We start from the raw sequence: 55,788 nt of genomic DNA on the forward strand, positions 1-55,788 counted from the left end.
GGACTGCAGCAGCGGGTAGATCGCCAGAATCAACGACTGGATCATGTCGTTGAGCAGGTGCGAGAGGCTGATTGCGCCTAAAACTTTAAAAGAGGTGCGCGACGCCGGCGCGCCCGGAGCGGGCTGGGTTGATTCACTGATTGCCATAAATACCACGTCAATTTGTTATTAGAGATGCAGGGAGTAATTATTATCCGACTAACATACTCGTCCGTGACATTTGAAGAAAGTCGCAATTCTGAAAACTTATTTGTCTATTCTTGTTAGTCACTGTAATTTTTGCCTTTGTCTATTGGTCAGGGAGAGAGAAGATGAAGTTAATGAAGCGGGGCGTCGCGCTGGCGCTTATTGCCGCATGGGGCCTGGCAAGCCTGCCCGCGCAGGCGTATGAAAAAGATAAAACCTATAAAATCACCATTCTGCATACCAACGATCATCACGGTCATTTCTGGCGCAGTGAATACGGCGAGTATGGTCTGTCGGCGCAAAAAACGCTGGTGGACGGCATTCGCAAAGAGGTGGCGGCCCAGGGCGGCAGCGTGTTGCTGCTGTCGGGCGGGGATATTAATACCGGCGTGCCGGAATCGGATTTACAGGATGCTGAACCCGATTTCCGCGGCATGAATTTAATCGGTTACGACGCGATGGCCGTCGGCAACCACGAGTTTGACAATCCGCTGAGCGTGCTGCGCCAGCAGGAGAAATGGTCCAAATTCCCGTTCCTCTCCGCCAATATTTACCAGAAAAGCACCGGCGAACGTCTGTTTAAACCGTGGGCGCTGTTTAAGCGTCAGGATCTCAAAATCGCGGTCATCGGCTTAACCACCGACGATACGGCAAAAATCGGTAACCCTGAGTTCTTCACCGATATCGAATTCCGCAAACCGGCAGACGAAGCGAAGCTGGTGATTCAGGAGCTGCAGCAGAACGAAAAGCCGGACGTGATTATCGCCACTACCCACATGGGACACTACGATAACGGCGAGCACGGCTCCAATGCGCCCGGCGACGTGGAGATGGCGCGCAGCCTGCCAGCGGGCTCGCTGGCGATGATTGTGGGCGGTCACTCGCAGGATCCGGTGTGCATGGCGTCGGAGAACAAAAAGCAGGTGGACTACGTGCCGGGCACGCCGTGTGCGCCAGATCGTCAGAACGGGATCTGGATTGTGCAGGCCCACGAGTGGGGTAAATACGTGGGTCGGGCGGACTTTGAGTTTCGTAACGGTGAGATGAAGCTGGTGCGCTATCAGCTCATCCCGGTGAACCTGAAGAAGAAAGTCACCTACCCGGACGGGAAAAGCGAGCGCGTACTTTACACGCCAGAGATTGCTGAAAACCAGCAGATGCTCTCCCTGCTGACGCCGTTCCAGAACAAAGGCAAGGCGCAGCTGGACGTGAAAATCGGCACGCTGAACGGTCGTCTGGAAGGGGACCGCAGTAAAGTCCGCTTCGTGCAGACCAACATGGGCCATCTGGTGCTGGCGGCGCAGATGGCGCGCACGAATGCGGACTTCGGCGTGATGAGCGGCGGCGGCATTCGTGACTCCATCGAAGGCGGAAACATCACCTATAAAGACGTGCTGAAGGTGCAGCCGTTCGGCAACGTGGTGGTGTATGCGGATATGAGCGGGAAAGAGGTCGTTGACTACCTGACCGCCGTGGCGCAGATGAAGCCGGACTCGGGTGCCTATCCGCAGTTTGCCAACGTCAGCTTTGTGGCGAAGGACGGCAAGCTCAACGATCTGAAAATCAAAGGCGAGCCGGTAGACCCGGCGAAAACCTACCGTCTGGCGACGTTAAGCTTTAACGCCACCGGCGGCGACGGCTATCCGCACATCGATAATAAACCGGGCTACGTAAACACCGGTTTTATTGATGCGGAAGTGCTGAAGCAGTACATCGAGCAGAACTCGCCGATTGACGTGAATGCCTATGAGCCGAAAGGTGAGGTGAGCTGGCAGTAGTGTTGTGCGGCCTGATGCCCTCACCCCAACCCTCTCCCACCGGGAGAGGGCGCGAACACAAAAAACGGTAACGTCTGTTACCGTTTTGCTTTTACCTCGTAGCCGCCACCCGGCTTTTTTTTACTCCCGGCGGGCAATATCCGCAAACTTCGCGTCCAGCATTTTCGCCAGATCGCCCGCGGCCAGTTCAATATCCAGCCCGCGTTTACCGCCCGAAATATAGATCGTCTCAAATTCCTGCGAAGGCGCATCGATCAGCGTCGGCAGCCGTTTTTTCTGTCCGAGCGGGCTGATCCCGCCCACCAGATAGCCCGTGGTGCGTTGCGCAACCATCGGGTCCGCCATATCCACCTTTTTCGCCCCCAGCGCTTTCGCTACCTTTTTGAGATCGAGCTGTCCGGCAACGGGCGTTACCGCCACGGCGAGGTGCTTCATATCGCCATTCACCGCCACCAGCAGCGTTTTATAGACCTGGTCAGCGTTCAGCCCCAGTTTGCGCACCACTTCATCACCAAAGTTGGTTTCGTTCGGATCGTGATCGTAAGTATGGATCCGGAAAGAAATATTGTTTTTTTCGAGTAATTTAACGGCGGGAGTCATAGCTATCCTTCTTACGTCAGACAATTCATGCAGCCAGCATACGCCTGACGTTTGTCTAAAAAATAGCACCATCTTGCGCAATAGTGTTGGCAGTGATGGTCACTTTGAGCGACAATCGGCTCAGCCGAAGGTCACTTCGGTATAATAAAAACGATGAAATTCCTCTTTGACGGGCCAATAGAGATATTGGCCATTTTTTTATTTCAACAGCGACGGCAAATTCCCTTCGCCGTATAAATGCAACGCCCCGACCGCGACCACGTACTCCCCCGCAGGTAAAGCATGCAGCGTCTCTCGCCAGGCTTTGTTGCGCGCATTCATCAGCACATCATAAAGCGATTCACTGAACGTCGACGGTAGCGCCAGCTTACCGTCCGCGGGCGGCGCATCCAGCCACCAGCCAATCATGGTTTGCAGCAGACGCGCGTTGGTGTGCCAGTGGGTCAGGGTATCATCCAGCAGCATCAGACCGTCGTCAGGAAGCTGGCGCAGGAGCGCAATCTGGCTGTCCGTCCCTTCCAGCTCGATGATGGGCATACGGCGCGCCCGCGCCACGTTCAGCAGCTGGTAATCAATGCCGTAGTCACCGCGCAGGCCCAGACGCTGCGCCTGCGTGGCCTGCAGCACCATCGCAATTTGCCACAGCGGCAGGTTGTCAATCATGGAGAGCGACACGCCGGTTTCTGCCGCCACGCGCCTCAGCTCCGCGAGCTGGTCGTCGTTCAGGCGCTCCGCCAGCGGAAGATCGCTTTCAAGCCCGGCAAACGGCGACTCGTGGCCGGAAATGTCGGCCTCGACGACCAGCGCGTCGGCGCGCTTCAGGCGTTTTATCAGACCGGATGGTAGAGGAGACATTCCCTGCGTGCCCATATGGATGCTGCCGACCAGGTGCAGGTGTTGCCCGCCGGGAAGCGAGATATCCAGGCCGGGCCAGGCATAGCGGCGGGGGAAGAGGGCGCGAAACGATGCTTTTATACGATTAAACAGACTCATACGCGCTCCATGACCGGAAAGGGTCATGCTAGCGCGTACGAGAACAAGGTTCAATCCTTCGGTTTAAACCGCAGCAGACGGTTGGCGTTGCTCACCACGGTAATGGAGGAGAGTGCCATCGCCGCACCCGCAACCACCGGGTTCAGCAGGGTGCCGGTCAGCGGCCACAAAATGCCGGCAGCAACCGGAATACCGAGCGAGTTATAGACGAACGCTCCCAGCAGGTTCTGCTTCATGTTGCGCAACGTAGCTTTCGAAATGGCCAGGGCGTCGGCAACGCCCATCAGGCTGTGGCGCATCAGCGTGATGGCCGCGGTTTCGATGGCGACATCGCTCCCGCCCCCCATGGCTATCCCTACGTCCGCCTGGGCCAGCGCCGGGGCGTCGTTGATGCCGTCGCCCACCATCGCCACCTGGCGACCCTGACTTTGCAGGTTCTTGATGGCGTCCGCTTTGCCGTCCGGCAGCACGCCCGCAATCACCTCATCAATACCGGCCTCTTTCGCGATGGCGTTGGCGGTGGTCGGGTTATCCCCGGTCAGCATCACCAGGCGATAGCCCGCGCGGTGCAGGCGCTGTAAGGCATCCACGCTGTCCTGGCGAAGCGGATCGCGCACGGCCAGCAGCGCGGCGGCTTTGCCATCCACCGCCAGCAGAACCGGGGTGGCGCCCCGAGACGCCTGTGCTTTCAGCTCTTCTTCCAGCGCGGACGTATCAACACCGTTTTCATTCAGCAATGCCTGGTTACCCAGCAGCAGCGCGTGGCCGTCGGCTTCACCGCTGACGCCGAGCCCGCGCAGGGTACGGAAATTGCTGACCTGCGGCAGGGCAGAAGCATTCGCCTTATCGAGAATGGCGCGGGCCAGCGGGTGGCTGGAACCCTGCTCCAGCGCGGCGGCAAGGCGCAGCGCGTCCTCTTGCGTAATGCCAGCGGTACTCACGGCCACTACCTGCGGTTTGCCCTCGGTCAACGTGCCGGTTTTATCAAAGACAATCGTATCCAGGGTGCTCGCCCGCTGCAGGGCATCCGCATCACGGACCAGCACGCCAAACTCGGCGGCACGGCCCACGCCGGAGATAATCGACATCGGCGTCGCCAGGCCAAGAGCGCACGGACAGGCGATGATCAGCACCGTAGTGGCGATGACCAGGGTGTAGACAATTTGAGGTGCCGGGCCGAAGAAATACCAGATCGCCGCGCTCAGCAGCGCAATGCCGACCACTACCGGCACAAAAATGGCCGAGATTTTGTCAGCAAGCTGGCCAATCTCCGGCTTGCTGCTCTGGGCCTGGCGGACCATGCGGATAATACGCGACAGCGTGGTGTGGCTACCGACGGCACTGGCGCGGAACAGCACGCTGCCGTCCTGCACTACCGTACCGGCATGAACCGCATCGCCCTGTGATTTTTGCTGGGGGATCGGCTCCCCGGTCAACATCGCTTCATCCAACCAGGCGTCGCCCTGGGTGATTTCACCGTCGACGGGCACCCGGTCGCCGGTGGTCAGGCGCAGCGTCATGCCCGGCTGTACCTCAGCCAGCGGGACGCTTTTTTCCCCATCGTCCGTGACCACGCGGGCCGTCGGCGGGGTTAAATCGAGCAAGCGTTCCAGCGCTTTCGAGGAGCGCTGACGGGCGCGCGCTTCCAGCATGTGGCCCAGGTTAATCAGGCCGATAATCATGGCGCTGGCTTCATAATAGAGATGGCGGGCTTCCATCGGGAACCACTGGGGCCAGACGTTCACGCTCATGGAGTACAGCCACGCCGCGCCGGTACCGAGCGCAACCAGCGTATCCATCGTCGCCGTGCGGTTTTTCAGGCTCTTCCAGGCGCTGGTATAAAAATGCCCACCTGCAAAGACCATGACCGCAAGGGTAATTAAACCAATCACCAGCCACAGCGTGCGGTTGTCTGCGGTGACCATCATGTTGTCACCCATCATGCCCCACACCATCACCGGAATACCGACCAGCAGGGCGACGATCGCCTGCCAGCGGAAGCGCTTCATGGTGGCAATAGCCGTTTCCTGCTGGCGTTCGCGGCGCTCGGCATCATCTTCGATGGCCTCCGCCCCGTAGCCCGCTTTTTCCACGGCCTGCACTAAATCTGCGGCGGAGGCACTGCCCATCACCAGCGCAGTACGCTCCGCAAGGTTGACCCGTGCCTGTGCGACGCCCGGTACCGCCTGCAGGGCGTTCTGCACGCGGGAGACGCAGCTGGCGCAGCTCATGCCGTTGATCAGCAGCTGTTGGCTGTCATCAATATCATCCGCTGCCGGAAGCTCAGGAGTGGCCGCTGTCAGTGCTTCCGACGGGGATGATGACTCTGCCAGCGGGTTAGCCTTTGGGTGGCTTAACTCCGCCCCATAACCGGCCTGTTTAATGGTATCAATCAGCGCGTCCGCGCTGGCGCTGCCGGTCACGGCGGCATGGTCGATAGTCACTTCAGCGCTTTCAACGTCAGGACGCTGTTCCAGGCTTTCTTTAACGCGTTTGACGCAGTGGCCGCAGGAGAGGCCGTCCAGCGTCAGGTCGATAGTGTGAGACATAACAAAACTCCCGTATAATATATTGGTCAGTTGTTGACCGGAGTAACGCTTTTCGCTAACTGTTATGAAGGTTAAACCTTCCATCAAGGGGAAGGTCAAGAATTTAAATTGCTGATTGAAAGGGATTTTTAAAATCAGCGTCCACATAGCGTCCACACTTCGACAAAAGTGTCCACATTACAATGACAAAGCCCCGCTTATTGAGCGGGGCTTTTTTCATAACAAGTTACTCTTCATCGTCTGAAGGTAGCTCTGGTTAATGACATAAACTTCGTTTACTTCCAACCACAAGCTTTTTGAAGCGGTTTCATTGCATCTGAAAGGCCCTTCAGATCGAAGGTTGCACTCACAGGGGCTTCATTGTATGGGGTGATTCTGGTGAACATTTTGTCTGCTTTAGCTAGAGATTTAATGAAATCAATGTCACTACCCTTGTAAAAAACTGCTTTGGTATCAGTTGAGATAGACCATTCTTTTTCAACTGCTTTCTGCTTATCCAGGCGGTAGAGCATGCTCGTTTGCTCAAGACCTAGGTACACATCCCAGTTAATGAATACCTCCGTTTTCTTTTCGCGGCAGGCTACATATATTGTTGGAATCACACTTTCTCCAAAAGGTGTTCGAATGTAATCATTACTGTTAAGTGAGAGGATTATGTTTTTTGAGTCGTCTACCGGCGAGGTGCTAATTGATGTTTGCCACTTGCCAGGGTTAGAAACAGAATTTTCTACAGCTTCAGTTTCTGCGGATGTAGTCTGCGGGAATAGCTTGTCGAAACATGCCAGCCTTTTAGTGCCATTAATTTCACTTTGGCACTCTAACAACTTAGCTCGGTCAGGTTGCTGATAATCAGTTTTTGCTGACGTGTTTATCGTGCTTGTTGTAGCTTTAAACGTTGGTGAGAAGAAGCGATCGTAACAAGATAGTCGTTTATCGTTATCTTTCTCCTCAGGGCATTGATCTCTACTCTCGAATTTATCAGCATTTTGTGTTCGTGATGGCGGTATTGATTTGTCGTAACAAGAAAGTCGTTCAGCATTATTTTCCATAGTCCGACATTCAAGTACTGCATTGAAGTTTTTGTGTTCACTTCCTGCGTATACAGACGCTGCATTGAGTGCCATAAATGATGCTATTGCATTTAAAAACAGCTTTTTCATTTAATCATCCCTTTGGTCTTGTGAGGAATACAAGGATACCGATGATTATGTCGCCTATAACCCAGACACTAGCGATTGCCATTAAACCTAGACCGGTACCAATTGCAGCCCCAGCTCTTTCTGCATCGGAAGTTGCGTGATTTATTACTTCACCACTACCACCTAATCCTGCGAAGAGGCAGTAGATCATAAATAAGTTGAACAGTATAAAAGCCCACTTGATGACTTTTCCAAAAAGTGAACGCCGTGGCTTTTTAAGCTGCTTCCCACATGACGGGCAACGTAATGCTGTATCACTTACATCCTTAAGACACTCTGGACAGCTAACCAATGCCATAAACAAATCTCCTTAAATGAAAATCTTATCTTTTTGTTACAAATCATTGGGATTTTATCGGATTTGGACGCATTGACAAGTGAAAAGCCCCGTTACATTGCGGGGCTTTTGTTTAAATAATCAGGCTAAGTTGATTATTTCCATAGTGCGAGGCGGGAAAGGCATCGCGGGGGATGAAGTCTGGCGGTAACGGTGCAGTACCTGCACGCTTTGTTACCTCCCTTTCTACGCTGTTAAGCGTGGTGAATGACCGGCTACATTCCAGATTCTGACACTGGTGGTATTGCCGGATTGTCATATCGGTTATTTTACGGCTGGTACGGGTGCGGGCCATAGCGCCGCAAAAAGGACATCTGAACATAATGATGGCTCCCCTGTGGGAGTTGAACTCCATTTCATTTTATTCAGTTTCCGCTATCCAGTCAGGTATTTTCGCTTCCAGCTCCAGCCGGGTGGTAAAGCCGCTGTCGTCTATGACGTGCTCAGCACGCGCAATGATCCAGTCCTGATTGTCTATTTCATCCTTAAAACCGCTAACTGTGACGTGCATTTCGGGATAAAGCTCAGCGCGGCCACGCGCCAGGGTGATCGAGAACTCTGCCGCGCCACGCTGAAGCTGTTGCCATTTTGCCGCAGCTGCACGTTTTGCCGCTTCTTCATTCTGGTAAGTTTTTCGCAGCACATAAACGTTACCGTCTGCTCCCTCCATGTAATCACCCTCGCGGCTGCTGCTCTTCTCTTTTTTGGGCTTTGCAGGCTTGCGACGCTTAACGCTGACCTTTTTCTTTTTGCCAAAATTGAGATCCAGCCAGTAAGCCCTGACGCCGGTATACGCATCCCGATCGGCAATACGAAAGCGGTGACGGTCCCCACTCGTGCGGTCAATGCTGGCAGAGGGTATTGCCTTCCCGTCAGCGGTTACACCGCCACCCGGCAGGATAAACAGCAGACTGCTGTTCTTTACGGTGGCTATTGCGCCCAGCATTTCCGCCATGCGGGTAAGGAATGACATATCGCTTTCCTGCGTCTGGTCAGCGTGATCAATCTCAATATCCATGAGCATTTCACTGATCTGCGCTTTCAGACCGTAGCGGTGCGCAATGGCCGATACAACGCGCTCAACGGTCACGTCATGCCATGAGACTTCGCGCTTTACGTTGAACTCTTCACGAAAATCAGCGCTGCGGGCAGTAATACCAATGATATCACCCGGCCCTTCATGGGATACCTCATCAACCGTGTACAGTCCCTTGTAAATCAGCGGCTCACCCAGCCAGCCAATTGATACCGCAAGCTCAGCGCCACGCGGAGGCAGAGCAACCATACCGTCACTATCATCAACAGAAATGGAAAGCTGATCGGCATCAAAACCCCGATTGTCCGTCAGTGACAACGACATGATCCGCTCGTCAAGCTGCGTCCGTACCTTGCCGCCCATCGTTATGCTGAATCCCGGACTTTTTACCGCCTCGGTCAGTGAATCGTTATAACTGCTTACGGCGTCGTTAAGTGATTTTGTCAGGTCTGTAAGTGCCATGCTTTCCCCCTTCTTCCGGCGAAGGATCCCACGCGCGCGGGAGAGGCCAAATCGGTTTTTGTTGTCGCCGTCCGGCCAGACCCGCAATAGCGTGAGTGACATTCAGACATGAGGGATTATCACTGCGAACTCAATAACGTAATGGTGGCTAACATGTCAGAGACACGTTTCCACGGTGTACGCGTCCGGGAGAATACCGACCTGGTGACGGCCATCAATGACATTGAATCAAGTGTCATTGGGGTCGTTGCCGTAGCGGATGATGCCGACGCGGAAACCTTTCCCCTGAACACCCCCGTGTTGCTGACGCGGGTTAACAACGTGCTGGGTAAGGCGGGTAAAACCGGCTCCCTGTACAAAACACTCAAAGCCATCGCTGACCAGACCAGTCCGAAGGTTATCGTTGTGCGCGTGGCAGCAGCCACGGAAGAGGAAGGCGGTAAAACGCAGTCGCAGCTCATCATGGGTGGCACGGCAGAAGACGGCAGCTATACCGGCATGTACGCGTTTCTTACTGCCGAGCAGAAGGTGGGTTATCGTCCGCGCATTCTGGCCGTGCCGGGCTACGACACGGAAGAAGTGACCTCCGCGCTGTGCGTCATTGCACAAAACCTGCGCGCGTTTGTTTACGCCAGTTGCTATGGATGCAAAACGATGGCTGAAGCCACCGCATATCGTGCGACCTTCGCCTATCGCGAGCTAATGCTTATCTGGCCAGATTTCATCGCATACAACCCGCAGACAGGAGAAAACGAAACCTTCCCGGCCCCTGCGTATGCCTGCGGCCTGCGTGCGCTGATTGACAACAATCAGGGCTGGCATAAATCGCTTTCCAATGTATCGGTAAGCAACGTGCTGGGTATTTCGCAGGATGTTTTTTGGTCGCTTCAGGCCGAAGACAGCGACGGGAACGAACTGAACAACAAGGAGATCACGACGCTCATCAAGCGTAACGGTTTCCGGTTCTGGGGCAACCGCGTTACGGACACCAAAGACTATATCTTTGAGGTTTACACCCGTACGGCACAGATTCTGGCTGACAGTATCGCTGAGGCGCAATTTGAATCAGTGGACGAACCGCTAACCCCGGCCAACGTCAAGGACGTGGTCAGCGGCATCAGCGGCAAACTCAATTCGCTGGTGACGCAGGGGCGGCTAATTGGTGCTGAATGCTGGTTTGATATCCTGGATAACCCGACAACCGGTCTCCGTCAGGGTCAGGTACGCATTCGCTATAAATATACACCGGTTCCGCCAATGGAAGATCTGACGCTCTACCAGACCTTCACGGACGAGTATTTCGAATCGGCGTTTTCTTCCCTGGGAGGTGCATAAATGGCGGTTCCTCACAAACTGCGCCTGTTCACCTGCTTTGTGAACGGCAGCAACTGCATCGGCAAAGTCTCTTCCGTGACGCTGCCAAAACTGACCCGTAAAACTGAAGATTTTCAGGGCGGCGGGATGATTGGCTCCGCTGCGGTGGATCTCGGTCTGGACAGTGGCGCGCTGGACACCACGATGGTGGTTGGTGGTCTGGTTCAGTCGCTTCTGCTGAACTACTGCGGCGATATCGACGAGACCCGCTTCCGCTTCGCCGGTGAGTATTACACCGATGGTGAAAGCCTGCTGGTAGAGGTCGAACTGCGCGGCCGGATCACCGAAATGGACGGCGGCGAAAGCAAGCAGGGAGAAGACACCTCCGTCAGTTACACGATGAAGAACACCTATTACAAGCTCACTATCGACGATAAGCCGCTGTTTGAGTTTGATCTGCTGAACTTCATCTACAAGAAAGACGGCAAGAATATCTACCCTGACCGCATCACGTCTGCGCTGGGAATGGGTAACTGATTAACCTGATAAGTGGCGGCACAGCCGTGCCGCCCGGAGCATTCAACAATGAGCAAAAAAAACGATAACGCGATTACGCTGGCAAAACCCGTTGTTCGCGGCGATGAGAGAATTACTCAGGTAACGATCACGGATGAGATCAAACAGGCTGGTTCCCTCCGTGGGCTGAAGCTTGTCAACGTGATGAATATGGATGTTGATTCTGTGGCGGTGCTGCTGACCCGCGTCACGTCACCGCGCCTCAAACAGACCGAAATTAACGAAATGGATACCCGCGATTTCGTCAGCCTTTCAGAAGCGCTCGTCCCTTTTTTGACACCTGCGGGGTCTGGAGCATCGAGCGAGGCGGAGACGGAGAATCAGTAACACTCCTGCGGTTCGACCTGATCGACGATCTGGTTGCTGATATCGCGGTTGTTTTCAACTGGCCGCCCTCTGAAGTCTTCACGATGGAACTGGGCGAAGTCATAGCCTGGCGTGAGCGGGCGGCTGTCCGAAGTGGAGCCAGTGACAGTGAAAAGCCTTAATATCCGCGTCGCGTTCAGCGCGATCGATAAACTTACCCGCCCGGTCAATGCCGCCCGCCAGAGTGCGGGCGGTTTGTCTGAATCCCTCAAAAAAACGCAGTCCCGCATTAAAGATCTGGACAGTCAGTCACGCACGTTCAACCGTCTGCGTGACAGCGTACAAAAGACCTCCCGCAAAATCGACGACGCCAGCCGGACTCTCGAAGGGCTGAATCAGGCACAGCGGGAAGGCACACAGCTTACAGACAAGCAAAAAGCACATATGGCAGCGCTGGCCGCAAAGCTGGAGCGCCTTAACTCTGCACGTACGCAGGAAATGATTAAGCTGCGCGCCGCCTCACAGGCGCTGCGCAGCCACGGCGTTTCACTGGTCGGCAGCGATCGCACCATTCAGAGCGCCATACGCCGAACCGAACAGTACAACCAGACGCTTGAGCGAGAGCGGCGACAGCTTGCCGCTGTCACGCAGGCACGTGCGCGCTACGACCAGATGCAGCAAACGGCTGGCAAACTTCGCGGCGGTGGCACGATGGCCGTTGCCGGGGCCACTGCTGCTGGTTATGCAGCAGGGCGCTTTTTATCCCCTGCCGTTGGGTTTGACCGTGAAATGTCCCGCGTACAGGCGCTTACCCGCATAGATAAAAGCTCAGCAGACTTTTCGGCACTCCGCGATCAGGCCAAAAAGCTGGGTGCTGAAACTCAGTTCACCACGACTGACGCCGCCAGCGGCCAGGCATTCCTCGCTATGGCCGGTTTCACTCCGCAGGCCATTCAGGCCGCACTGCCTGGCGTGCTCAATATGGCGCTGGCCGGTGGTATGGATTTAGGTGAAAGCGCCGATATCAGCTCAAATATCCTGTCTCAGTTCCGCCTCGATCCTAAAGAAATGGATCGCGTCAGTGACGTATTAACTGGCGCATTCACCCGTACCAACACCGATCTGCAAAATATCGGTGAAGCAATGAAGTACGCTGGTACAGGTCTTTCCAACCTTGGCGTCAGCGTCGAACAGACAACGGCCATGATCGGCGTGATGGCGAACGTGGGTTTGCGCGGAAGTATCGCCGGTACTGGTTTACAGGCTACATTTTCACGCCTTGCCGCACCAACCGGCAGGGCGAAAGATGCCCTTAAAGAATTGGGCGTACAGGTCGCTGATGCAACGGGGAAAATGCGCCCTGCTGAAGTAGTTCTCACAGACCTCTATAAAAAGATCAGCAAATACGGCGATACCGATAAGCTCTCATTCTTCAAAGATATTGCCGGTGAAGAAGCGTCAAAATCATTCCAGGCTCTGGTTATGTCCGCAGGTAGTGGCGAACTTCAGAGGCTACTTGGTGAACTGAAAAATGCCAAAGGTGAGGCACAGAAAGCCGCCAAAATAATGGCGGATAACCTTGACGGCGATCTTAAAAATCTGGACAGCGCCTGGGAAGGCTTCCGCATCCAGATTAACGATCTCGTCAACAATCAGCTTCGCGGCCTGACGCAAGGTCTTAGCGACGTTGTGGGGAATATGACGCAATGGGCGAAGGAAAATCCGATGCTCGCCCAATCCCTGCTGGTTGTCGGCGGCAGTGTTCTGGCGCTGACCGCGGCCATTGGCGGCACATCGCTGGCTATCGGCCTGTTGATGGGGCCGCTGGCTAAACTCCAGTTAGGTTTTACCCTGCTGACAGGAGGCAGAGGCATAACCGGAACGATTGCAGCTCTGCGAACACTCGGAACGGCTTCCGGACCGGCAATGGCTGGCGTGCGCGGATGGGGGCCAGTTCTCGGCTCGTTAGCAGGGAAAATGCGGGGATTATCGACCATCATCCCTGCGATGCGCGGCGCACTTATGGGGGCATTTCTTGCACCTGGCGCTGCGCTGGGCGCGCTGACTAAAAACATCGGAATGTTCGCCCTTCGACTGACCGGATTGCCAGCAATATGGGGCATGATCACTACCGCGGTATCTGTGCTTGGTACAGCGCTGTCACTGCTGTTTAGCCCCATTGGTCTGATAGTGGCGGCGTTTATTGCAGCTGGCGTGCTTATCTGGCGGTATTGGGAACCTCTTAAAGCATTTTTTGCTGGCGTATTCACCGGCATCATGGAAAGGCTAGCGCCATTACGCGAGACCTTCGCGCAATTCAGCCCCACCTTTGACGCGATAGGCAGCGCTGTTAGCCAGGTCTTTAACTGGTTCAAATCTCTGCTTTCCTCGATGGAATCCAGCAAGGAAACGCTGGATAAATGCGCCAGCGCCGGGGAGGTGTTCGGCAACGTTCTTGGTGGCGCGCTCCAGCTTGTTCTTGCACCTGCCAAAATGCTGCTGGATACACTGGCATGGATCCTTGAAAAGCTCGGTGTTCTTCCTGATGAGGCGGAAAAAGCCAGGAAGAAAATCGAAGACGCGCAGCGCATGGCCGTTCTTCAGGACAAAATTTCCCTTCTTCAGGGGGATATAGCTAAAGTTGCACCGAAAAAAGTTGAGGTTAATAACGTTCCCCCCGGAGCACCGCACACCACTTCACCGCTGACCGGCGATAATGGCACTATGCGCCGGTTGCAGAGTATCGACAGCAACACCAAAGCGACAGCCGACAACACGAAGAAGATCGGCCCCGGCGATATCGTGTTTAAAAACCTGCCGCGTGCGCTGGCCGTTCGTGGGGAATGGAAGGAGTCGCAGCTTGCCAGCACCACTAGGGTAGGTCGGTTAAGTGAACGTCCCGCAAAAGTGGGGGAGGAGTGGAAGGAGCCACAACCTGCTAACACTACCACGGCAAGCCGGGTAAGTACGCTTCCCGTGGTAATGGGTGAGGAATGGAAGGCGGCACAACTTGCCAGCACTACCACGGCAGGTCGGGTAAGTGCGCATCCCGCAGTAGGGGGGGAGGAATGGAAGGAACCACAACTTGCCACCACCCCCTCGGTGGGCCGATTAAGTGCGCGTCCCGCAGCGGTAGGGGAGGGGTGGAAGGAACCACAACTTGCCACCACCACGGCAGGCCGGTTAAGTGAACGCCCCGCAGTGGTGGCGGCATCGCTTCCAGTCAAACAGGCGGAACTTCAGCCAGTTAGCCGCAGCGCCAGCAATATACCGGTTGCCGCTGGCGGCTTTACGGGGGAAATCAACGTACACCTGCACGGCGTTGACCGGCAGGACGCGCGCGAAATTGGCCGGATTGTTGCCGATCAAGTAAATGCCGAACTGGCCCGCCGTGAACGGCTTAATCGCGGCAGCTTCAAAGACAGAGATTAAGGGGAGGCAACATTATGATGATGATATACGGGATGTTCGTTTTCGAACTGAAGACACTACCTTACCAGCAGCTGCGCCACTCGCTGAACTGGCGTCATGTGAAGAATGATCGCATTAACCGATCGGCAAAATGGCAGTACATCGGCGCGGGGGAGACGCAGATTAACCTGGATGGTGTGCTCTACCCTGAAATTACGGGCGGTGACGTGTCTCTTACCGTTCTGGCAACGCAGGCATACACCGGACGTCCGTGGCCTTTAATCAGTGGTGCGGGGCAGATTTACGGGATGTATGTGCTGACCGGGCTACAGGCCACGCATACGGAATTTGACCGCTACGGAAAGGCAAAAAAAATTGAGTTTTCGATCAGCTTTCAGCGCTGTGATGAAGATTTACGAGAGCGCCTGCAAGCGTCGTCTGTTGGCGATTTACTTGCTGGCTTGAAGGATAAAGCCACGTCCGCCTACAACTCTGCCAGTAGTACGCTGTCTGGCCTGCTCTGACAGCATCCACATAAAACTAAAGCGGGCATTTGCCCGCTTCATCTTCCGGAACACACCGCCATAACTGACTGTGCTACAGCACCGTTAAAAATGACTGTACTCGATACAAATGGCCAGCACGGTTAGAACCGGCAGTACTTGCCGGTATGCAAACTTATTCCGGCTTAACCGGCCAGGTAATTTCCGGCGCTTTCGACGTATCCACAGCCTGCACTGCCTTGATGTAGTTCATCCAGGCGATCAGGCTGGCTTTATCTTCATCGCTGATAATGCCTAACTGTAATTCCGTCTGCCACAGGCTGATCTTCGTTTGCGCCTCTGCAAGTAACGCAGCTTTCTGTTGTTCTGCTGCCTCCACATCTGCCTTGTGCTGTGCTTCGTTATCCGTCACCCACTCGCTACCGTCCCACGTATCGTAAGGCGTGGACGGTGCCAGAGTGGTTGTGCCCTCCGGGTAATCACCGGGCAAAGAAACAATCACCGATTCCCCTGTTTCAGTGCTGTACACCGTTTCACCACGGTGATCGGCGACGTATTCCCAGGCGGTAAAGTCTGCTGTCCGGCAAATGGTGAAATCTTCTTTGCTTTTTCCTGGCTCGTCAGTGCAGGAGTTGGCTGGCAGGCCAACGCCAACAGCCAGATATTCCACGGATGTAGACAGGTATTCCCGCGTCTCACCATCATAATTAAACACGATAATATCACCCGCCACAGTGGCAATAAGTTCGCTATTCAGTTTTGCCTTCGCCATTATGCAGCCCTCACGATGTAGTTAAACGCGGTGTTACATGGTGCGGTTTCGTTCTGGCCCTCGTCGGATAAATACACGCCACTGCTCCCCGAATATGCTAAATAAACAGTCGCTGAACTCTTACGGTAAGATTCATGAACAGCAGGAGTTTCGCCCCCGTCTCCATTACCAAACAATAATGCATGAGTGTGCTTCCTCAACTTATCAGCAGCATACGACAGAATAGCGCGGCCACTATCCAGCCCCCGCCCATCGTCCCAGCCGCGAATAAACACGCCGCGCAAATCAGGCAGACTACCTGATGGATATGCAATAGCCAGTTTGGGGTATTTTGCCTTGTCAAAAGCTGCGCCATTGCACTTGAGAAAACCCGCTGGCGGTGTTGCCTGCGGCCACGGAAGCGGAAAACCTGCCGGGAAAAATTTATCAAAATCTGATTCCAGCAAATACTGCGTATGCGGATCAGCCGCGGCAATATGCGCCGCCAGCTGTTGATCCACATATGACTTAACTTCAATGACGGCATCATCGACATATTTACGGGTTGCCAGTACCACGGACGGATCGATTTTCAGCGTTACCGCCTCGGTACTGCTGACGATCAGGATCACGCGAATGACCTGCACGCGCCCGCTGCCTTCCTGCAACTGCGGTTTATAGGTCTCCGCGCAGTTGGCAACTGCAATCATATCGCCGTCTTTATCAAACAGGCCGATTTCACGGATCCACCATCCGCCCACGTCTTCCGGTATGACCTGTTCCGCAATGATCTGATTGGTATTTACCGGGTCGATAGTAAGCATGTTAAGTTGCGCGCGGCGCAGCTCATGCGTCAGCGCGGTTTGTGCCGGGTTCGGTGTCGGTAGCGCACCATTGCCATCACCTACGGCCATCTGGGTGATCTCAACCTTCGCACCCAATGCCGTGGCGTTTGCCAGTTTTGCCGCCCCGATATTGGTTAACAGGGCAAAATATTTAGTCGCCACTTGAGATCTCCACGGTATCAATTAAATGGACTGCCGCGCCGGTGTAGTCACCACCGCCCACGGATATGGTTTCAGGAAAATAGGGGTAAACGGTCAGCGTATCGCCGATATAACATCCCGCCCCGGCTTCGATATACCCCTGCGACTGAAGCGAAAGAGAAAGGCCAGTAAGGTGGCGGCTTCTCGGCTTGGCATCGTCAATAAGGCGCTCAAGCTCAAGGTAGGTTTCCTCCGTAATCCCCTGCTCCTGAATACCGATTTCGAGCTTGAATGTTCCCGGTTCTTCGCCGCTCTGCCACCACTCGATCACGCGAAGCAGAAAGCCGAACGGTTCAACGACGCGACGCAAAGCGGAAATAGTGCCCTTCTGACGGTGAACCAGCCAGGAGGCTTTAATCACCTGCCGCTTGGTCTGTTCTGACCAGTTCTTATCCCAGCGGTCAACTGACAGCGCCCAGGCGAGATAAGGCAGAAGATCAGCGGGGCATTCGTCCGGGTTCCACAGCTTGCGCAGATCAACAGGAATATCGGTAAGTCGCTCCGTCACCTTCTCTGTATTGCGCATAAAACCGCTGGCCGAAGGCGGCAGCATGTTCTTATTCATCAGTGCCCCCGGTTTCTATCGCGAAGGACTCGCACCGCGCTGCCTGCGTATCGGCGATCACAATATCGCTGGCAGGCTCCAGCAGCTCCACCCTCTGCACGCCCTGAACATGCAGCGCCGCCATAATGGCTGAGCGGGCAACGTCACGGCCAATCTTGCCCTGCTGATTCAGCCAGGACTGAAGCGCGTCCTGCGCGGCGGTATGGATTGGTTCAGACTCCGGGCCGGGATAGAAATACAGCATCGCATTGATCTGATAATTCACTATCTCTGCTGCCTGAACGGTCAGACGATCGGCAACGGGGCGCTTATCGTCAGCAGACAGCGCTTTATCCACCGTCGCCAGCAGTTCCGCACTGGCAGTGCCGTCACCTTCGGTAGACAGCACAGAGACCACCACCACAGCAGGCGACGGGCTGATCGCTTTGGCGTCCGCCACTTTGCCGCTGGCACTTTTGGCAAAATATTCATATGCACCGGTTGGCCCCGCCACGCTTAGCCCTTCAAACGCAGCCTGCGCGCGCAGACGCAGTGCGGTATCACTTTCTGTTACCGCGTCAGTGGTTGCCGTCTCCGGGGTTATGATCAGGCGTTCGGTGTTCAGGTTGCCCGCGAGATTATCAAGATCGGACGATACGGCATGGCTCAACATACACGCCGCCGCACCGTCATTAATCCGCTGCCTGAGCATCATTTCACGGTAAGCAACTACCTGGGCGATCACGTTCAGCGGTTCGGATTCCAGCTCCAGCGCGGCGGCAACAGAAGCCTGCTGTTCCTGCGGGAATGCCGCCAGCATGACGGCTTTGACCTCGCTGAGAATGACTTCAAAGTCCAGCACTTCGATAATTTGCGGCTGCGGTAGCTGCGATAAATCAACTGTTGCCATTGCTGCCACTCCTGAGCGTTAGCGCACTGCCTGCCGTCTGCATGGTTTCGGTGATAATACCGACCAGTTCAGCGGTAACAGCGCCATCCTTTGAATAACTGATATTGATGCCGTTCAGGGCAATACGCGGCTCCCACATCGTCAGGGCGATCACTGCCGCACTCATACATTGAAGGCGCGTCACTTCGTTCTGTGGTTCATCCAGCAGATCGGGGATCATGCTGCCGTAGTCCCTCCGCATAACCCGGCTTGCCAGCGGCGTGGTCAGTATGTCGCGTACTGAATTCCACAGCTGATCTGTATCGGTAAGCTGGCCCGTGCCGTCCGGGTTCATCCCGGTATAGCGGACTGTCATTTCGGCCCCCCTGTGTTGCTGCTGCCACCCTGCACACCACCATGCACGTGCGAATGAACCGTTACCCCGTTAGACGATAGCGATCCGCCAGAATGGGTAACATTGCCCTTCATCGTGCCACCCTCCGACAGTTCGAACGTCCGCGCTTTCAGATGGTTGGTGCAATCTACTATTGGTGTTTCAAGCGTGACGCTGGCAGAGGCTTTGATATGTGCTGTCTTCATGCCCTGCGCTTCCAGCGCGCTGGCCTCTGCGTCATAGCGGAAAGAGGCACCGTCTGGTGCTGTCAGCACAATCTCTTTCAGGCTGCTGCCCGGCGCAGGGTGGTCACTGCTGTAGAGACTGCCGATAATGACCGCCGTTTCAGGGTTGCCACCGATACAGCCCAGCCAGACCTGCTCACCCACGGAAGGCGGCACCCAGATACTGAATGCCCCGGCGCGCGTGGTGGTCCAGCGCAGCCAGTCGGTCTGAAGTTCGCCGCTTTGCACGCGCACGCGCCAGCTCTCTTCATCAACGTCAATAACGACGCCGACGCGGAGGATATTTTCCAGCAGGCGGATCAGTTCAGCGCTCATCGTGCGGCACTCCCCAGGATGTTAACCACCTGCTCCGTAATCATCCGCTCATCGCCAGCGGTAACGCCCAGCAGCTCTCGCACCGGATATTTAGCAAAAGCACCCGGCCCGACCTGATCGCGCTGGCCGTACTGGTGCACACGCGCAATGCGCGCGGTCACGCCGTCATAACCCACGGAAGTACCGCCAGCATCAGCGCGCATTTTGAGAAAGCGATAACTGCGCAACCTCTGAAACATCGGCACCTTCTTCGCAGTGCTGCGGCGCACTGAGCGCGTATTGATCTCGATGTAACGCTCAATATCGCTGCGGTAAAACGTGCGAATATCGTTGCGCTCTTCGTCAAAGCCGGTAATGGTTCGCCCGTATTTTCCCCGGCCACCGTGCCAGTTTTTCAGGCGGCGGATCTCACCCTGCCAGACAAAAACAATACCTTGTTGAGAGCGCAACACCCGGCGACGGCGGGCAGGATATGTCGAGCCTTCAGGGTTTTGCTGTGCTTTGATGCGCTGTTGCTGGCTCTTTCGCAGTGCCTGGCCAATAGCGCGGGCAGTGCGAACACGTCCGGCCTGCGAGGTGCCCGCGAGTATGTCGCTGAATACCTGATCCAGCTCACGGAAGAGATCGTTACTCATGCGCGTCAGCCTCCCACGTCACATCCTCAAAGATGGCGCTCCAGTCTCCGTCCGCTGACGGGATACGTGGTTTAGGTTCCGGCAAATGCTCCGCCCGGGGAATACCGTTTGTATCCAGAGTGACCTTCACACGCTCGCGCAGCGGCATTTCAAAAAGAATGTCGGCGGTATCGTCATTGTTGATAAGGGTCGTAAACTTAATGTCTCGGTTCTTCTCCGGGTTCAGTAGCAGATCGGGCTGGTTGTGCCAGAGCCATGCCATTAACGGCAACATGAAATCATCAATATCACCGGCAAAATTCATCACAAACAGCACCAGGGTATAGCGGTACATAAACGATGGTGTTTCGCCGGTCGTCTCGATATTCCCTTCTTCCACAAATACGGTGAAGGCTTCAGGGTTGGCCCTGCACCATTTGTTAGCGCGGGTCAGGGTCTCGCGTAGTGAGTCAGCTTTCAGCATGGTGATACCTTCTTAACGCCCGAAACGTTCAATCGCGCCCGCAATGATCAGCAGATAAATAAGCGTCCAGTAATGGTGAGCGCTCAGGTAGTCGAATAAGGTCATGGTGTTGCCCTCGCGTGGTCAGTCAGTCTTTTCAGGCGGCGCAGATCGAGATCGGCTATCGCCGCCTTATCGGCGTTGCAGGTATCCAGCGCATCGCGCAGGCGATCACTCCAGATGGCTATCGCCCCCCACGTTACCGGGGCGGTCAGTTCCGGCGCTGGCGTTGCTGCCGTCAGGCTTTCCGGTACCGGCTCGTGCACGATTTTCATTTGCGGCTGCGGCGGTACGGTGTTGCAGGCTGTTACTGACAGAAGCAGGCACAACAGTGTTGGCACACGTATTGTCTTTGATGGCATCGCGCATGTTTTCACGTCGCTTTTCTCCCTGGGCGTTTCTTTGCTGTTCGGTTGCCCGCAACTGTGCAAGGACTTCGCGGGCGTCAGCAGTCAGTGCCCGCAGCTCTCCAACCACCTCACCATTACTCTTCACCTCGCGGGAAAGCACTTCATTGCGGACGGAGTCTTTACCGCGCTGATGTGTCTGCCAGAGCAAGCCACCAGAGGCCAGCGCCAGCAGCGCGCATAAAATGACTGTAATCTTCACTTTCCAGCTTCCACGTCACGCAGGCACCACGCCTTAAAATCAGTTCTACGGTTAACCAGTCCCTGGCTACGTTTACCGCCGCTGTTCACAAAGTCTGTCAGCCGGTTACACATCGCCTGCCATTCATGCGCCTGCGCCTTCTTCCAGATGGTCGTGCGCTGCTTTCGCTTCTGGCCGTCCGTGAACCACATCAGTCCAGTACACCCAACATTAAGACCTGCATCTGTCATGGCCTCAAAGGCAGACTGCGGCATATGCGCGCCTTCAAAATTCTGGTTAATGCAGTTTTCAGCGTGCCGCATATCGTTAATCCAGCGACCGGCGATCTCGCTGTCGCTGTACTCACGCTTTTCAACACGTCCGGTCGAACCAATTCCAACTGTCAGCACGCCAGCCGTGCAGTAGTAGGGCGTATTCCGGCAGTCTTCCCAGCCAGCAATCTTCTGCTGACCTTCAGGCGTTGTGCGCAGCGCGCCAGGACTTAGCGTGATACCCAGGGCAACAATGGCCGCAATGGAGCATTTTTTAATAAGCTGTTTCATCTTCCGGCTCATTCTGTTGCAGAAGGCCGAGCGCCCGGCGCTCTGACTCACTCATCTGCCTGTGTTCTGCCTGCTTAAGGATCTGGTTAATCAGTTCGTTGCGACGCTTCTGCCCCCGTTCGATGCGGGCGCGATAGAGCCATCCACGGGCACCAAAAACCATCCCGACGAGAAGACCGGCCAGCGCAATCTTTTCGCTCAGTGTCATAACGCCGATACTCGTGACCATTGCTGACATGGTGAATGTCAGCCAGTCATTCAGGCGGTGAAAGAAACTTAATCCCATAACTGCACAATCTCCTGTGTCGCTTTACGCGCGATTTCCGGTAGCTCAATCTCCTGACCGGCATTAAGAAAAACCTGCTGGCTCAGTCCTGGATTGGCAGATAACACTTTTTCGGTCACGCCCTGCGTGGTGCCGTAGTGACGCCAGCAAAGCAAATCCACCGTATCCCCCTGCAATGCCTTCACTTTCATCAGCAAAGCTCCGCATAGAGGCGCGGCGTGTCGCGAATGTCGGCGATACTCCAGCGGGCATCCCGCCAGAGATCATCCCGTTGCAGGTCAAGCGCGGCGGCGTCTTTTTCGCCTTTCGCCGTGGTATCAACATCGCGATAACCTTCAAGTACCAGCGCCCTGGCAATCGAATAAACCGCACGCCGGAAGCGGTACACCTTCACGTTTTCACCGTTGATAACCAGCTTTTCCATCTCACCTGACGGCAGGACGGAGGGCACATCTTCCAGCGTGTGAAAACCTGCTTTGAGCTGACCGGCGCGCCAGTCCAGCAACTGCGCGGTAACATGGGCTACCGCTTCCGTGGTGACGTGCATCAGCCTGGACGTAGTGATACCGCCAGTTATACGCGCGGCCAGACGGAGATCGGCCAGTTTAATCACCGGCCAGAAGTCCCCGGCACTGACGGTGGTATCACCATCATCAACATCGGGGGTATCACTGTCGGCAGGCAACACGCGCTTATTTGCCACAAGGCTGCTCATGCACTTATCTCCCATAAATCAGGCGGTGGGCGGGTGCTTAAAAGACCGTATACGGGCAGATATCCACCCGCGCCGCCTGTCGGACGGGGCCGAAGTCGTTAATTCTTTTTCTGGCTGGCAGGTTTGCGCTTGGTCGCTTTGCCTGTCACCGTCTTAGTCGTGGTTTTGCGCGTTGGCGCGTTACCTGCTGCGCTGGCGGTGGCGATCTTTTCAGGAACAGGCTCTGCAGTACCGTCAGTTTTGTCGGTGCTGGCCGTATCGCCTTCACCCGTGCCGTCGTCCGCAGACAGCTTCTTAACTTCACGGGCAAGCGTGGCGATCTCTTTTTTCACCCCGGCATTAGGATTTCGCGTCAGCGCCTCACGGAACAGCGCCAGCGCCTCAGCTTTGGTCGTGATATCAGTCGCACCACGGCGGGCAAGTGCACGGGCCTTGCACAACTTGGCGCGCACCACATCCGGCATATCACTGTCGGCGACAATTCCCGCCACTTCGTCAAGCACTGCGATACCGGACGACAAATCAGCGTCGGCATCAGCAGCCGCGAGCGTCAACAGTGGCTTGCTCATTTCTTCAGTCAGGAAGGTCGCTGCCGTGCGGTTGAAGTTATCCGGCAGCGTCAGCCCGTGGCGTACCACGTAGCGCCCCAGCCTCAACGCAAGCGCATAGTCATGACAGTCAATCGCCCAGACCATTAGCCTGGTAATGACTTCATCCTGCCGCCCGCTGTCGCCGTCGAGCGTGCCTTCAATCCATCCCTCGTATTCAGGCAGCATGGATTTCTTCATTTCGGCTTTGGTTTCTTCGGACTGCACGCCGCTGAGGCGGGACAAGTCCATACGCAGGCGATGCAGAATTTGCTCATGCGCGGTGCGCTGGATATCGGATTCTTCATCCGCCTGGCCCCGGCGCTCTGCCATGACCTTCTGAAAATGTCGTTGTGCCGGTGTTAACATCGTCACTTCTCCCCGTCATGGCGGGGCAATGCCCCGCCGCTTCTGTCACTCGCCTGCCGGTTCGGCCTGGGCGAACTGAATGCCGTCAATGAACGCAACATTGCCGTAGTCTTCAATGACGAAGTCATCGTTTGACGACTGATACGTTGCGACACGGTTGTATTCCGGCTCTTCTTTGATCGTCCGGCGCAGACCGCCACGCTGGTAGTACACCGACAGGTTTTTGAACGGCGTGATCAGCACGCCATTTACCGGGAAGTAAGGCGCGATAAAGGTCGGCATATTGCCTACGCGCTCCTGCGCGACAATAAGCTGACCGGCCAGCATTTCGGTATTCGGGTTGGTCTGGCTTAAGGCGTTGATGGCCGAGAAATTGCTGCTCGTCAGCAGGTCGCCCGCCAGAATCACCACGTTATCCGGGTTACGTTTGTGCCATTCATCCATCAGGCTGTTTTTGGCGTCGTACACCGCAGCGCCAATGTTGCCGTAGGTGCCTTTTGCAACAATCTTGTTATCTTCATCGCGCGAGGTGATCGTCACATTGGAAATGACGCGGTGCGGCGCTTCCTGGCGGATTTTTTCCAGCCAGCCAATGCCACAGTCCTGCAACAGCGGGTTAGCGGCACGGTCAGACGGGTCGCTGTACTTCACGCCGTTAAAGCCAATCATGATGCGGTCAAGCGACATCTGGCGGGCCATCGCCTTACTGATCAGCGGCTGGAACTCCGGCATGTGCGCCCACGCATCAAGCTGTTCATAGCTGATGCCGTAGTCATAGTTGACCTTGCGGCACATGTAATCGAACGGCTCCATTGAATGATTTGAGCCAGGGTTGCGACGACTGGTAACACTGTTGTTTACGCCAGCCATCGGGCCTTTGCTGCCGATCAGGACTTTCTGACCGATCTGCTGGTTGACGCCAAAAACGTTAATTTTGCTCAGGAAGGAATCATCCTGCTGTGCGGCCTGCTCAAGGCGCTGCTGACGCGTCGGATCTACGGCAAATTTTGCAGCAACGGCGGCGGTTGATACGCCGTTGAGCTGTGCCTGCCGGGCGATGTACTGATCAAATAGCTGGCGGGTATTGTTATCCATGTTCTCTGCTCTCTTTGTGAATATCAGTAATCAGCCAGTTGCGCGTTAGCGCCACCGCTCGCGGGTGCCCGCTGGCTGAAATTGCCGTCTGTGCTTCCCAGCTTGCTGGTCAGCGCGGCAAGGTCGGAGGTCAGCTTCTGAATGGCCTGGCTGTCCTGCTCGCGGGCGCGGCTTAGGTCGTTGAAGCTGTCCAGCAGAACGGCATGGGACTGGGCGACGTTCTCCACGGCGTCACGCACCTGGCTGAATTGCTCACCGTCAGATTTACGGCCTTTGCCGATAATCCCCATGACGCGCGCGAACCACTGTTTACCCTCATCGCTGCGCTGCTCAGCCAGTTCGATGATTTCTGCCTCAATGGCATCGGTGAACAGCGGGGCTTCACCCTGCTGATTGTTGAAGGACATAACCTGCTGACGCTGCTGCGCGGCAAACTTCAGACGCTCGGTGCCGAGGCTCGCCGGGGTATCGGTCATTGCCAGCCCCATGACATAAGCCTTGCCGTTAAGCGCAAACTGCGGGTGCAGCTCAATGCTGGAGTAAATTTTCTTACCTTCTTCCGTCAGCTTCTTCATGCGCTCAGAAGGTTCAATCTCGGCGTAAAGCGCGGTGCGTCCGGCGAGCGGGCCTTCGCTGATATCTTCAGCACTCAGCGCCGTCACATCCCCCATTGCGCCGAAATCACTGCCGGGGAACGGCGAAAGATAGTGCTCCACGTTGACGCGTGCGCCGTACACGTCCGGGCTGTAGTTTGCTGCTGCATCACGAAGGTGCTCAGGGCGAATCTCACGCCCGTCAACGGTTGCACCAGAGACAGCAACGCGGAATTTCTTACGGGCTGGTTTAGCTGCGCTAGCCATGTCGATAATCCTGTTGAGTGGTTTCTGTACGGTCATGATGGCAGAGCGTAACTTGCTGTCTCAACGAGGTTTTGTTGTCGGAGGAAGGCGAGACCTTAAAGTGGGCGATAGGGGGATCGCGCGCGGGGTAATCTTCACCACATCAACGGTGGAGGGCAGATGATACAGGACGCTTTTGTACGTCAGAGAGCAAAACAACTTTACTGGCAGGGCTACCCGCCAGCGGAGATCGCGCGTCTGATGGGAATTAATCAGAACACAATTTATTCATGGAAAAAACGCGATGAATGGGATGAAACGCCGCCCGTCCAGCGCGTCAGCCAGTCTATGGATGCCCGCCTCATCCAACTGACGGACAAGAAAGACAAGACAGGGGGAGACTTCAAAGAGATTGATCTGCTTACCCGGCAACTGAAAAAGTTGTCTGACGGACACCAGGCAGAGACTGGAGCGGGCAAAAAGCCGCGCAAGCGCAAGCAGAAAAATCACTTCACCGAAGAACAGATCGTCGCGCTGCGGGAGAAAATACTGGATTCGCTGTCGTGGCATCAACGTGGCTGGTATGAGCAACGCCACCACCGAAACCGCATGATACTGAAGTCCCGCCAGATTGGCGCAACCTGGTACTTTGCCCGCGAGGCGTTACTTGATGCGTTGCGTGATGATGTGAAATACCCGTACCAGCGCAACCAGATATTTCTGTCTGCATCCCGCCGCCAGGCTCACCAGTTCAGGGGATTCATTCAGAGAGTTGCCGAAGAGGTAGATGTTGAGCTTAAGGGGGGCGACAAAATTGTACTGAGTAACGGCGCAGAGCTGCATTTCCTCGGCACGTCTGCGGCGACGGCGCAGTCCTATACGGGCAACCTGAAGTTTGACGAATTCTTCTGGGTCAGCAACTTCACCAATCTGCGAAAGGTTGCAGGTGCGATGGCAACGCTGAAGGGGCTGACGCGTACCTACTTTTCCACGCCGTCAGGCGAGACCCATGAGGCCTACCCGTTCTGGACGGGCGATCGCTGGAATGAGAAACGCCCGAAGGCACAGCGCAAAGCGTTTGATGTGGGCTGGAAAACGCTGAACAGTGGCTTGTTATGCCCGGATAAAACCTGGCGCCAGATTGTCACCCTGAAGGATGTGATAGAAAACGGCTGGGAATACACCGACCTTGAAGAGATCCAGGATGAAAACAGTGAGGATGAATTCCGCAACCTGTACATGTGCGAGTTCGTTCGCGATGGCGAGTCAGCCTTCAACCTTAACGCACTGATTGGCTGCGGAGCAGATGGTTATGACGAATGGCCGGACTGGAAGCCTTTCGCGTCCAGGCCGATGGGTAATCGCCCGGTCTGGATAGGCTATGACGCCAACGGCAGCAGCGGCAACGGTGACAGCGGCGCGATTTGCGTTGTGGTTCCGCCACTGGTGCCGGGCGGTAAATTCCGCACGGTGGAAACGGAACAGGTGCGCGGCCTTGAATTTGAAGAGCAGGCGAAAGTTATCGAAAACTTCACCTTCAAATACAACGTTCAGCATGTCGGCATCGACGTGACGGGCGGTAATGGTGAAGCCGTTTACCAGATAGTGAAGAAGTTTTTCCCGATGGCGATGCCCTACACCATGTCAATGACGTCAAAGCGCGCCCTGGTGCTGAAAATGCTACAGCTGATCCGCGCAGGGCGATGGGAATATGACCGCAGCGAGCGCGCCCTGATAAACGCCTTTAACTCTGTTCGCAAGGTAAAGACGCCGGGCGGATTCATCACCTATGACACTGACCGCTCGCGCGGCGTCAGCCACGGGGATTTAGCCTGGGCGACTATGCTCGCCATTATTAACGAACCGCTGGGCCAGGAGAGTGGCAGCGGCGGGTTTGCTATGGAGTTCTGATGAAGAAGCGCACCTACAAAAACAAACACACTGCCAGCAGCGGCAGTGCCGGACAGCCTGATATCTCTGACGCGCTCAGAAGCGATCCGGCGCTCAGCGCCTTCACGTTTGACGGGCCATATTCAGTGACAGACGGCTACGATCTGCTGGACAGCATGTGCTGCGTCGATAACGGACGGTACTACGAAACACCAATAGACTGGAAGGGGTTAATCCGTGCGTTCGCACAATCCCCGCTGCATCAGTCGGCGCTTTACTTCAAACGCAATGTGCTGACCGGGTGTTATATCCCTCACCCATTACTCTCACGTCAGGCCTTCTCTGCTTTTGCGCTGGACTGGTTTGTCTTCGGCAATGCCTACCTTGAACGTCGCTCTAACCTCCTGGGCGCACCGCTCAAACTCCAGCATGTTCCGGCCCTGAACACACGGCGGGGGAGTGACCTTGATACTTACTGGTTTATCCGGCAGTGGAAAGATGAATACGAGTTTAAGACGGGGCAGATCTGCCACATCATGAACCCGGATATTCATCAGGAAATCTATGGTATGCCTGAATACATGGGGGCGCTGCTGTCCGCCAGCCTGTCCCATTCTGCCGACAGGTTCCGCAAACTCTACTATGACAACGGCTCTCACGCCGGATGTATTCTCTATGTCGGTTCGGAGAAGGTGGATCAGGAAAGCATAAAGGTGGTGCAGAAGACGCTGTCGCAGGCCAGAGGTAAAGGCTCCTTCAAAAACGTGCTGATCCACGCACCGGGCGGCGGCAAAGACGGCGTGCAACTGTTGCCGTTCAGCCAGATATCGGCAAAGGATGAGTTTCTTAACATCAAATCAGCAACGCGCAACGATTTACGCGACGCTCATCGCATCCCGCCGCAACTGATGGGCGCAATGCCGGAAGGCAACGGTTCGCTAGGTGATGTTGAGAAGGCCGCGCGCGTCTTCGCCATTAACGAAATGTTGCCCGTGATGGAAGCCATGAAGGGCGTCAATGACTGGCTCGGTCAGGAAGTGATTCGCTTTAATCCCTACGCTCTGCTCAAAGACGAGTGATCCGCACCATCCGCCGCACATCCTGCGGCGGTTATCCTTCAGTAATTTTCAATCTTCGCATGACCGGCCACCACCCGATCACCGCCCGGTACGACCTTTAACGCCCCTCACTCAGTGCGCATGCGCGCCATTCTGGCTGGTGCAAACTGCAATCAACCCGCACGCATCCATAATCGAGAAAGCGCGCGCAGAAAGCAGGGAAGGCCAAAGCATGGCATTTAAAGGCATCCCCTTCAGACCCCTGCCGCGTGGGCTGTTCCCCCGTCACCTCCGCGCGACATTTGCTTCTTTTTTTGTGCATTTGCCGATCTGGGGCCAGACCGCGCCACTACAGGGCGGAAAGGGCATAAACAGCATCAAAAAAATTGTGCAAATTTGTGCACTTTCTTGCAGACTACCTGACTAGCGGTAAGTATAATTTTAACTATGAATAATTGATGAAATCACCTCTTTATCTATGCCTCAATGCTTAAATATTTAACTACATGTTTTTGGTGACTCTGGACGATATGATATCAATTCATATTGAACTAGATTAAATTGTTATGATTAATTTTAAAATGCCAAAGGTAATTTATGAATATAACATCAGAATTGAATGAATTTAAAAGTGGATTCGATAAAAATTCCGATATTTTTAATCGGAAACCTTTGTTTGATCAAATGAAGCGTCTTATAGTAAATTCTCCTGACGCTAACTTGGTTTTTGCTTTGGATGATGTTTGGGGAAGCGGTAAAACATCATTTGTTAAAATGCTCAAGTCTGAAATAGAATCAACTAACAGTAAAGATAAAGACATTGATGTTGTTTATTTTGATGCTTTTGAGAATGACTATCAGTCCGATCCTTTTATTTCAATATCTGCTGAATTATATTCTTTACTTAAATCTAAAGGGCAAGAAGCTGAGGTTGTTGCAGAGAAGATTATTGAGACTGGAAAGAAAATAGGCGCTAAGATTTTAGTTGGTGGCGCAAAAATAGCAATTACTACTCTGACGGCAGGTGTTGTCAATGGAACTGTGCTTGATAAGGCTGCTGATGTTATTAGCGATTCCATTAATAGTGAAGTTGAATCTTTTGTTGAAAATAAAATAAAACATATGGAGAGTGAGAAAAAAGCGATAATTGATTTTAAAAAATCCTTGGAGGAGATATATATCAGCACTGAAAGAAAAACATTAATTATTATAGATGAGTTGGATCGCGCAAGACCGGATTACTCTTTAGAGCTGCTTGAGAAGATAAAACATCTTTTTTCTGTAAGGGGCTTGATATTTTTATTGGTTATGAATCGTGACCAATTTGAAAAGGGTATAGCTTATAGATATGGTGATATAAATACAACTTTATATCTTAATAAGTTTATACATTATTGGTTTACATTACCAAAAGTTAATCTTCATGATTTGAATAATAATTATAATCATGGCGGCACTACAATTTATGATTATGTTCAGAAACTTTTAAGGGCAAATAACTCACTAGGTATTAGTTCAAATGGAGTGTTTTCGAAAGTAATATCTTATTTGATTGAAGTAAATAACTGTTCCTTACGAGAGGCTGAACGTTGTCTTTCTACAATGGTAGTTGTTGATAATCATCAGGTTATTGCTCGTAATAGTGATAATTACTATATGGCTGCATTAGCACTAGTTTGTTTTTTAAAAGTTACATCTCCTACTATCCTTTACAAGTTGTTAAGAAAGGAGGGGAACTATCATGATATTTTAGAGATGTTGAATGCAAATAATCAAGATTTTCTTCTCAAGCCGGAAGGCAGATTTTTCAAAAACCTTTTAACCTATCATTATCTTGATAAAGATAGCTTGGTTACATTAAGAAACGAAAAGGGGAGTTTCGTTCAACAGATTGAAGGTGATTTTGGATGGGAACACAATCATATCGCAGATATTGCTAAATCAATAAATAATATGATAATAAGTTAAGTAAAAATAAAATCCCCAATATAAACTTGATTAAGTTATTGCTCCGGACCATATTTGGAGCGATAACTTAATGTGTGATTGTGATAAACCATGTTCGAGTGCGCTAATCAATGGTTTTTTTTGAAAATTACATTCAGTATTATATCCGAGTAAACAGCCTAGAAGGGAAAAGAATCGCGCGGGCGACTCTTTTCTAAAATTTTTCAAAGGATAGTTTGAGTCATGAAAAACTAGCTATGATTTGTTGCCGAATAGTAGATTTCATTGTTAACCCATTATCTAAGAAAAACTGAAAATATGCGAGTGCTTGATGTTTGTCAATAATTCCACGGCGAACAGCTTCTTGAAGCAATCCACCATGACGAGCGGCTTTAACACCACGCTCTTCGCATGTTTTATAAACAGCATTATCGGCGGACAAACATGTCGCATCATGGATGCTTGCATTGACAACGCAGCTTATATCAGCATATTTTAAGGCTCTCCTTCTGATTTTAATTTCTGCCATCTCAACTAAATGCTCTGGTTCATAATCATTTGTAAAATTGTATGCAAGCTGAAGTCTAGCTAACTCTTCTTGGACATTAAGATTGTATTTAGCTTTTAGTTCTTCGCAGACATAGGGATCTATCCAAACGCCTCCCGGATAAATTTGCCAAATTAACCCTAAACATCCGCCTTCATAAAAATCAGATAACACATTCGTGTCGATAACACATCTGGGGCAATCAAACGGCATCCTCTCCGGCCTCCTGTTCGTCGTACCACTCATCCAGAAGATTACTGAGAGCTTTTCTATCCAGTTCTAAAAGTTCAGATATGAAGGTTTCCGACGCGGAACCGGCTTCCCATGCTTTACGCGACAAAACGGTTAAACGGCCTTTGTAATTTAGTGCTTCTCTAATAGGATTCGGTTCATACCTCATCCAACCTTTACGATTGGCAGTTGCCCATAGATAACCAGTGTTTTGTTGATTGATTAACTTGCATTTACTGAGGCGATCAATGATGCAAGTAGCCGAAACCCTAAAAATGCTTTTTAGCCTTAAAACGGTTTCTTCATAAGCCCAACCACCACCTTGCATGACAAATTGTTTTCTTAATGCGCTTTCTGGCACCAAGAAACAAGCGGCAAAGTGGTTTGCAACCTTCTCTTCTGGAGAAGTCGCTCTACCTTTGGTTTTATAACTTTTGGCAGGACCGTCATACTCTTCACGATGGAAGATAAGATGTGCATATTCATGGCAAATACTGAAAATTTGGCGTTCTACGGAAATACTGTCATGAACATTCACATAAATTGCAGTGCCGTAATTGTTCGAAAACGCAGAAAATCCGAACACCATTCCTTTATCACTTTCCTCGCGATTGAAAGGAATAACACGGATATCAGACGCTTCCAGAATAGCAACAATATCACCCACGCAGGTAGCGTTACCGATACCCAGACGGAAACGCTCTTCCATAGCCTTATCTTCTACTCTTCGCAAGTCTTCTTCTCTTGCAGTGAAGATAGGCATTGAGTTAGGCAGATCTTCAGGCAAATTCGCCTCAGCAGCCTCCTCAATTGCGTTGATGTTTTTCAACTTTTCAATCAACTCATTGCGGAGTTTTGCGTCCAACAAATCTGGGCTATCTGCTCGCATTGCAAAACGAAACTCGCCTTCATCTTGATCATAAAAATACCCGATAGGCTTGTCGAAAATCTTGCAGAGCATAATGAGTTGCGTAACGCTTGGAACGCCCTGAGCCTGCTCAAATTTACTGTAGGTTTGACGGACAACACCGATCGCATCTGCGACAGCAATCGCGCTCATTCCCGCCTCATTTCTGGCTTGTACCAAGCGTTCGGCTATATGCTGTTGAATGTTCATATGTCACCTTCGTTTAACAACGGTGTCTCTTCTAAAGTTATATAGGTTAATTATTACTAACATTATGGACGGAGCTTCACAAAAATCATAGTCAATATTGTGCTAATTCCATAAAATTCTAACCAACCAAGAAAAACTATTTGAATATAAATTTATTCCATTTTTATCAATAAGTTAACATCGTTGTCTTTATTCATAAGTCGCTTGCAGCCTGACGCCAGCGGCTGATCAAAGACTCTGCTTTGTGACGCGCCAGCGTCTTCCTCCAGTGCATATCTGAACCAGTCACAATCAATTCACCGGTTACGAGGTTGGCACGATATGTCGTATCAAGTACTGTAACCTCTCGACCTTGAGCTAGTTTCAATGCTTGAACTGGATTGATTTGTATTTTTCTTAAACTCGCCCAGCTCAAGATTTCTTTAACTAAGGATTCAACTTCATCGCTCACTGCACTTTGTTCCTGACGTATAGCATGAGCGGCTTTCATATAGCTTTCGGCTCTTGTTCTGTCATAGCCGGAACAATCACCGGCAGTGATGCTTAAAGCGAGCGCCTCAAACTGATCAGCAGGTGAAACACGCTGATTTGAATTGTGGTTTCTGATGTCTTCCGCAATCTGTTTTCTCTGATCTCGGCTTAATTGACCGATTTCAAATTGTTTTGGCTGTTCTTCGCCAGCAATCATAGTCAGATCTGGCGAATAGACAGGCGGTGAGTCTGTGTATTTTTTATACTCAGTACAGTTATTGACACGAGTCCAAGAGGGCGCAGACGCGCCCTTAAGGTCAAAACCCGGATCGGCGCGGTCTGAAGATTTAGGCTTCATCTTCACAATACGATAAGAATGGAGGCGCGTTTCTACGGGCGGAATGTTGGATGCTGGCATAACCAGACCCTTGATAGCTTTCTGATACTCGCCGTAACTGCTTGGCTCGTTTTTGTATTGATACCAGGCGCGCAGCACCAACTTGGAACGGGAAACAAAAGGGCCACCCTGCAAAGTGATGTACCCCTGCCAATCTCCCGCGTGAGCCGCGCGGTGCAGCTCACCAAAAACAGGACTAACCCTGTCGGCTAAATCCTGATTTTTCAGGCGGCGCAGTTCACGCCAGACTGACACCGGCGCGCCCCCTAAAAACTGGAATTGACGTATACCCCAGCATGACGCCCAGGCCGTTGCGTGCTTCGCGGTTTCCTTCAGTGGGCGTCCACTTTCGTGATCGCTCTCGCCGTCTAGGGCGTAACCATCAATGTTTTTTGAGATGTATTTGACGACATAACCCGTAGCGCTACCCAAAGCCGGATCAATCGGCTTAAGTTCAAAGCGGGGCTGCTTACCAGACTTACCAGTTAACTCTTCCGCATCCTCACGCGTTGCGTAGTCTTCCATGACCTCTTTCAACTCCGCAGTATGCTCTGGGGCTGTAAACAGCAGGCCGTGCCAGTGCGGAGTACCGTCATGATGGGATTCAGCGACGCGAAGACCGAAAATAGGAATTTCGCGGCGTGAGAGTTCAGCGCGAATCTGTTGCCATATTTGATTGAGATACCGCTGAGATCGGCGTGGGCTTGCCCCGTTCCACTTGTGGTTACGGTGTCCAAACGCGGTATAGGCGTGATATTTAGACGGGGCGGTTAGCGTGAAGAAACTTCCGGCATAACCGCTTTCCGTTGCCACCTTCTCAAAGCCTCCAATACGCGTCATAAGTTCTACGCGGCGTTTTTCAGGGTTCGATATGCTTTTATCAATCTGCTCTATAAGCGACATGCGCTCACCCGTAACCTGATCTTCAAGCTCCAGGCGGCTCATGATTTCCCTGCTACGCTTGCGACGCGCATCCCACTGTTTAACGTGGTTTTTGCTGCAATAGGGGGAAACATCGCGACGCACATCACCAAAGGCAATATGCAGATGTTCACGCCAGCGGCGTGCGTACTTTCGCAGCAGGCGTGACCAAAAACGATCATCAAGAATTTTTCGAATTGAAGCTGCCATTTCATCAAGTGGCATTTTGCGCCGTGAAGCCCAGGGCGCGATTAACCCGAAATAAGCAACCAGCCTTGAGCCTTCACGCAGCATTCGCTTGCTGTACTCCTCAGGGCTAAGTACAGCACAGGTTTCACTCACTTCAGCTAAGGCAGCATTTGCATAAATCGCGATATCCTGAGCAAGTAAATCAATGTCTTCGTCCGTACTGTCAGCCAAATGATTGAACCGGCGCGTTAGCTCGCGAAGGTTTTCAAACGTATGAAACAGTGGGTTTAATTCGGAAGAAATGATCCAGTCGCTGCCAACAGGCACGGCGTATTGCTCTGCAACTGCTCGCACGTGGGGAAGGTCGCGCGCCACGATATTGCGAAGGGTTAACTTTGCGATGTGACGCCCTTTGTCAGCGTGTACGGCATTTATGCGGGAGGAAACGCGGCGGCGGATAAATGTAGGTAGTGGCTTGAGGGTATCTTCAACCCACGCGAAAAACTCCTGCTCTTGACCCAATTCATATAGATCAACAGCGGGAGTCTTATCGACAGCAATGGCCTGTTTGGGTTCATTCCACGGATAGGGGTAGCGGGCCGCCTCGTTAAAGCTGCCCGGTTTATCCGTAGTCATAGAGTGAACACGACGCGCCTGAGTCACAGGGCTCACCCTAGGTTGTCACAGTGTCGCCGGGCCTTACTTCCCGCGCGTCACGTTCGGAATAACTGATTATCTCGGTGTTGCTGTAACCTCCCTCACTAAGAACCTCAACGCGCGTGATCCAGAAATTACGGTATGGGAGAACGTCCAGAACCTTTGTTACTACCGCCTCAACTGTATTCATCAGAACACCTCCTGATCTTCAAAAGCACCAGAAGCAACCATTTCTAAATAAGTCGCATCGCCCATCACCGCCCCACAATCAGGACAGCCACCGCCCACGCGCCCACAGCAATCACAGACACGCAGCGTGCCAATCACCTCGCCAGCCAGGTTGCGCGTTTTAGCCCCAACTGAGCGCCGAACTTCAAAAGGTTTAAGGGTGAACGGGTAATAAATTTGGCGTGTGTCCTCGGTGTCACTACCTGAAAAAACGGACACACAACCTTCATTGTTATGGGCGGTGATTAATGCCCCAACCAGGTCACGGTGATCAGTCGCCGTGAAGGGCTTTCCATAAGCGGTGAAATCAGCCGTTGCGCTGGCTGGCAGGTATGGCGGATCACAGTAAATTACTGTGTTCTCAAATACACGGCTTGCAACGGGAATGGTGTAGCGGAAATCTGCACAAAGAAACTGAGCGCCTTTCTCATATGCCCTTTTAGCAAAGTGCTGAATCTCCGCCACAGGGAAAATTGGCTTGCGGCGATGTCCAAAAGGTACGTTGAATTCATTCTTTGCATTTACACGATATAAACCGTTATAGCAGTGACGATTCAGATAAAGGAATAAGGCGGCGAATCTTATTAACTCTTCAGAATAATATAGCCTGTTATCGCCCCCTTTATTATCAGTGCAGGAACGAAAATCACGATTGAATACATTAAATTCATTTCGATACTGATAATATGATTCTTTACAATTTCCACCTTTAAAAAGCTCAGCGGCTGCATTCAACAAATCTTCAGTGTTACTTTTCAGAATCGAATAAAAATTGATAAGCGCGGCATTGCTATCGCACAGAATATAAGTTTTATAGTCAGTATTCAGGAAAACACTACCACTGCCCACGAAAGGCTCAACCAGGCAATCACCGAGGGGCAAAGCATCAAGCACATGCGACATAGCGCGAGACTTGCCGCCCGCCCAGATAAGAGGGGAGTTAACCATTTTTACGCTCCTTGTTTACTGCGACCTGTTCTCTGTTGGCGATCCAATCTTCCAGGCTGCGGTAAATTTCATTAGTGGAAAGCTTTTCTTTCTTCATCAGGTTTAATTTGATTCGCAACAACCCAAGCAGGTGCGCGCGGTCATTAGTTTGAATTGTCATGTTCAATCCCCTGAGAAAAGATAAAACGAAGCCCCGGCAAAAATGCCGTATATAAATCAGTTCATAGTGCCGTTATTAAATCAGCGCGCGGCGCTATTCCAGTACGCTTCTAATTCTGCGGCGAATAATTCGCAAATTGAGCCACCCGGAAGAATTGAAAATTGAATACCTGTTTCTTTACAACGCACCTCAAAACCATTTCGCGCAATATCGGAAAGAGCCATACCCTGAACAACATTACGCGATCTGCTGTATTGATGATCGGGGCCGTAACCTCTACGCGATAAAGTGCATGCACCATTTTGCCTTGTCGCATTCAAACGGTTTCGCGCTTCGATAACTGCTGCTGTTGAAGTTGCCATTAGTGCCTCCGATGTAGCTGATCGATAGTCTGTCGAGCCTGAGACAATCCGAAGTCCAGCCCCAGATAATTACCATCTTTAGTTATTTGATATCGCTGACGTGAATACGGCTTTTTACGTGGCAACTTCAGGATTGTGAAGCCGCGATAGATTGCTGTTTTGCTATTGATCTGGATAAGCATTTTCAATCCCTGTACCTGTAGGTCCGCTATTGTCATGCAATGCGGCGTTGCTGGCTGTGACTGTTGCGCTTGTGCGTTGAATGCTGGTCACCAGTTACACGGCGATATGTTTTCTTATCTCGCAACAACCGATCAATGAAGTGCTTTTCTTCTGGAGTAATGAGTGCGCGGCAATGAGCTACAGCATTCCAATATTCTTGCAGCATTATGAAACGCTTAGGACGTTTAGAACCGGGCATCCCTTCGCGATGAACTGGCAATTGTGCGCGGTCCATCAGGTTGCGAACGCTCTTTAACGTGCGGCCAGTCAGATAAGCAAACTCGACCGGCGTAACGAAAATCTGTTTTTGCAGTTCTTCGGTATTCATATCCCGGATGCTTTCAGCCTGCGCGGTGGTCATTTTGCAGGTGCGAGCAACGCGAGCATTGTCTAACGGGAATTGGCGTAAATGTTGAGATCCCGCCGTTAAATCAATTTCTCGTAATTGTGTCATTTGTTAGACTCCATACGTTGAGGTCATTTGAGGCTTAATGAGCACTAATCGGCTTCTGGTGGCACTGTGGGCAAATGTTGCCTGTGTGCTTAATTTTTATGATTGTGATGAGATCTTATCATTATGTCAATGACGCAAGGCGAAAAACTGGCGCTTATTCGCGACTCTGAACGTTTAACTAAAAGGCAAATGTCTGAATTAACAGGTTTAAATTATTCAAGTTATGGGGGGTATGAGCGTGATAAGACGAAAATGACGCTCGAAGCAGCAGTGAGTATTTTTGGACACCCTCGTTTTCATAAGTATCAAGACTGGTTTATGTATGACCGGATCGACCCAAGCCGGGGCCAGATCGCACCGGCTCTCGCACACTTTGGGCAACAGACAACGCAATCAGACCACTCCGGGAAACAGATTGGTTAACTTTATATAAACATTACATTTTCACTATTTGTTACCAGGATAGTGAACTGACAATCGGAGGGTCTTCTTATGTCCGTTAAGAAACTCGAAGATGGTCGCTATGAAGTGGATGTAAGGCCGCGCGGGCGCGATGGAAAACGCATTCGGCGGAAGTTTGACAGAAAGGCAGAAGCGCACGCATTTGAGCGCAGTATCATTGCCAAATTTCAGAATCATGATTATCTGAATAAACCGGCTGATAAACGAAAGCTAAGCGAGTTTATTGCGCTTTGGTGGCAGTTGATTGGACGAAACAAAAACTATGCGAACCGCAGACTAAGCGCGGTTAATTGCATCTGCAAGGATATGGGCGACCCTATGCTTTACCAGCTTGATGCACGTTGCATTATTGATTACCGAGCATACCGGCTGGAGCAGGGGATTAAGGCTTCAACGATAAATCATGACCTTTTCGCCTTGAGTGGAATTTTCAAGTCAATGGCGGAGATCGACGAGTTCCACGGGGAAAATCCCGTGACATCGGTTGCCGCGTTGAAAGAGCCCAAAACCGAAATGTCATATCTGACACAGACCGAGGTTGATCGGCTCTTGTCGCTATGTTCCGGTGATTACTACCGCATAGCGATTTTACTGCTGGCTACCGGTGCAAGGTGGGGGGAGGCATACAATTTGAAAGCGGAAAATATTGTCGGTAACAGAGTCATGTTTACCCTGACAAAAAACGGTGAAAGGCGCGTTGTTCCGATATCGGATGATATCGCCAGGATAATTAAACACAGGGAATCAGGTCGACTTTTCCGGGTGAGTTACAAAACGTTCCGCTTGAGGATGAAAGAAGCAAAACCCAATTTGCCAGATGGACAGGCCGCCCATGCTTTGCGGCACACGTTCGCGACGCACTTCATGATGAAGGGGGGCAACATCATTGCCTTACAGAGAATCTTGGGTCATGCGGATATTTCGCAAACGATGGTTTACGCGCACTTCGCTCCAGATTATTTACTGGACGCTGTGAGCTATAATCCTCTCAGCGGAATGTCCACATTGTGTCCACACTCTGGAGGCAAAGCGGGGGATTTGCGGGTTAGTTAAGTCTGTAAAATACTGATTCGGCGCAGTACCTTAAGGGGCTGCGCCTGTCAGAATCCCACCATCAAGGGGAAGGTCAAGGGGGAAATGTGAATATCAGTGACGTGGCAAAAAAAACGGGCTTAACCAGCAAGGCGATCCGCTTTTATGAAGAGAAGGGGCTGGTAACGCCACCGCTGCGCAGTGAAAACGGCTACCGCAGCTACACGCAGCTGCATCTCGATGAGCTGACGCTGCTGCGCCAGGCAAGACAGGTGGGGTTTAACCTGGAAGAGTGCGGCGAGCTGGTTAACCTGTTTAACGATCCGAAGCGCCACAGCGCGGACGTGAAAAAACGCACGCTGGAAAAAGTGGCGGAGATCGAGCGCCACATCATCGAGCTACAGGCGATGCGCGAACAGCTGCTGCAGCTGGCGGAATCCTGTCCGGGTGATGACAGCGCCGACTGCCCGATTATTGATAATCTTGCCGGCTGCTGCCATCGCAAAACCCACGTCTAGCAGGCTTTTACCCGCAGCGTAATCCCTTCCACCGCAATGACCTCAACCTGCGTTCCGGCGCTGAGGTCGTCGTCGGCCACCACCGGCCACGAGCTGTCGCCCACGCGCATGTGCCCGCGCCCGTTCACCAGCGCAGCGTCGAGCGTAAAGCGCTTGCCGACAATCTGCTGTCCGCGCTGGTTGAGATGCGCGTCCAGCGGTTTCTGCTCTTTGACCTGACGGTTAAGCCAGCGCCACCACAGCCAGGCGGCAACCAGCGTCAGCACGGCAAACAGCGCGCCCTGCCACGCCCAGCCCAGAGGAAGGATCCAGACCAGCAGGCCCGTAATGACAGCGGCAACACCGCTCCAGAGCAGGTAGCCGTTGCCGCCAAGCATCTCCGCCGCCAGCAATAAGCCACCGAGGCTTAGCCAGAAGGCATGAGGATATGCAACGATGAGCTCAATCATTTTTTACGCTCGTTTCCGCTGTCCTTGATCAGTTCGGCGATCCCCGCGATAGAGCCCATCAGGCTGCTGGCGTCCAGGGGCATCATCACCACTTTGCTGTTGTTCGCGGAGCCGATCTCTTTCAGCGCATCGGTATATTTTTGCGCCACGAAGTAGTTCACGGCCTGGATATCACCGGCGGCAATCGCCTCGGAGACCATCTGCGTTGCGCGGGCTTCCGCTTCAGCGGAACGTTCACGCGCTTCCGCCTGTAAGAACGCGGACTGACGGTCGCCTTCGGCTTTCAGGATCTGCGACTGTTTTTCCCCTTCCGCTTTGAGGATCTCCGCCTGACGGACCCCTTCGGCTTCCAGAATATAGGCACGCTTGGTACGCTCGGCCTTCATCTGCGCGTTCATGGAGGCGATTAGCTCTGCCGGTGGGCGCACGTCGCGGATCTCAATACGGGTGACTTTGATCCCCCACGGGTTCGTTGCCTCGTCAACAATGTGCAGCAGGCGGGTATTGATGCTGTCGCGCTGGGAGAGCATTTCGTCCAGCTCCATCGAGCCGAGCACGGTACGGATGTTGGTCATCGTCAGGTTGACGATCGCCAGCTCCAGGTTGCTCACCTCATAGGCCGCTTTCGGCGCATCAATCACCTGAATAAAGCAGACGGCATCAATGGTAACGTTGGCGTTATCTTTGGAGATCACTTCCTGAGAGGGGATATCCAGCACCTGCTCCATCATGTTGATCTTGCGGCCAATCCGGTCCATGAACGGAACAATCAGGCTCAGGCCGGGCTGCAGCGTGTTGGTATAGCGGCCGAAGCGCTCGACGGTCCACTGGTAACCCTGAGGGACAATTTTGACACCTGCGCCCACGATAACCAGCGCAACGAATATAAGGACGGGAACAACGATGAGCATAAAAACCTCCTGTTTTGCATGCTTTGATGAGAAAAAGCGCGTGTTTGCTATTCGTAAGTATATCGGCTAATGGGCTAAAATTCGCCCCGTCCGACGGGCGGGGCAGAGCGTTAGTGGTAGCTGTAGGTAAAGTCAGCGATCAGCGCATCGTCACCCGCATCGGCGATGGCTTTCGACAGGCCGTGATAGAAGGTCTCCAGCCCAATCTCTTCGACCTGGCGCAGCTGCTCGCGGATCGGCGCGCAGAACAGTTCCGCATTGCCCGCGCCCACGCGCTTGTTGTTCGGCGGAAGCTGACCGGTGATCCCTTTGAACCAGGTGCGTACCGCGCCCTTCAGAGAGGTGGGCGCGTCGTTGACGGCGTCGTGTCCCGTCAGAATTTGCAGCGTCGGGAACTGGTCTGCACAGACTGCCGTTTTCATACGCGCATAAAACTGGCTGAAGAGTTCGAAAGACTGCAGATCGGTGACTTTGGGTTTGGTCGTTTTGCCCTGAACGTTGCCTGTCTTTTTCGCCGCGGGCTGCGCGGGCGCCAGCTTATTGAGCTGCAGATCGAACAGCAGGTTCGCGTGTTCGCGTCGTTTGCTTACGTCCGGGAAGCGTTCGATAAACGCGCGGATAAATTCCGGCGTCATCAGGTCCGCAAAATCATGGTTGACCAGCCACTGGCCGCGGGCAAACTCACCGGGAGACTGGAACCAGACCGGAACCTTGCCCGGCTCGAACTCTTTGACATTCCCTCTGCCGTCGATTTCAACGAAGCGAGTGCCGTTATCAAACGCAAAGCGGCAATTCTTCAGCTGAATGACCGGCTTCATCTTCAGCAGGCCCTTAACGAACCGGACAAGCTCTCCCCCGAACACATAAGCCGTAACGGATTCTGAAGCAATGGCAGCAAGAAGCTGATCGATGGTTTTCACGCCGGGTTCAAGTTCAGAAAACTCATAAAAAGTGTGAATATTAGACATTCTTGTACTTCCTTATTGTGTTGCGGGCAGAGCTTAACACCACTTTAACGAATGTTCTAAACCAGAGATACGGAAGTGTCGCTAAGGTCACGGCGTAAACTGTAAAGCGAAAGTGTAAAGCATGTCTAATGAATGCACGGTAAACACAATCGGAAGTCTTGGTGGCGAAAGGGGGCGCTAAAACGCGTTGTGACGAACGAGCGGCACGGATTATGCTAATAACGTTCAGGAGTTACTGGAAAAAATATGAACAACGAAAATGCAGTTTTGCAGATAAAGGACGTCGGCTTTCGTGTCGCAAATAACACGATCCTTCAGCACGTCGGGTTTAACCTTTCTCCCGGTGAGTTCAAGCTGATAACAGGGCCGTCAGGCTGCGGTAAAAGCACCTTACTGAAGATTGTGGCCTCACTGCTGAGCCCAACGGAGGGAACCATTCTGTTTGAAGGGCAGGATATTGCGTCACTTTCCCCGGAAAGCTATCGCCAGCAGGTCTCTTATTGCGTCCAAACGCCCGTGCTTTTTGGCGACACGGTTTTTGATAACCTGATTTTTCCGTGGCAAATCCGCAATAAAACGCCGGAGCCGGAAAAATTCATCGACGATCTGGCCCGTTTTGGCCTGGCGAAGGAGACGCTGACCAAATCCATCAGTGAGCTCTCGGGCGGAGAAAAGCAGCGCGTCTCGCTGATCCGTAATCTGCAGTTCTTACCGAAGGTATTGCTGCTGGATGAGATCACCAGCGCGCTCGATGATGCCAACAAACGCAACGTCAACGAGATTATTCATCGTTACGCCCGCGAGCAGAATATTGCCGTGCTGTGGGTGACGCACGACTCAAACGAAATTACCCATGCGGATGACGTGATTACGCTCCAGCCGCACGGCGGGAAAATGCAGGAGGCCAACCGTGGGTGAGCATAACATTACCAATGAATCTCTGGCGTTTTCGATGGTGCTGGTGCTGATTGCTATCGTCGTCAGCTACCGGGAAAAGCTGGGCCTGGAAAAAGATATTGTCTGGAGTATCTGCCGCGCGGTGGTACAGCTCGTCATCGTCGGCTATGTGCTGAAGTATATTTTCAACGTCAACCACGCGGTGCTGACGCTGCTGATGGTGCTCTTCATCTGCTTTAACGCGGCGTGGAACGCGCAGAAACGCAGTAAATATATTGATAAGGCGTTTATCTCGTCATTTATCGCGATTACCACCGGGACGGCGCTCACCCTGGCGGTGCTGGTGCTCTCTGGCTCGATTGAGTTTACGCCGATGCAGGTGATCCCTATCTCCGGGATGATTGCGGGAAACGCTATGGTGGCCGTTGGCCTGTGCTACAACAACCTCGGCCAGCGTTTCAGCAGTGAACAGCAGCAGCTGCAGGAGAAGTTAAGCCTGGGGGCGACGCCAAAAGTGGCTTCAGCGCGGCTGATTCGTGAGAGCATTCGCTCATCGCTGATCCCGACAGTGGATTCTGCCAAAACGGTGGGGCTGGTGAGCCTGCCGGGCATGATGTCGGGGCTGATCTTTGCCGGTATCGATCCGGTAAAAGCGATTAAGTATCAGATCATGGTGACGTTTATGCTGCTTTCCACGGCGAGCCTGTCCACTATCATTGCCTGCTACCTGACCTATCGGAAGTTCTACAACCCGCGCCACCAGCTGGTGGTGACGCCGTTGAAAAAGACGGGGTAATATCCGTTTTTGTAGGCCCGGTAAGCGTTAGCGCCACCGGGCATTTTTTGTTAATAGAGCAGCGCGTATAACTGACGACGATACTTCGACGCCAGCGCGTCTCCGGTGCCCAGCGCGGCCAGGATCTCCTGGAACATCTTGCGCGCCTGACCGTCTGCGGCAGCCAGATCTTTCTGCAGGTGGCTGAACAGCAGCTCCAGCGCCTCTTCGTTACGTCCCACCTGATGCAGCTGGAGCGCCAGCTGGCTTGCCAGCGCGGCATCCGCCGGGTTGTCGGCCACCTGCTGCTGCAGCTGCTGAATTTCCGGAGTGTCCGCCGCCTGCTTTAGCAGCTCAATCTGCGCCACCAGCCCCTGATAGCGGGTGTCCTGATCCTGCATTGGAACCGTCTTGAGCACGGCTTCCGCGTCTTCTGAACGGTGCAGGGCGATCTGCGTTTCCGCCAGCAGCAGGCCGATCTGGCTGTTCTGGTTCGACAGCTGCCACGCCTCTTTCAGCAGCGGCAGCGCCTCGTCGTACTTGCCTTCCTGCATCAGCGCCATCGCTTCCTGCGCTTTCAGCTCTTCTTCGCGCGGCAGCACTTTATCCAGCAGGGCGCGAATCACCTCTTCCGGCTGGGGGCCCTGGAAGCCATCGACAGGCTGGCCGTTCTGGAACAGATAAACGGTTGGAATGGCGCGCAGACCAAACTGCGATGCCACCATCGGTTCGGCGTCACAATCCAGTTTCGCCAGAATGAACTGACCGTTGTACTGCGCGGCAAGGCTTTCCAGCACCGGCGTCAGCTGCAGACAATGCTGGCTGCGCTCAGACCAGAAGTAGAACAGCACCGGTTTAGCCATCGACTGTTCGAGGACCTGTTGCAGGTTTGCTTCTGTAATATTGACGATATTCTGTACGGACATGCGGCTTTCTCTTTTGTCGGTTTACTCTTTACATGGGGATGAGCGTCGTCGCTTCAACTCAGCCGTGCAAAATTTTGTCCATTATCCTGCCCGGCAGCAGGCGCTTTAACCAGCCGACGGCATGGGTGACCAGCGTCACCGGATAGCGCATTTTGGGATGCTCGCTCTCAAAAGCATGGCGCACTTTGGCAACCACCGCCTCTGGCCCGAGGGTAAAACGTGCGGCGATGCCGGGGTTTTCGACCGGCTTGTCCGCCTGGGTCTGGTTCACGTTTTCGGTAAAGCGGGTGCGGATCGGGCCGGGTTCAATCAGGCTGACCTTGATGCCGCTGTGGCGCAGCTCCATGCGCAGGGCGTCGGACCAGGCTTCCAGCGCATATTTGCTGGCGGCGTAGGCGCCGCGGCCCGGGGTGGAAATCAGCCCCATCACTGACGATGTCATCACGATGCGCCCTTCGCCGTGCGGCAGCATGGCCGGGAGCAGACGCATGGTGAGCTGATGGACGCCAAAGAAATTGGTTGAAAACTGCTTCTCCAGCGTTTCGCGCGAGAGCGTATCCAGCGGGCCATACACGCCGTAACCGGCATTATTAAAGAGACCGTACAGACGGCCTTCGGTCAGGGCTATCACCTCGTCGGCGGCGCGTTCAACGCTCTCCGGCGAGTCCATATCCAGCTGTATGCCGGTAAAGCCCAGCCCGTTCATGCGCTCGACATCGTCAGGCTTGCGGCACGCTGCCAGCACCCTGAATCCCTGGCGCTTTAGTTCAAGCGCGCTTTCAAGGCCGATTCCGCTGGAACATCCTGTAATTAAGACCGATTTTTGCATAACTTTACCTGTCAGGAACTCCGCTGAATTACGAGTCATGTTTAACTAAAGGAGCCAGCCGCGTTGCCATCCAGTCGGCAATAAACGGCTGCGCATCGCGATTGGGGTGGATACCGTCGTCCTGCATCCACTGGGGTTTGAGATAGACCTCTTCCATGAAAAATGGCAGGAGCGGAATATCAAACTCTTTGGCAAGCTTAGGGTAGATCGCGCTAAAGGCCTCATTATACCGACGACCGTAGTTGGCGGGCAGGCGAATTTGCATCAGCAGCGGCTGGGCGTTTGCTGCCTTGATGTCCCGCAAAATGGTACGCAGCGTTTGCTCGGTTTGCTGAGGCTGGAAGCCACGCAGGCCGTCATTACCGCCAAGCTCAACCAGCACCCAGCGCGGCTGATGCTGCTTGAGCAGCGCAGGCAGGCGCGACAGACCCTGCTGCGAGGTATCGCCGCTGATGCTGCCGTTGATAACGGTCGTCTTGCTTTGCCATTTGTCATTGAGCAGAGCCGGCCAGGCCGCGCTGGCCGCCATGCGGTAGCCCGCGCTCAGGCTGTCGCCAAGAATCAGTAACGTGTCCGCTGCCGCCGCGCGGAAGGTCATCAGCATCAAAAACAGGAAGGGCAAATGCCAGCGGAAAACAGTGTTGAAGTTCATCGTCTTAAGAAGTCCGTCGGTCAGGGGGAGCAGGAGCTTTCAATCCTTACCGGAGTTGAACTCGTTGTCAAACGCACCGAAACCATCGCGCTGATTGGCGAATCCGGTTCCGGCAAGTCTACGCTGCTGGCGATTCTGGCCGGTCTGGACGACGGCAGCAGCGGCGAAGTCCACCTGGTCGGGCAACCGCTGCACCAGCTTGATGAAGAGGCGCGAGCCGCGCTGCGCGCGCGGCATATCGGTTTTGTCTTTCAGTCTTTTATGCTGATCCCGACCCTGAACGCGCTGGAAAACGTCGAGCTCCCGGCGCTGCTGCGCGGCGAAAAGAGCCGCGAAAGCCGCACGCATGCGAAGGCGCTGCTGGAACAGCTCGGCCTGGGCAAGCGCCTCGACCATCTTCCGGCACAGCTTTCCGGCGGCGAGCAGCAGCGCGTGGCGCTGGCGCGGGCGTTTAACGGCCGCCCGGAAGTGCTGTTTGCCGATGAACCCACCGGCAACCTTGACCGTAAAACCGGGGATAAAATTGCTGATCTGCTGTTTTCGCTTAACCGCGAACATGGCACCACGCTGATCCTCGTGACCCACGATCCGCAGCTGGCCGCCCGCTGCGACCGCCGCCTGAGGCTGGTGAACGGTATTCTTCAGGAGGAAGCATGATCGCCCGCTGGTTCTGGCGCGAATGGCGCTCGCCCTCGCTGCTGATTGTCTGGCTGGCGTTAAGCCTGGCGGTGGCCTGCGTGCTGGCGCTCGGCAGCGTCAGCGACCGTATGGAAAAAGGGCTCAGCCAGCAGAGCCGCGAATTTATGGCCGGGGACCGGGCGCTGCAAAGCTCACGTCCTGTGCCGCCTGGCTGGATTGAGGAAGCGCGCAAGGAAGGGCTAAAGGTGGGAGAGCAGCTCACCTTCCAGACCATGACCTTCGCGGGGGACACCCCGCAGCTCGCCAGCGTGAAGGCCGTGGACGACATCTACCCGATGTACGGGGAATTACAAACCAGACCGCCGGGGCTAAAGCCGACGCCCGGCACGGTGCTGCTGGCATCGCGCCTGATGGCACTTCTCAACCTGAAACCCGGCGACAGTATTGACGTTGGCGATGCCACGCTGAAAATCGCCGGGGAAGTGGTGCAGGAGCCCGACTCCGGCTTTAACCCGTTCCAGCTCGCGCCGCGCCTGCTGATGAACACCGCCGATGTCGCGAAAACCAACGCCGTCCAGCCGGGAAGCCGCGTCACCTGGCGCTACAAGTTTGGCGGCACGCCCGCGCAGCTGGAGGCGTATGAAAAATGGCTTCTGCCGCAGCTCAAGCCGGAACACCGCTGGTACGGGCTGGAGCAGGACGAAGGGGCGCTCGGCAAATCCCTCGAACGTTCCCAACAGTTCCTGCTGCTGTCGGCGCTGTTAACCCTGCTGCTGGCGGTGGCGGCGGTTGCCGTGGCGATGGGGCACTACTGCCGCAGCCGCTACGACCTGGTGGCGATCCTTAAAACCCTCGGCGCGGGGCGGGCGCAGCTGCGCAAGCTGATCGTCGGCCAGTGGCTGATGCTGCTGGCCCTCTCAGCGCTTACCGGCGGAATAATAGGCCTGCTGTTTGAAAAACTGCTGATGGTGATGCTGAAACCGGTGCTGCCGGCCGCTTTGCCCCCGGCAAGCCTCTGGCCGTGGCTGTGGGCGATGGGCGCGATGACGGTGATCTCGGTGCTGGTGGGGCTGCGCCCGTACCGCCTGCTGCTCGCGACGCAGCCGCTGCGGGTGCTGCGCAATGATGTGGTGGCGAACGTCTGGCCGCTGAAGTTCTATCTTCCGGCGATTATTGCTGTTGCGGTCGGGCTGCTGGCCTGGCTGATGGGCGGCAGCACCCTGCTGTGGGCCGTGCTGGCCGGCGCGGTGGTACTGGCGCTGCTGTGCGGCGTGCTGGGCTGGATACTGCTCAACGTCCTGAAAAGGCTGACGGTGAAATCCCTGCCGGTGCGGCTGGCGGTCAACCGCCTGCTGCATCAGCCCTGGTCAACGCTCAGCCAGCTGTCGGCCTTTTCGCTGTCGTTTATGCTGCTGGCGCTGCTTCTCGTGCTTCGCGGGGATCTGCTGGATCGCTGGCAGCAGCAGCTTCCGCCGGAAAGCCCGAACTATTTCCTGATCAACATCGCACCGGAACAGGTGACGCCGCTGAAGGGTTTCCTGTCGGAGCATCACATTATCCCCGAGTCGTTCTATCCCATCGTCCGCGCGCGTCTGACGCAGATCAACGGTCAGTCAACCGAGGGGAACAAGGATGAGTCGCTTAACCGCGAACTCAACCTGACCTGGCAGGAGAAACGTCCCGACCATAACCCGATTACCGCCGGTACCTGGCCGCCGAAAGCGGGAGAGGTGTCGATGGAAGAGGGGCTGGCGACGCGCCTGAACGTGAAGCTCGGGGACAGCGTGACCTTCACCGGTGATACCCAGGATTTTACCGCCAAAGTCACCAGCCTCCGTAAAGTGGACTGGGAAAGCCTGCGGCCAAACTTCTTCTTCATCTTCCCGCCGGGCGCGCTGGACGGGCAGCCGCAGAGCTGGCTGACCAGCTTCCGCTGGGAAAACGGCAACGGCATGCTGACGCAGCTTAACCGGGAGTTCCCGACGGTGAGCCTGCTGGATATTGGCGCGATCCTCAAACAGGTCGGGCAGGTGCTGGAGCAGGTGAGCCGCGCGCTGGAGGTGATGGTGGTGCTGGTGACAATCTGCGGCATATTGCTGCTGCTGGCGCAGGTGCAGGTGGGCATGCGCCAGCGTCATCAGGAACTGATAGTCTACCGCACGCTCGGCGCGGGTAAGCGGCTGCTGCGGGCGACGCTGTGGAGCGAGTTTGCGCTGCTTGGGCTGGTGGCGGGTCTGGTCGCGGCGATTGGCGCGGAGACGGCGCTGGCGGTGCTGCAGACAAAGGTCTTCGACTTCCCGTGGGAGCCTGACTGGCGTCTCTGGCTAGTACTCCCTCTCTGCGGCGCGGTGCTGCTCTCCCTCTGCGGGGGCTGGCTCGGGGCGCGATTGTTAAAGGGCAAGGCCCTGTTCCGGCAGTTTGTAAATTGATTTGGCATGGTAATAATTACGCACCGGTTTTTATGCCGGTGCATAATGCTTAAATAGCACAAAGTGATAATGCCAACGCATTTAGTAGCACAAAACATTAAAAACCCGCCCACACAGCCCGAAAATTTCCGGTTAATATTCACCAGCTAAATATTTAGCAGCGTGTCTATTAAGGAAAAATAATGACTATAAAAAAATCAGCGCTGGCGGCAACGATCGGCGCGGCAGTGGCATTGACTACTTTTGCATCTCAGGCAGAAATCACCGTACTTAAGCAGGATCCTCAGGCGGGTAACCCGCTGAGCCGCCTGAACTTCACCGTTGGCGGCAGTATTCGTCCTCAGTTCCAGAACATGACCGGCGATGACGGCAAAAACGGCTACAAGCGTAACGGCTTTGACGGCGGTACCCGCTTCCGTTTCGCGGCTGATTACTACCTGTTTGACGACATCAGCTGGATCAGCTACTACGAGCTGGGGGTGAACATTCCGGCGCAGTTTAACTGGGATAACCACTACGCCGACGGCGCGCACGACACCTCACGCCGTATGCTCTACACCGGCCTGAAGAGCGATACCTGGGGTACGCTGACCTTCGGCCAGCAGAACAGCGTGTACTACGATGTGGTGGGCGCGAAAACCGATATCTGGGACTACGACATGATCGGCCAGGCGCCGGGTAACGGGATCAACGGCGACTACGACGGCTCTTACCGTTCACGCCAGATGCTGAAATATAAGAAAACCGTGGGCGATGCGGACATCTATGCATCCTACCTGTTTGAAGACAGCGAATACCTGCCGGGCAACGGTCTGCGCTACAAGCGTAAAGGCGGCGGCTCACTGGGTATCGATTACCACCTGACCACCGATCTGACCTGGGGCGCTGCGTGGAACTACACCCGCGCGGACATGCGTAACCCGGACAACGGCGACAGCAAATCCTACGACCAGAATATTGTCGGTACTGCGCTGAGCTGGACGCCGGACAACTGGACCTTCTCCGCTGGCGGCGGCTGGTACCAGAACTTCCTGACCACCAAAAAAGTGTCTGTTAACGACTACTTTGCGGGCGACGCGTGGGGTATTGAATACTTCGCAGGGTACAAATTCCCAATCGGTCAGTACGCGGTGAAATCCATCCAGCCTTACTTCATGGGTGACCGCATCGAGTACGTGAACGGCCGTAACTACCAGCGCATCGACAACGGCGTGGGTATCAGCTTCCAGCTGGATTACGGTTTCCGCGTGGATTACGAACACGTGTTCACCTCCAGCACCGACAACCTGGGCGACATGAACCTGGTGCGTCTGCGTTACGACTTCTAAGATGTCATGTAGGGTGCGGCCTGATGCCCTCACCCTGACCCTCTCCCACGGGGAGAGGGAAAAAACATTAAAAACGGCAACCCAGGTTGCCGTTTTGCTTTTACCTCGCCACCCGGCTTTTTTTAGCGATTAAGCCACTCGGCAATTTCTGCGAACGTCCCGCGATAGACAATCTTCTCCGCTTTCTTCTCCAGCTGATAGCCGTACATCGGGTCGTAATAGTCCTTCAGCAGCGGTACAAGCCAGCTGAAGTGCGCGTCGGTGCTGCCCGTTCGCTGTTGTTCGGCAAGGGCCGCGTCCAGCAGCGCCGTAAATTCCGCAAAACGCTGTAGCCCAAGCCGACGGCGAATGGCAAACAGGCCGTGGTGCAGGTACTCGCTGTACTCCTTCCAGCCCGCCTCCTCACCGTACGCGGCAGAAAAATCCGCCCACATGTGGTCAAAATACTCTTCGCGCAGGCGCTCAAGTCGGGTTTCAAACGGGTCTTCGACGACAACGATAGGGGCGTCAACCATGCGGTCGCGCAGGCACTCCGGCAGGTGGTTGGAGCCAATCATCCGGCCCTCGTCCTCCAGCACCCAGCGCGCGGCGTCTTTTTTCAATAGCTCAACCGCAAGGTGATTCTCGAAGCTCGCCTGGGAAAGCTGCGGCGTAAGCGTGCGGCCAAACGACGAGCCGCGATGGTGCGCCAGCCCTTCCAGATCGATGCCCTGCGCGTGCTGCTTCACCAGCAGCGTTTTACCGTTGCCGGTACAGCCGCCAATAAGCACCATCGGCTTTTGCGACTGCTCAATGGTGACCTGAATCGCCGTCTGGCGCAGGGCCTTATAGCCGCCGCGGATCAGCGGGTAGTCGATGCCAGCCTCTTTCAGCCAGGCCTGAGAGATATGCGAGCGCTGACCGCCACGCGCACAGCAGAGATAGCCCTCGGGGTGCGCAAGGCTGGCTTCGCTCCAGGCGTTAATGCGCGCCTCCCGCGTCTCGCCGCTCACCAGGCTATGGCCGAGCGCCAGCGCGGCGTCGGGTCCCTGGCGCTTATAGCAGGTACCGACGGCGGCACGCTCGTCGTCGTTCATTAAGGGCAGGTTGAGTGCGGCGGGCATCGCACCTTGGGCAAATTCGATCGGCGCGCGAACGTCGATTAAAGGGGTATCAGACGCGAGGATCGCGCGATAGTCCGTTCCATCGTTCATGGTGATTCCAGAAGAAAACTCAGCAGCAATGGGCGGGGATTGTACGCCGGGGAAGGGGAAGGTCAACTCCCCGGCGCAGATGTCTTACTTGAGCTTTGACTGTGCCCAGACAATTCCGCTCGCGTATTCTGGCGGCAGGAGAGGAACGATCGCCTCCAGGGTGGCGCTCAGGCGGTCGGTATCGCTGTCGTTCAGGTTGAGATGACCCACTTTACGACCCGCGCGAACCTCTTTGTCATACCAGTGCAGATGCACCAGCGGCAGCTTCAGCCAGTCGTAGTTCAGATCGGTCCCGATCAGGTTGATCATCACCGACGGGCTGTTAACGACGGGCTGTGGCAGCGGCAGGTCGGTGATGGCACGCAGGTGCAGTTCGAACTGGCTGATAGAGGCGCCGTTTTGCGTCCAGTGGCCGCTGTTGTGCACGCGCGGCGCCAGCTCGTTGATCAGCAGGCCCGACGGCGTGACGAAGCACTCCATCGCCATCACGCCCACGTAGCCCAGCTCGTGCATGATGGCAGAAAGCATCTCTTCCGCCTGCGCCTGCTGGTCGGCATTGGCGTGCGGGAAGGCGACGCTGGTGCGCAGAATGCCGTCCTGATGCAGGTTATGCGTCAGCGGGTAAAACACAGTGCGACCATCGTGCCCGCGTGCGCCAACCAGCGACACTTCGCCGCTGAAGTTGATGCCCTGCTCAACGATGCACTCGCCGTAGCAGTCGTCCGGCAGCTCGGCGGTGTCGCCTGCGCGCAGGCGCCACTGGCCGCGGCCGTCGTAGCCACCCACGCGGCGCTTCACAATCGCCAGCTCGCCCAGCATGGCGAAGACGTCATTCCACTCGCTTTTATCAGACAGGAGCTGCCACGGGGCGGTTGCGAGGCCCAGCTTGTCGAACAGCTGCTTCTGCGTCAGACGGTCGGCAATGATCGGGAACACGTCGCGGTTCACGAAGGCGTTATGGCGCGCCAGCTCGCGGGTCAGGGCGGTTTCCGGCCAGCGTTCAATTTCGGCGGTGATCACGCTCTGATGGAACGGCACCGCTTCCGGCTCGGCGTCCAGCCCGACGGGCCAGACGGCAATCCCCAACGGTTCGCCAGCCTGACGCAGCATGCGGCCCAGCTGGCCGTTGCCGAGGACGCAAACCTGCTTCATGCCGCACCCCGCGGGTCCGGGTTATCCAGCACCTCGTCGGTCTGGGCTTTACGCCACTCCGCCAGGCGCTGGTGTAAATCTTTGTCGTGCGTTGCAAGAATTTGCGCGGCCAGCAGGGCGGCGTTCGCCGCGCCCGCTTTGCCAATTGCCAGCGTACCGACAGGAATACCGCGCGGCATCTGGACGATGGAGTAGAGGCTATCGACACCGCTTAACGCGGCGCTTTGTACCGGGACGCCCAGAACCGGCACCAGCGTTTTGGCGGCAATCATGCCCGGCAGATGTGCTGCGCCGCCCGCACCGGCAATAATCACCTCATACCCGTTCTCTTCGGCGCTTTCGGCGAAGCTGAACAGTTTGTCCGGCGTACGGTGTGCGGAAACCACTTCAACGTGGTGCGGAACATTCAGGATTTCAAAGATTTCGGCGGCGAACTGCATGGTAGCCCAGTCGCTTTTGGACCCCATCACGATGGCGACACGCGCCGGATTATTGCGGGAAGACATGCGTCTTAAAACTCCTGTGGTGCGAAACACACTGCTTTCGAGGGCACAGAGAATAGCATGTTATACGGGCAAGGAAAACGGTTGCGTGGCTGAGAAACAAGCGAAACGACGAGAAAACGTTAAAACGGAAAAGCGATCAGTTCGACACCGTCGGGAGTGACTTTGACCATCGAACCCTCAGTATGCCATGCGCCCAATACCACGCGATGGGCCGGTCCACCGTTGGCGCTCAGAGAATGCACGTCAGGGCGATGGGTATGACCGTGGATCAGCCACTGAACGCCATGCTTTTCCATCACGCTCACCACAGCTTGCGGATTGACGTCCATGATGGTCAGGGATTTACTGCTGTTGGCGGCTTTGCTGCCCGCACGCATTCTGGCGGCGATGCGGTTGCGGATAAACAGCGGCAGGGCAAGGAACACCTTCTGGATCCACGGGGTGTGGACCTTGGCGCGAAACGCCAGGTAGCCGGTATCGTCGGTGCAGAGCGTGTCGCCGTGCATGATCAGTACCTTGCGGCCATAGAGATCGAGCACCTGCTCTTCCGGCAGCAGCGTCATACCGCTTTCGCGGGCATAGCGCTTGCCGAGCAGGAAATCACGGTTGCCGTGAATGAAGTAGCAGGGGACGCCGGAATCTACCAGCGTTTTAATGGCTGCAGCCATTTCACGGTGCAGCGGGTTAGGATCGTCGTCGCCAATCCAGGCTTCAAAGAGATCGCCCAGGATGTACAGCGCGTCGGCGCCTTTCGCTTCACCGCGTAAAAAACGCAGAAAACCGGCGGTTATCGCCGGTTCTTCTGTTTGCAGATGCAGATCCGCAATAAAGAGTGTCGCCACGAATTACTCGCTGACGGTCACGCTTGTAATCACAACGTCTTCTTTAGGAACGTCCTGGTGCATGCCGCTGCGGCCGGTAGAGACGGCTTTGATCTTATCGACCACGTCCATACCTTCAACCACTTCTGCGAACACGCAGTAGCCCCAACCCTGCAGGCTTTCGCCGGAGAAGTTCAGGAAGTCGTTGTCCGCTACGTTGATGAAGAACTGCGCGGTGGCAGAGTGAGGCGCCTGAGTACGGGCCATTGCCAGCGTACCGCGGGTGTTTTTCAGACCGTTGTTCGCTTCGTTTTTGATCGCCTCTTTGGTCTCTTTCTGACGCATGCCAGGCTCGAAACCGCCGCCCTGGATCATAAAGCCGTTGATCACGCGGTGGAAAATAGTGTTGTTGTAGAAACCTTCGCGGCAGTAGTCCAGGAAGTTTTTAACTGTTTCAGGCGCTTTGTCATCAAAGGTCTTGATTACGATATCGCCATGATTAGTGTGGAAAGTAACCATTTTTGCATCCTGTTCCGTTATTGTGGTACGTCGACCCGCCTTCGGGTCATATATAGGGGCTTGTTATAGCATAACCACAGGACGCGATCACCTTGCATTGTGTGCTGATCCTATTCCGAATTATGGGTATTATATGGAACAAACAACTCACACACGTGTTTACATGGAATCTTCGATGTTAAAAATCTTTAATACAATGACGCGCCAGAAAGAGGAATTTAAACCTATCCATGCCGGGGAAGTCGGCATGTACGTGTGTGGTATTACGGTTTACGATCTCTGTCATATCGGCCATGGCCGTACCTTTGTTGCGTTCGACGTGGTCTCTCGCTACCTGCGCTTCCTGGGCTATAACCTGAAGTACGTGCGTAACATCACCGACATCGACGACAAAATCATCAAGCGCGCTAATGAAAACGGCGAAAGCTTTGTTGCGCTGGTGGATCGCATGATTGTTGAGATGCACAAAGATTTTGATGCCCTCAATATTCTGCGTCCGGACAGCGAGCCGCGTGCGACCCACCATATCCACGAAATTATCGAGATCACCGAAAAGCTGATCGAACGCGGTCACGCCTATGTGGCAGACAACGGCGACGTGATGTTCTCCGTGCCGACGGACCCAACCTACGGCGCGCTTTCCCGTCAGGACCTGGACCAGCTGCAGGCCGGCGCGCGCGTCGACGTGGTTGACGTGAAGCGTAACCCGATGGACTTCGTGCTGTGGAAGATGTCCAAAGAGGGCGAACCAAGCTGGCCATCCCCGTGGGGCGAAGGCCGTCCGGGCTGGCACATTGAATGTTCAGCGATGAACTGCAAGCAGCTGGGCAACCATTTCGACATTCACGGCGGCGGTTCGGATCTGATGTTCCCGCACCACGAAAACGAAATTGCGCAGTCCACCTGTGCCCACGGCGGCGAGTACGTTAACTACTGGATGCACTCCGGGATGGTGATGGTTGACCGCGAGAAGATGTCGAAATCGCTGGGCAACTTCTTCACCGTGCGCGACGTGCTGAAGTATTACGATGCGGAAACCGTGCGCTACTTCCTGATGTCTGGCCACTATCGTAGCCAGCTGAACTACAGCGAAGAGAACCTGAAGCAGGCGCGTTCGGCGCTGGAGCGTCTGTACACCGCGCTGCGCGGCACCGACAAATCTGTGCCTGCGGCGGGCGGCGAAGCGTTCGAAGCGCGCTTCGTTGAGGTGATGAACGACGACTTCAACACGCCGGAAGCCTACTCCGTGCTGTTCGACATGGCGCGCGAAGTGAACCGCCTGAAGTCAGAGGACATGGCAGCGGCGAATGCGCTGGCATCTCATCTGCGTAAGCTCTCTTCCGTGCTCGGCCTGCTGGAGCAGGAGCCAG

The 55,788-nt window shown here is 54.3% G+C and carries 61 protein-coding genes and 2 pseudogenes (2 of these 63 cut by a window edge); 20 read left to right on the plus strand and 43 right to left on the minus strand.

The window, feature by feature from the left end; translation table 11 throughout:
- On the minus strand, positions 1-147 hold the 5' portion of the coding sequence (locus IM294_RS08085; protein WP_028012201.1) for an MFS transporter. It extends 1,062 nt beyond the left edge of the window; only the first 147 of its 1,209 coding nucleotides appear in the window; its start codon is at positions 145-147; its stop codon lies beyond the left edge, outside the window.
- Positions 148-311: 164 nt separating this feature from the next.
- On the opposite strand from IM294_RS08085, the gene ushA reads away from it, so the two are divergent.
- Positions 312-1,964, plus strand: a complete 1,653-nt coding sequence (ushA, locus tag IM294_RS08090) for a bifunctional UDP-sugar hydrolase/5'-nucleotidase UshA (protein ID WP_028012202.1) — start codon at positions 312-314, stop codon at positions 1,962-1,964.
- Positions 1,965-2,084: 120 nt separating this feature from the next.
- On the opposite strand, the gene ybaK is transcribed toward ushA, so the two are convergent.
- The 7 genes from ybaK to IM294_RS08125 form a co-directional block, all read right to left on the minus strand.
- Positions 2,085-2,564, minus strand: a complete 480-nt coding sequence (gene ybaK, locus IM294_RS08095; RefSeq protein WP_008499307.1) for a Cys-tRNA(Pro)/Cys-tRNA(Cys) deacylase YbaK — start codon at positions 2,562-2,564, stop codon at positions 2,085-2,087.
- A 198-nt stretch (positions 2,565-2,762) separates the two neighbouring features.
- A complete protein-coding gene (locus IM294_RS08100) occupies positions 2,763-3,557 on the minus strand; it encodes a TraB/GumN family protein (protein ID WP_049000966.1) in 795 nt (264 codons plus the stop codon).
- A 50-nt stretch (positions 3,558-3,607) separates the two neighbouring features.
- A complete protein-coding gene (gene copA / locus IM294_RS08105) occupies positions 3,608-6,106 on the minus strand; it encodes a copper-exporting P-type ATPase CopA (RefSeq protein ID WP_126818313.1) in 2,499 nt (832 codons plus the stop codon).
- Positions 6,107-6,381: 275 nt separating this feature from the next.
- A complete protein-coding gene (locus IM294_RS08110; RefSeq protein ID WP_193360322.1) occupies positions 6,382-7,266 on the minus strand; it encodes a type VI secretion system-associated protein TagO in 885 nt (294 codons plus the stop codon).
- 4 nt (positions 7,267-7,270) lie between these two features.
- Positions 7,271-7,603 (minus strand): hypothetical protein, encoded by a 333-nt coding sequence (locus IM294_RS08115; RefSeq protein WP_010428212.1) that lies wholly within the window; start codon positions 7,601-7,603, stop codon positions 7,271-7,273.
- 112 nt (positions 7,604-7,715) lie between these two features.
- Complete coding sequence (locus tag IM294_RS08120; protein WP_045346406.1) at positions 7,716-7,964, minus strand: ogr/Delta-like zinc finger family protein; 249 nt, start codon at positions 7,962-7,964, stop codon at positions 7,716-7,718.
- A gap of 39 nt (positions 7,965-8,003) precedes the next feature.
- On the minus strand, positions 8,004-9,140 hold the full coding sequence (locus IM294_RS08125; protein ID WP_193360323.1) for a phage late control D family protein: 1,137 nt from the start codon (positions 9,138-9,140) through the stop codon (positions 8,004-8,006).
- A 153-nt stretch (positions 9,141-9,293) separates the two neighbouring features.
- Here IM294_RS08125 and IM294_RS08130 point away from each other — a divergent pair, with 153 nt between their 5' ends.
- The 7 genes and pseudogenes from IM294_RS08130 to IM294_RS08160 all read left to right on the plus strand — a co-directional run bounded on the left by IM294_RS08130 (position 9,294) and on the right by IM294_RS08160 (position 15,271).
- A complete protein-coding gene (locus tag IM294_RS08130) occupies positions 9,294-10,475 on the plus strand; it encodes a phage tail sheath family protein (protein WP_193360324.1) in 1,182 nt (393 codons plus the stop codon).
- A complete protein-coding gene (locus tag IM294_RS08135) occupies positions 10,476-10,991 on the plus strand; it encodes a phage major tail tube protein (RefSeq protein WP_006117904.1) in 516 nt (171 codons plus the stop codon).
- Between the two features lie 48 nt (positions 10,992-11,039).
- Entirely contained in the window at positions 11,040-11,357 is a 318-nt protein-coding gene (locus IM294_RS08140) for a phage tail assembly protein (protein WP_193360325.1), read from the plus strand.
- 5 nt (positions 11,358-11,362) lie between these two features.
- On the plus strand, positions 11,363-11,518 hold the full coding sequence (locus tag IM294_RS08145; RefSeq protein WP_032424037.1) for a GpE family phage tail protein: 156 nt from the start codon (positions 11,363-11,365) through the stop codon (positions 11,516-11,518).
- Positions 11,505-13,199, plus strand: a pseudogene (locus IM294_RS22240) (phage tail tape measure protein); the annotation flags it as partial. The gene IM294_RS08145 and the pseudogene IM294_RS22240, both read left to right, overlap by 14 nt.
- 213 nt (positions 13,200-13,412) lie before the next feature.
- A pseudogene (locus tag IM294_RS22245) lies at positions 13,413-14,681 on the plus strand (hypothetical protein); the annotation flags it as partial.
- A gap of 101 nt (positions 14,682-14,782) precedes the next feature.
- The gene (locus tag IM294_RS08160) at positions 14,783-15,271 is read left to right on the plus strand and encodes a phage tail protein (RefSeq protein ID WP_069733260.1); all 489 of its coding nucleotides are present in this window, start codon (positions 14,783-14,785) and stop codon (positions 15,269-15,271) included.
- 154 nt (positions 15,272-15,425) lie between these two features.
- Here the strand turns inward: IM294_RS08160 and IM294_RS08165 are convergent, their stop codons facing one another.
- From IM294_RS08165 to IM294_RS08245, 17 genes are all read right to left on the minus strand, one after another.
- On the minus strand, positions 15,426-16,022 hold the full coding sequence (locus tag IM294_RS08165) for a tail fiber assembly protein (protein ID WP_193360326.1): 597 nt from the start codon (positions 16,020-16,022) through the stop codon (positions 15,426-15,428).
- A complete protein-coding gene (locus IM294_RS08170) occupies positions 16,022-17,008 on the minus strand; it encodes a phage tail protein (RefSeq protein ID WP_193360327.1) in 987 nt (328 codons plus the stop codon). Before IM294_RS08170 ends, IM294_RS08165 begins: the two co-directional genes overlap by 1 nt.
- The gene (locus IM294_RS08175) at positions 16,998-17,612 is read right to left on the minus strand and encodes a phage tail protein I (protein WP_193360328.1); all 615 of its coding nucleotides are present in this window, start codon (positions 17,610-17,612) and stop codon (positions 16,998-17,000) included. Before IM294_RS08175 ends, IM294_RS08170 begins: the two co-directional genes overlap by 11 nt.
- Positions 17,605-18,501 carry a baseplate J/gp47 family protein gene (locus tag IM294_RS08180; RefSeq protein ID WP_069733256.1) on the minus strand — a complete coding sequence of 299 codons (897 nt, stop codon included), beginning with the start codon at positions 18,499-18,501 and terminating at the stop codon, positions 17,605-17,607. The genes IM294_RS08175 and IM294_RS08180 overlap by 8 nt, the downstream gene beginning before the upstream one ends.
- Positions 18,488-18,856, minus strand: a complete 369-nt coding sequence (locus IM294_RS08185) for a GPW/gp25 family protein (RefSeq protein WP_021312601.1) — start codon at positions 18,854-18,856, stop codon at positions 18,488-18,490. The genes IM294_RS08180 and IM294_RS08185 overlap by 14 nt, the downstream gene beginning before the upstream one ends.
- Complete coding sequence (locus tag IM294_RS08190; RefSeq protein ID WP_193360329.1) at positions 18,853-19,434, minus strand: phage baseplate assembly protein V; 582 nt, start codon at positions 19,432-19,434, stop codon at positions 18,853-18,855. Before IM294_RS08190 ends, IM294_RS08185 begins: the two co-directional genes overlap by 4 nt.
- Positions 19,431-20,069 carry a phage virion morphogenesis protein gene (locus IM294_RS08195; protein ID WP_193360330.1) on the minus strand — a complete coding sequence of 213 codons (639 nt, stop codon included), beginning with the start codon at positions 20,067-20,069 and terminating at the stop codon, positions 19,431-19,433. Before IM294_RS08195 ends, IM294_RS08190 begins: the two co-directional genes overlap by 4 nt.
- Complete coding sequence (locus tag IM294_RS08200) at positions 20,062-20,532, minus strand: phage tail protein (protein ID WP_058678855.1); 471 nt, start codon at positions 20,530-20,532, stop codon at positions 20,062-20,064. Before IM294_RS08200 ends, IM294_RS08195 begins: the two co-directional genes overlap by 8 nt.
- Before the next feature lie 101 nt (positions 20,533-20,633).
- Positions 20,634-20,846 carry a peptidase gene (locus IM294_RS08205; protein WP_072189927.1) on the minus strand — a complete coding sequence of 71 codons (213 nt, stop codon included), beginning with the start codon at positions 20,844-20,846 and terminating at the stop codon, positions 20,634-20,636.
- The gene (locus IM294_RS08210) at positions 20,743-21,180 is read right to left on the minus strand and encodes a DUF2570 domain-containing protein (protein WP_193360331.1); all 438 of its coding nucleotides are present in this window, start codon (positions 21,178-21,180) and stop codon (positions 20,743-20,745) included. Before IM294_RS08210 ends, IM294_RS08205 begins: the two co-directional genes overlap by 104 nt.
- Complete coding sequence (locus IM294_RS08215) at positions 21,177-21,722, minus strand: lysozyme (RefSeq protein WP_058678857.1); 546 nt, start codon at positions 21,720-21,722, stop codon at positions 21,177-21,179. The genes IM294_RS08210 and IM294_RS08215 overlap by 4 nt, the downstream gene beginning before the upstream one ends.
- The gene (locus IM294_RS08220; RefSeq protein WP_193360332.1) at positions 21,706-22,008 is read right to left on the minus strand and encodes a phage tail protein; all 303 of its coding nucleotides are present in this window, start codon (positions 22,006-22,008) and stop codon (positions 21,706-21,708) included. Before IM294_RS08220 ends, IM294_RS08215 begins: the two co-directional genes overlap by 17 nt.
- Positions 21,999-22,199 carry a tail protein X gene (locus IM294_RS08225; protein WP_193360333.1) on the minus strand — a complete coding sequence of 67 codons (201 nt, stop codon included), beginning with the start codon at positions 22,197-22,199 and terminating at the stop codon, positions 21,999-22,001. The genes IM294_RS08220 and IM294_RS08225 overlap by 10 nt, the downstream gene beginning before the upstream one ends.
- On the minus strand, positions 22,199-22,723 hold the full coding sequence (locus IM294_RS08230) for a head completion/stabilization protein (RefSeq protein WP_058678860.1): 525 nt from the start codon (positions 22,721-22,723) through the stop codon (positions 22,199-22,201). Before IM294_RS08230 ends, IM294_RS08225 begins: the two co-directional genes overlap by 1 nt.
- Positions 22,724-22,821: 98 nt before the next feature.
- Positions 22,822-23,679: a phage terminase small subunit gene (gene gpM / locus IM294_RS08235; protein ID WP_193360334.1), complete on the minus strand. Its 858-nt coding sequence runs from the start codon at positions 23,677-23,679 to the stop codon at positions 22,822-22,824.
- A 45-nt stretch (positions 23,680-23,724) separates the two neighbouring features.
- Positions 23,725-24,774 carry a phage major capsid protein, P2 family gene (locus tag IM294_RS08240; protein ID WP_058651655.1) on the minus strand — a complete coding sequence of 350 codons (1,050 nt, stop codon included), beginning with the start codon at positions 24,772-24,774 and terminating at the stop codon, positions 23,725-23,727.
- 23 nt (positions 24,775-24,797) lie between these two features.
- On the minus strand, positions 24,798-25,634 hold the full coding sequence (locus IM294_RS08245) for a GPO family capsid scaffolding protein (protein ID WP_069733249.1): 837 nt from the start codon (positions 25,632-25,634) through the stop codon (positions 24,798-24,800).
- A gap of 159 nt (positions 25,635-25,793) precedes the next feature.
- Here IM294_RS08245 and IM294_RS08250 point away from each other — a divergent pair, with 159 nt between their 5' ends.
- From IM294_RS08250 to IM294_RS08260, 3 genes are all read left to right on the plus strand, one after another.
- Positions 25,794-27,524 carry a terminase large subunit domain-containing protein gene (locus tag IM294_RS08250; RefSeq protein ID WP_193360335.1) on the plus strand — a complete coding sequence of 577 codons (1,731 nt, stop codon included), beginning with the start codon at positions 25,794-25,796 and terminating at the stop codon, positions 27,522-27,524.
- Positions 27,524-28,582: a phage portal protein gene (locus IM294_RS08255; protein WP_058678864.1), complete on the plus strand. Its 1,059-nt coding sequence runs from the start codon at positions 27,524-27,526 to the stop codon at positions 28,580-28,582. The genes IM294_RS08250 and IM294_RS08255 overlap by 1 nt, the downstream gene beginning before the upstream one ends.
- 576 nt (positions 28,583-29,158) lie before the next feature.
- A complete protein-coding gene (locus IM294_RS08260) occupies positions 29,159-30,529 on the plus strand; it encodes a P-loop NTPase fold protein (RefSeq protein ID WP_193360336.1) in 1,371 nt (456 codons plus the stop codon).
- 220 nt (positions 30,530-30,749) lie between these two features.
- Here IM294_RS08260 and IM294_RS08265 read toward each other — a convergent pair whose 3' ends face one another.
- The 7 genes from IM294_RS08265 to IM294_RS08295 all read right to left on the minus strand — a co-directional run bounded on the left by IM294_RS08265 (position 30,750) and on the right by IM294_RS08295 (position 37,412).
- Positions 30,750-31,268, minus strand: a complete 519-nt coding sequence (locus tag IM294_RS08265) for a hypothetical protein (protein ID WP_193360337.1) — start codon at positions 31,266-31,268, stop codon at positions 30,750-30,752.
- Positions 31,258-32,403 carry an ImmA/IrrE family metallo-endopeptidase gene (locus IM294_RS08270; RefSeq protein ID WP_193360338.1) on the minus strand — a complete coding sequence of 382 codons (1,146 nt, stop codon included), beginning with the start codon at positions 32,401-32,403 and terminating at the stop codon, positions 31,258-31,260. Before IM294_RS08270 ends, IM294_RS08265 begins: the two co-directional genes overlap by 11 nt.
- A gap of 193 nt (positions 32,404-32,596) precedes the next feature.
- Positions 32,597-35,044 carry a replication endonuclease gene (locus tag IM294_RS08275; protein WP_370552598.1) on the minus strand — a complete coding sequence of 816 codons (2,448 nt, stop codon included), beginning with the start codon at positions 35,042-35,044 and terminating at the stop codon, positions 32,597-32,599.
- Between the two features lie 183 nt (positions 35,045-35,227).
- Positions 35,228-36,214 (minus strand): Dam family site-specific DNA-(adenine-N6)-methyltransferase, encoded by a 987-nt coding sequence (locus tag IM294_RS08280; protein ID WP_193360339.1) that lies wholly within the window; start codon positions 36,212-36,214, stop codon positions 35,228-35,230.
- Complete coding sequence (locus tag IM294_RS08285; RefSeq protein WP_157844754.1) at positions 36,207-36,374, minus strand: hypothetical protein; 168 nt, start codon at positions 36,372-36,374, stop codon at positions 36,207-36,209. The genes IM294_RS08280 and IM294_RS08285 overlap by 8 nt, the downstream gene beginning before the upstream one ends.
- A gap of 80 nt (positions 36,375-36,454) precedes the next feature.
- Positions 36,455-36,736 (minus strand): hypothetical protein, encoded by a 282-nt coding sequence (locus IM294_RS08290; RefSeq protein WP_193360340.1) that lies wholly within the window; start codon positions 36,734-36,736, stop codon positions 36,455-36,457.
- A 214-nt stretch (positions 36,737-36,950) separates the two neighbouring features.
- On the minus strand, positions 36,951-37,412 hold the full coding sequence (locus IM294_RS08295) for a hypothetical protein (protein WP_227015549.1): 462 nt from the start codon (positions 37,410-37,412) through the stop codon (positions 36,951-36,953).
- A 123-nt stretch (positions 37,413-37,535) separates the two neighbouring features.
- On the opposite strand from IM294_RS08295, the gene IM294_RS08300 reads away from it, so the two are divergent.
- The 3 genes from IM294_RS08300 to cueR all read left to right on the plus strand — a co-directional run bounded on the left by IM294_RS08300 (position 37,536) and on the right by cueR (position 39,424).
- Entirely contained in the window at positions 37,536-37,835 is a 300-nt protein-coding gene (locus tag IM294_RS08300; RefSeq protein ID WP_069733243.1) for a helix-turn-helix transcriptional regulator, read from the plus strand.
- 69 nt (positions 37,836-37,904) lie between these two features.
- Positions 37,905-38,927, plus strand: coding sequence for a tyrosine-type recombinase/integrase (locus IM294_RS08305; RefSeq protein WP_069733242.1), 1,023 nt, complete (start codon positions 37,905-37,907; stop codon positions 38,925-38,927).
- An 86-nt stretch (positions 38,928-39,013) separates the two neighbouring features.
- A complete protein-coding gene (gene cueR, locus IM294_RS08310; RefSeq protein ID WP_028012206.1) occupies positions 39,014-39,424 on the plus strand; it encodes a Cu(I)-responsive transcriptional regulator in 411 nt (136 codons plus the stop codon).
- On the opposite strand, the gene IM294_RS08315 is transcribed toward cueR, so the two are convergent.
- The 3 genes from IM294_RS08315 to IM294_RS08325 form a co-directional block, all read right to left on the minus strand.
- Positions 39,421-39,873: an NfeD family protein gene (locus tag IM294_RS08315; RefSeq protein WP_126818314.1), complete on the minus strand. Its 453-nt coding sequence runs from the start codon at positions 39,871-39,873 to the stop codon at positions 39,421-39,423. The genes cueR and IM294_RS08315 overlap by 4 nt on opposite strands.
- Positions 39,870-40,784 (minus strand): SPFH domain-containing protein, encoded by a 915-nt coding sequence (locus IM294_RS08320; RefSeq protein ID WP_008499312.1) that lies wholly within the window; start codon positions 40,782-40,784, stop codon positions 39,870-39,872. The genes IM294_RS08315 and IM294_RS08320 overlap by 4 nt, the downstream gene beginning before the upstream one ends.
- 110 nt (positions 40,785-40,894) lie before the next feature.
- Positions 40,895-41,752, minus strand: a complete 858-nt coding sequence (locus tag IM294_RS08325) for a hypothetical protein (RefSeq protein ID WP_126818315.1) — start codon at positions 41,750-41,752, stop codon at positions 40,895-40,897.
- 246 nt (positions 41,753-41,998) lie between these two features.
- Between IM294_RS08325 and fetA the strand changes: the two genes are divergently transcribed.
- Together fetA and fetB are read left to right on the plus strand one after the other, a co-directional pair.
- Positions 41,999-42,670 (plus strand): iron ABC transporter ATP-binding protein FetA, encoded by a 672-nt coding sequence (gene fetA, locus IM294_RS08330; RefSeq protein ID WP_028012209.1) that lies wholly within the window; start codon positions 41,999-42,001, stop codon positions 42,668-42,670.
- Complete coding sequence (fetB, locus tag IM294_RS08335; RefSeq protein WP_045631421.1) at positions 42,663-43,445, plus strand: iron export ABC transporter permease subunit FetB; 783 nt, start codon at positions 42,663-42,665, stop codon at positions 43,443-43,445. Before fetA ends, fetB begins: the two co-directional genes overlap by 8 nt.
- A gap of 50 nt (positions 43,446-43,495) precedes the next feature.
- On the opposite strand, the gene IM294_RS08340 is transcribed toward fetB, so the two are convergent.
- The 3 genes from IM294_RS08340 to tesA are packed head-to-tail and all read right to left on the minus strand — an operon-like array spanning position 43,496 to position 45,831.
- Positions 43,496-44,350 (minus strand): co-chaperone YbbN, encoded by an 855-nt coding sequence (locus tag IM294_RS08340; RefSeq protein ID WP_126818316.1) that lies wholly within the window; start codon positions 44,348-44,350, stop codon positions 43,496-43,498.
- Between the two features lie 58 nt (positions 44,351-44,408).
- On the minus strand, positions 44,409-45,218 hold the full coding sequence (locus IM294_RS08345; protein ID WP_102863616.1) for an SDR family oxidoreductase: 810 nt from the start codon (positions 45,216-45,218) through the stop codon (positions 44,409-44,411).
- Complete coding sequence (tesA, locus tag IM294_RS08350; protein WP_028012213.1) at positions 45,208-45,831, minus strand: multifunctional acyl-CoA thioesterase I/protease I/lysophospholipase L1; 624 nt, start codon at positions 45,829-45,831, stop codon at positions 45,208-45,210. The genes IM294_RS08345 and tesA overlap by 11 nt, the downstream gene beginning before the upstream one ends.
- Here tesA and ybbA point away from each other — a divergent pair.
- From ybbA to IM294_RS08365, 3 genes are all read left to right on the plus strand, one after another.
- On the plus strand, positions 45,802-46,488 hold the full coding sequence (gene ybbA / locus IM294_RS08355) for a putative ABC transporter ATP-binding protein YbbA (protein WP_126818317.1): 687 nt from the start codon (positions 45,802-45,804) through the stop codon (positions 46,486-46,488). The genes tesA and ybbA overlap by 30 nt on opposite strands.
- On the plus strand, positions 46,485-48,899 hold the full coding sequence (ybbP, locus tag IM294_RS08360; RefSeq protein ID WP_126818318.1) for a putative ABC transporter permease subunit YbbP: 2,415 nt from the start codon (positions 46,485-46,487) through the stop codon (positions 48,897-48,899). Before ybbA ends, ybbP begins: the two co-directional genes overlap by 4 nt.
- Positions 48,900-49,081: 182 nt before the next feature.
- Positions 49,082-50,227: a porin gene (locus IM294_RS08365; protein ID WP_047367634.1), complete on the plus strand. Its 1,146-nt coding sequence runs from the start codon at positions 49,082-49,084 to the stop codon at positions 50,225-50,227.
- A 122-nt stretch (positions 50,228-50,349) separates the two neighbouring features.
- Here IM294_RS08365 and mnmH read toward each other — a convergent pair whose 3' ends face one another.
- The 5 genes from mnmH to ppiB all read right to left on the minus strand — a co-directional run bounded on the left by mnmH (position 50,350) and on the right by ppiB (position 54,418).
- Positions 50,350-51,420 (minus strand): tRNA 2-selenouridine(34) synthase MnmH, encoded by a 1,071-nt coding sequence (mnmH, locus tag IM294_RS08370; protein WP_126818319.1) that lies wholly within the window; start codon positions 51,418-51,420, stop codon positions 50,350-50,352.
- Between the two features lie 84 nt (positions 51,421-51,504).
- Positions 51,505-52,572, minus strand: coding sequence for a 5-(carboxyamino)imidazole ribonucleotide synthase (purK, locus tag IM294_RS08375; RefSeq protein WP_028012218.1), 1,068 nt, complete (start codon positions 52,570-52,572; stop codon positions 51,505-51,507).
- Positions 52,569-53,078: a 5-(carboxyamino)imidazole ribonucleotide mutase gene (purE, locus tag IM294_RS08380; protein ID WP_006809824.1), complete on the minus strand. Its 510-nt coding sequence runs from the start codon at positions 53,076-53,078 to the stop codon at positions 52,569-52,571. Before purE ends, purK begins: the two co-directional genes overlap by 4 nt.
- Positions 53,079-53,197: 119 nt before the next feature.
- Positions 53,198-53,920 (minus strand): UDP-2,3-diacylglucosamine diphosphatase, encoded by a 723-nt coding sequence (gene lpxH / locus IM294_RS08385; RefSeq protein WP_126818320.1) that lies wholly within the window; start codon positions 53,918-53,920, stop codon positions 53,198-53,200.
- Positions 53,921-53,923: 3 nt separating this feature from the next.
- Positions 53,924-54,418 carry a peptidylprolyl isomerase B gene (gene ppiB, locus IM294_RS08390; RefSeq protein WP_000256009.1) on the minus strand — a complete coding sequence of 165 codons (495 nt, stop codon included), beginning with the start codon at positions 54,416-54,418 and terminating at the stop codon, positions 53,924-53,926.
- Positions 54,419-54,593: 175 nt separating this feature from the next.
- Here ppiB and cysS point away from each other — a divergent pair, with 175 nt between their 5' ends.
- Positions 54,594-55,788: the 5' portion of a cysteine--tRNA ligase gene (cysS, locus tag IM294_RS08395; protein ID WP_045260709.1), read on the plus strand. It continues 191 nt past the right edge of the window; the window shows 1,195 of its 1,386 coding nt (coding positions 1-1,195); the start codon lies at positions 54,594-54,596; the stop codon falls past the right edge of the window.

This window comes from Enterobacter cloacae complex sp. P43RS, assembly GCF_014930585.1.
Classification (GTDB): domain Bacteria; phylum Pseudomonadota; class Gammaproteobacteria; order Enterobacterales; family Enterobacteriaceae; genus Enterobacter; species Enterobacter bugandensis.

Excerpts from the sequence above, each read along its gene's own strand:
- ushA (WP_028012202.1), top strand. The coding sequence starts at position 312 with ATGAAGTTAATGAAGCGGGGCGTCGCGCTGGCGCTTATTGCCGCATGG.
- ybaK (WP_008499307.1), bottom strand. The coding sequence starts at position 2,564 with ATGACTCCCGCCGTTAAATTACTCGAAAAAAACAATATTTCTTTCCGG.
- IM294_RS08100 (WP_049000966.1), bottom strand. The coding sequence starts at position 3,557 with ATGAGTCTGTTTAATCGTATAAAAGCATCGTTTCGCGCCCTCTTCCCC.
- copA (WP_126818313.1), bottom strand. The coding sequence starts at position 6,106 with ATGTCTCACACTATCGACCTGACGCTGGACGGCCTCTCCTGCGGCCAC.
- IM294_RS08110 (WP_193360322.1), bottom strand. The coding sequence starts at position 7,266 with ATGAAAAAGCTGTTTTTAAATGCAATAGCATCATTTATGGCACTCAAT.
- IM294_RS08115 (WP_010428212.1), bottom strand. The coding sequence starts at position 7,603 with ATGGCATTGGTTAGCTGTCCAGAGTGTCTTAAGGATGTAAGTGATACA.
- IM294_RS08120 (WP_045346406.1), bottom strand. The coding sequence starts at position 7,964 with ATGTTCAGATGTCCTTTTTGCGGCGCTATGGCCCGCACCCGTACCAGC.
- IM294_RS08125 (WP_193360323.1), bottom strand. The coding sequence starts at position 9,140 with ATGGCACTTACAGACCTGACAAAATCACTTAACGACGCCGTAAGCAGT.
- IM294_RS08130 (WP_193360324.1), top strand. The coding sequence starts at position 9,294 with ATGTCAGAGACACGTTTCCACGGTGTACGCGTCCGGGAGAATACCGAC.
- IM294_RS08135 (WP_006117904.1), top strand. The coding sequence starts at position 10,476 with ATGGCGGTTCCTCACAAACTGCGCCTGTTCACCTGCTTTGTGAACGGC.
- IM294_RS08140 (WP_193360325.1), top strand. The coding sequence starts at position 11,040 with ATGAGCAAAAAAAACGATAACGCGATTACGCTGGCAAAACCCGTTGTT.
- IM294_RS08160 (WP_069733260.1), top strand. The coding sequence starts at position 14,783 with ATGATGATGATATACGGGATGTTCGTTTTCGAACTGAAGACACTACCT.
- IM294_RS08165 (WP_193360326.1), bottom strand. The coding sequence starts at position 16,022 with ATGGCGAAGGCAAAACTGAATAGCGAACTTATTGCCACTGTGGCGGGT.
- IM294_RS08175 (WP_193360328.1), bottom strand. The coding sequence starts at position 17,612 with ATGAATAAGAACATGCTGCCGCCTTCGGCCAGCGGTTTTATGCGCAAT.
- IM294_RS08180 (WP_069733256.1), bottom strand. The coding sequence starts at position 18,501 with ATGGCAACAGTTGATTTATCGCAGCTACCGCAGCCGCAAATTATCGAA.
- IM294_RS08185 (WP_021312601.1), bottom strand. The coding sequence starts at position 18,856 with ATGACAGTCCGCTATACCGGGATGAACCCGGACGGCACGGGCCAGCTT.
- IM294_RS08190 (WP_193360329.1), bottom strand. The coding sequence starts at position 19,434 with ATGAGCGCTGAACTGATCCGCCTGCTGGAAAATATCCTCCGCGTCGGC.
- IM294_RS08195 (WP_193360330.1), bottom strand. The coding sequence starts at position 20,069 with ATGAGTAACGATCTCTTCCGTGAGCTGGATCAGGTATTCAGCGACATA.
- IM294_RS08200 (WP_058678855.1), bottom strand. The coding sequence starts at position 20,532 with ATGCTGAAAGCTGACTCACTACGCGAGACCCTGACCCGCGCTAACAAA.
- IM294_RS08205 (WP_072189927.1), bottom strand. The coding sequence starts at position 20,846 with ATGAAAATCGTGCACGAGCCGGTACCGGAAAGCCTGACGGCAGCAACG.
- IM294_RS08215 (WP_058678857.1), bottom strand. The coding sequence starts at position 21,722 with ATGAAACAGCTTATTAAAAAATGCTCCATTGCGGCCATTGTTGCCCTG.
- IM294_RS08220 (WP_193360332.1), bottom strand. The coding sequence starts at position 22,008 with ATGGGATTAAGTTTCTTTCACCGCCTGAATGACTGGCTGACATTCACC.
- IM294_RS08225 (WP_193360333.1), bottom strand. The coding sequence starts at position 22,199 with ATGAAAGTGAAGGCATTGCAGGGGGATACGGTGGATTTGCTTTGCTGG.
- IM294_RS08230 (WP_058678860.1), bottom strand. The coding sequence starts at position 22,723 with ATGAGCAGCCTTGTGGCAAATAAGCGCGTGTTGCCTGCCGACAGTGAT.
- gpM (WP_193360334.1), bottom strand. The coding sequence starts at position 23,679 with ATGTTAACACCGGCACAACGACATTTTCAGAAGGTCATGGCAGAGCGC.
- IM294_RS08240 (WP_058651655.1), bottom strand. The coding sequence starts at position 24,774 with ATGGATAACAATACCCGCCAGCTATTTGATCAGTACATCGCCCGGCAG.
- IM294_RS08245 (WP_069733249.1), bottom strand. The coding sequence starts at position 25,634 with ATGGCTAGCGCAGCTAAACCAGCCCGTAAGAAATTCCGCGTTGCTGTC.
- IM294_RS08250 (WP_193360335.1), top strand. The coding sequence starts at position 25,794 with ATGATACAGGACGCTTTTGTACGTCAGAGAGCAAAACAACTTTACTGG.
- IM294_RS08255 (WP_058678864.1), top strand. The coding sequence starts at position 27,524 with ATGAAGAAGCGCACCTACAAAAACAAACACACTGCCAGCAGCGGCAGT.
- IM294_RS08260 (WP_193360336.1), top strand. The coding sequence starts at position 29,159 with ATGAATATAACATCAGAATTGAATGAATTTAAAAGTGGATTCGATAAA.
- IM294_RS08265 (WP_193360337.1), bottom strand. The coding sequence starts at position 31,268 with ATGCCGTTTGATTGCCCCAGATGTGTTATCGACACGAATGTGTTATCT.
- IM294_RS08270 (WP_193360338.1), bottom strand. The coding sequence starts at position 32,403 with ATGAACATTCAACAGCATATAGCCGAACGCTTGGTACAAGCCAGAAAT.
- IM294_RS08280 (WP_193360339.1), bottom strand. The coding sequence starts at position 36,214 with ATGGTTAACTCCCCTCTTATCTGGGCGGGCGGCAAGTCTCGCGCTATG.
- IM294_RS08285 (WP_157844754.1), bottom strand. The coding sequence starts at position 36,374 with ATGACAATTCAAACTAATGACCGCGCGCACCTGCTTGGGTTGTTGCGA.
- IM294_RS08290 (WP_193360340.1), bottom strand. The coding sequence starts at position 36,736 with ATGGCAACTTCAACAGCAGCAGTTATCGAAGCGCGAAACCGTTTGAAT.
- IM294_RS08295 (WP_227015549.1), bottom strand. The coding sequence starts at position 37,412 with ATGACACAATTACGAGAAATTGATTTAACGGCGGGATCTCAACATTTA.
- IM294_RS08300 (WP_069733243.1), top strand. The coding sequence starts at position 37,536 with ATGTCAATGACGCAAGGCGAAAAACTGGCGCTTATTCGCGACTCTGAA.
- IM294_RS08305 (WP_069733242.1), top strand. The coding sequence starts at position 37,905 with ATGTCCGTTAAGAAACTCGAAGATGGTCGCTATGAAGTGGATGTAAGG.
- IM294_RS08315 (WP_126818314.1), bottom strand. The coding sequence starts at position 39,873 with ATGATTGAGCTCATCGTTGCATATCCTCATGCCTTCTGGCTAAGCCTC.
- IM294_RS08320 (WP_008499312.1), bottom strand. The coding sequence starts at position 40,784 with ATGCTCATCGTTGTTCCCGTCCTTATATTCGTTGCGCTGGTTATCGTG.
- IM294_RS08325 (WP_126818315.1), bottom strand. The coding sequence starts at position 41,752 with ATGTCTAATATTCACACTTTTTATGAGTTTTCTGAACTTGAACCCGGC.
- fetA (WP_028012209.1), top strand. The coding sequence starts at position 41,999 with ATGAACAACGAAAATGCAGTTTTGCAGATAAAGGACGTCGGCTTTCGT.
- IM294_RS08340 (WP_126818316.1), bottom strand. The coding sequence starts at position 44,350 with ATGTCCGTACAGAATATCGTCAATATTACAGAAGCAAACCTGCAACAG.
- IM294_RS08345 (WP_102863616.1), bottom strand. The coding sequence starts at position 45,218 with ATGACTCGTAATTCAGCGGAGTTCCTGACAGGTAAAGTTATGCAAAAA.
- ybbA (WP_126818317.1), top strand. The coding sequence starts at position 45,802 with ATGCCAGCGGAAAACAGTGTTGAAGTTCATCGTCTTAAGAAGTCCGTC.
- tesA (WP_028012213.1), bottom strand. The coding sequence starts at position 45,831 with ATGAACTTCAACACTGTTTTCCGCTGGCATTTGCCCTTCCTGTTTTTG.
- ybbP (WP_126818318.1), top strand. The coding sequence starts at position 46,485 with ATGATCGCCCGCTGGTTCTGGCGCGAATGGCGCTCGCCCTCGCTGCTG.
- IM294_RS08365 (WP_047367634.1), top strand. The coding sequence starts at position 49,082 with ATGACTATAAAAAAATCAGCGCTGGCGGCAACGATCGGCGCGGCAGTG.
- mnmH (WP_126818319.1), bottom strand. The coding sequence starts at position 51,420 with ATGAACGATGGAACGGACTATCGCGCGATCCTCGCGTCTGATACCCCT.
- purK (WP_028012218.1), bottom strand. The coding sequence starts at position 52,572 with ATGAAGCAGGTTTGCGTCCTCGGCAACGGCCAGCTGGGCCGCATGCTG.
- purE (WP_006809824.1), bottom strand. The coding sequence starts at position 53,078 with ATGTCTTCCCGCAATAATCCGGCGCGTGTCGCCATCGTGATGGGGTCC.
- ppiB (WP_000256009.1), bottom strand. The coding sequence starts at position 54,418 with ATGGTTACTTTCCACACTAATCATGGCGATATCGTAATCAAGACCTTT.